The 57,671-nt window shown below is 33.3% G+C and carries 59 protein-coding genes and 4 pseudogenes (1 of these 63 cut by a window edge); 31 read left to right on the top strand and 32 right to left on the bottom strand.

Going from position 1 to position 57,671, the window contains the following annotated elements:
• Positions 1-333: 333 nt before the first annotated feature.
• The gene (locus tag LIS78_RS27730) at positions 334-558 is read right to left on the bottom strand and encodes a hypothetical protein (protein ID WP_252285409.1); all 225 of its coding nucleotides are present in this window, start codon (positions 556-558) and stop codon (positions 334-336) included.
• A 723-nt stretch (positions 559-1,281) separates the two neighbouring features.
• Between LIS78_RS27730 and LIS78_RS27725 the strand changes: the two genes are divergently transcribed.
• Entirely contained in the window at positions 1,282-1,752 is a 471-nt protein-coding gene (locus LIS78_RS27725; RefSeq protein WP_116079230.1) for a DinB family protein, read from the top strand.
• Between the two features lie 282 nt (positions 1,753-2,034).
• Positions 2,035-2,688 carry a hypothetical protein gene (locus LIS78_RS27720; protein WP_252285408.1) on the top strand — a complete coding sequence of 218 codons (654 nt, stop codon included), beginning with the start codon at positions 2,035-2,037 and terminating at the stop codon, positions 2,686-2,688.
• Between the two features lie 45 nt (positions 2,689-2,733).
• Here LIS78_RS27720 and LIS78_RS27715 read toward each other — a convergent pair whose 3' ends face one another.
• The 3 genes from LIS78_RS27715 to LIS78_RS27705 form a co-directional block, all read right to left on the bottom strand.
• Positions 2,734-3,090, bottom strand: coding sequence for a hypothetical protein (locus LIS78_RS27715; protein ID WP_043977899.1), 357 nt, complete (start codon positions 3,088-3,090; stop codon positions 2,734-2,736).
• Positions 3,091-3,505: 415 nt separating this feature from the next.
• A complete protein-coding gene (locus LIS78_RS27710; RefSeq protein ID WP_252285407.1) occupies positions 3,506-3,913 on the bottom strand; it encodes a hypothetical protein in 408 nt (135 codons plus the stop codon).
• A gap of 451 nt (positions 3,914-4,364) precedes the next feature.
• Positions 4,365-4,739, bottom strand: coding sequence for a DUF4430 domain-containing protein (locus LIS78_RS27705; RefSeq protein WP_252285406.1), 375 nt, complete (start codon positions 4,737-4,739; stop codon positions 4,365-4,367).
• 236 nt (positions 4,740-4,975) lie between these two features.
• Between LIS78_RS27705 and LIS78_RS27700 the strand changes: the two genes are divergently transcribed.
• The gene (locus tag LIS78_RS27700) at positions 4,976-5,161 is read left to right on the top strand and encodes a gamma-type small acid-soluble spore protein (protein ID WP_116079223.1); all 186 of its coding nucleotides are present in this window, start codon (positions 4,976-4,978) and stop codon (positions 5,159-5,161) included.
• Between the two features lie 498 nt (positions 5,162-5,659).
• The gene (locus LIS78_RS27695) at positions 5,660-7,015 is read left to right on the top strand and encodes a TrkH family potassium uptake protein (RefSeq protein WP_252285405.1); all 1,356 of its coding nucleotides are present in this window, start codon (positions 5,660-5,662) and stop codon (positions 7,013-7,015) included.
• 288 nt (positions 7,016-7,303) lie between these two features.
• On the opposite strand, the pseudogene LIS78_RS27690 reads toward LIS78_RS27695, so the two are convergent.
• Positions 7,304-8,210, bottom strand: a pseudogene (locus LIS78_RS27690) (DMT family transporter).
• Entirely contained in the window at positions 8,200-8,598 is a 399-nt protein-coding gene (locus LIS78_RS27685) for a MerR family transcriptional regulator (protein ID WP_098621784.1), read from the bottom strand. Before LIS78_RS27685 ends, LIS78_RS27690 begins: the two are co-directional and overlap by 11 nt.
• Before the next feature lie 289 nt (positions 8,599-8,887).
• Here LIS78_RS27685 and LIS78_RS27680 point away from each other — a divergent pair, with 289 nt between their 5' ends.
• The 4 genes from LIS78_RS27680 to LIS78_RS27665 all read left to right on the top strand — a co-directional run bounded on the left by LIS78_RS27680 (position 8,888) and on the right by LIS78_RS27665 (position 12,981).
• A complete protein-coding gene (locus LIS78_RS27680; RefSeq protein WP_209151990.1) occupies positions 8,888-9,454 on the top strand; it encodes a DUF2238 domain-containing protein in 567 nt (188 codons plus the stop codon).
• A gap of 20 nt (positions 9,455-9,474) precedes the next feature.
• Positions 9,475-10,047, top strand: a complete 573-nt coding sequence (locus tag LIS78_RS27675) for a DUF2238 domain-containing protein (protein WP_252285404.1) — start codon at positions 9,475-9,477, stop codon at positions 10,045-10,047.
• 213 nt (positions 10,048-10,260) lie between these two features.
• Entirely contained in the window at positions 10,261-11,952 is a 1,692-nt protein-coding gene (locus tag LIS78_RS27670) for a DUF6044 family protein (protein WP_252285403.1), read from the top strand.
• Positions 11,953-11,964: 12 nt separating this feature from the next.
• Positions 11,965-12,981 (top strand): glycosyltransferase family 2 protein, encoded by a 1,017-nt coding sequence (locus tag LIS78_RS27665; RefSeq protein ID WP_209151987.1) that lies wholly within the window; start codon positions 11,965-11,967, stop codon positions 12,979-12,981.
• Between the two features lie 325 nt (positions 12,982-13,306).
• On the opposite strand, the gene LIS78_RS27660 is transcribed toward LIS78_RS27665, so the two are convergent.
• The 4 genes from LIS78_RS27660 to LIS78_RS27645 all read right to left on the bottom strand — a co-directional run bounded on the left by LIS78_RS27660 (position 13,307) and on the right by LIS78_RS27645 (position 16,349).
• Positions 13,307-13,696, bottom strand: a complete 390-nt coding sequence (locus LIS78_RS27660) for a GtrA family protein (RefSeq protein WP_245210737.1) — start codon at positions 13,694-13,696, stop codon at positions 13,307-13,309.
• Positions 13,697-14,063: 367 nt separating this feature from the next.
• The gene (locus LIS78_RS27655; protein WP_252285402.1) at positions 14,064-14,837 is read right to left on the bottom strand and encodes a TerC family protein; all 774 of its coding nucleotides are present in this window, start codon (positions 14,835-14,837) and stop codon (positions 14,064-14,066) included.
• A 192-nt stretch (positions 14,838-15,029) separates the two neighbouring features.
• Complete coding sequence (locus LIS78_RS27650) at positions 15,030-15,575, bottom strand: undecaprenyl-diphosphatase (RefSeq protein ID WP_252285401.1); 546 nt, start codon at positions 15,573-15,575, stop codon at positions 15,030-15,032.
• A gap of 222 nt (positions 15,576-15,797) precedes the next feature.
• Complete coding sequence (locus LIS78_RS27645) at positions 15,798-16,349, bottom strand: YhcN/YlaJ family sporulation lipoprotein (protein ID WP_098324973.1); 552 nt, start codon at positions 16,347-16,349, stop codon at positions 15,798-15,800.
• Positions 16,350-16,542: 193 nt separating this feature from the next.
• Between LIS78_RS27645 and LIS78_RS27640 the strand changes: the two genes are divergently transcribed.
• On the top strand, positions 16,543-16,758 hold the full coding sequence (locus LIS78_RS27640) for a hypothetical protein (RefSeq protein ID WP_098324974.1): 216 nt from the start codon (positions 16,543-16,545) through the stop codon (positions 16,756-16,758).
• A gap of 291 nt (positions 16,759-17,049) precedes the next feature.
• A complete protein-coding gene (locus tag LIS78_RS27635; RefSeq protein WP_179880364.1) occupies positions 17,050-17,634 on the top strand; it encodes a phosphatase PAP2 family protein in 585 nt (194 codons plus the stop codon).
• Between the two features lie 344 nt (positions 17,635-17,978).
• On the opposite strand, the gene LIS78_RS27630 is transcribed toward LIS78_RS27635, so the two are convergent.
• Positions 17,979-18,218: a hypothetical protein gene (locus LIS78_RS27630; protein WP_209151984.1), complete on the bottom strand. Its 240-nt coding sequence runs from the start codon at positions 18,216-18,218 to the stop codon at positions 17,979-17,981.
• 963 nt (positions 18,219-19,181) lie between these two features.
• On the opposite strand from LIS78_RS27630, the gene LIS78_RS27625 reads away from it, so the two are divergent.
• Positions 19,182-19,748 carry a hypothetical protein gene (locus LIS78_RS27625; RefSeq protein WP_252285400.1) on the top strand — a complete coding sequence of 189 codons (567 nt, stop codon included), beginning with the start codon at positions 19,182-19,184 and terminating at the stop codon, positions 19,746-19,748.
• A gap of 111 nt (positions 19,749-19,859) precedes the next feature.
• Positions 19,860-20,126 (top strand): hypothetical protein, encoded by a 267-nt coding sequence (locus tag LIS78_RS27620; RefSeq protein WP_252285399.1) that lies wholly within the window; start codon positions 19,860-19,862, stop codon positions 20,124-20,126.
• A 503-nt stretch (positions 20,127-20,629) separates the two neighbouring features.
• On the opposite strand, the gene LIS78_RS27615 is transcribed toward LIS78_RS27620, so the two are convergent.
• Positions 20,630-22,027, bottom strand: a complete 1,398-nt coding sequence (locus LIS78_RS27615) for an aminotransferase-like domain-containing protein (protein WP_252285398.1) — start codon at positions 22,025-22,027, stop codon at positions 20,630-20,632.
• Positions 22,028-22,140: 113 nt separating this feature from the next.
• Here LIS78_RS27615 and LIS78_RS27610 point away from each other — a divergent pair, with 113 nt between their 5' ends.
• Positions 22,141-23,016: a PhzF family phenazine biosynthesis protein gene (locus tag LIS78_RS27610; RefSeq protein WP_252285397.1), complete on the top strand. Its 876-nt coding sequence runs from the start codon at positions 22,141-22,143 to the stop codon at positions 23,014-23,016.
• Between the two features lie 22 nt (positions 23,017-23,038).
• Here LIS78_RS27610 and LIS78_RS27605 read toward each other — a convergent pair whose 3' ends face one another.
• The 3 genes from LIS78_RS27605 to LIS78_RS27595 form a co-directional block, all read right to left on the bottom strand.
• Positions 23,039-23,602, bottom strand: coding sequence for an alpha/beta fold hydrolase (locus tag LIS78_RS27605; protein ID WP_252285396.1), 564 nt, complete (start codon positions 23,600-23,602; stop codon positions 23,039-23,041).
• Positions 23,603-24,043: 441 nt separating this feature from the next.
• Positions 24,044-25,237, bottom strand: coding sequence for a YbfB/YjiJ family MFS transporter (locus LIS78_RS27600; protein ID WP_252285395.1), 1,194 nt, complete (start codon positions 25,235-25,237; stop codon positions 24,044-24,046).
• Positions 25,238-25,627: 390 nt separating this feature from the next.
• Positions 25,628-26,506, bottom strand: a complete 879-nt coding sequence (locus LIS78_RS27595; RefSeq protein WP_252285394.1) for a LysR family transcriptional regulator — start codon at positions 26,504-26,506, stop codon at positions 25,628-25,630.
• A gap of 251 nt (positions 26,507-26,757) precedes the next feature.
• Here LIS78_RS27595 and LIS78_RS27590 point away from each other — a divergent pair, with 251 nt between their 5' ends.
• The 4 genes and pseudogenes from LIS78_RS27590 to LIS78_RS31740 all read left to right on the top strand — a co-directional run.
• Positions 26,758-27,843, top strand: a complete 1,086-nt coding sequence (locus LIS78_RS27590) for an NAD(P)H-dependent flavin oxidoreductase (RefSeq protein ID WP_209151943.1) — start codon at positions 26,758-26,760, stop codon at positions 27,841-27,843.
• A gap of 131 nt (positions 27,844-27,974) precedes the next feature.
• A complete protein-coding gene (gene murI / locus LIS78_RS27585) occupies positions 27,975-28,775 on the top strand; it encodes a glutamate racemase (protein ID WP_209151944.1) in 801 nt (266 codons plus the stop codon).
• 720 nt (positions 28,776-29,495) lie between these two features.
• Positions 29,496-30,350, top strand: coding sequence for a malate synthase (locus LIS78_RS27580; protein WP_209152016.1), 855 nt, complete (start codon positions 29,496-29,498; stop codon positions 30,348-30,350).
• 144 nt (positions 30,351-30,494) lie between these two features.
• Positions 30,495-30,587, top strand: a pseudogene (locus tag LIS78_RS31740) (DMT family transporter); the annotation flags it as partial.
• 481 nt (positions 30,588-31,068) lie between these two features.
• Here LIS78_RS31740 and LIS78_RS27570 read toward each other — a convergent pair.
• The 4 genes from LIS78_RS27570 to LIS78_RS27555 form a co-directional block, all read right to left on the bottom strand.
• Entirely contained in the window at positions 31,069-31,557 is a 489-nt protein-coding gene (locus LIS78_RS27570; RefSeq protein WP_252285393.1) for a hypothetical protein, read from the bottom strand.
• Positions 31,550-31,960, bottom strand: coding sequence for a thiol-disulfide oxidoreductase DCC family protein (locus LIS78_RS27565; RefSeq protein WP_286676973.1), 411 nt, complete (start codon positions 31,958-31,960; stop codon positions 31,550-31,552). Before LIS78_RS27565 ends, LIS78_RS27570 begins: the two co-directional genes overlap by 8 nt.
• Positions 31,961-32,763: 803 nt before the next feature.
• The gene (locus LIS78_RS27560; RefSeq protein WP_252285392.1) at positions 32,764-33,768 is read right to left on the bottom strand and encodes a DUF3231 family protein; all 1,005 of its coding nucleotides are present in this window, start codon (positions 33,766-33,768) and stop codon (positions 32,764-32,766) included.
• Positions 33,769-34,958: 1,190 nt separating this feature from the next.
• Positions 34,959-35,534: an MEDS domain-containing protein gene (locus LIS78_RS27555; protein ID WP_350495078.1), complete on the bottom strand. Its 576-nt coding sequence runs from the start codon at positions 35,532-35,534 to the stop codon at positions 34,959-34,961.
• A 532-nt stretch (positions 35,535-36,066) separates the two neighbouring features.
• On the opposite strand from LIS78_RS27555, the gene LIS78_RS27550 reads away from it, so the two are divergent.
• The 3 genes from LIS78_RS27550 to LIS78_RS27540 all read left to right on the top strand — a co-directional run bounded on the left by LIS78_RS27550 (position 36,067) and on the right by LIS78_RS27540 (position 38,334).
• The gene (locus LIS78_RS27550) at positions 36,067-36,501 is read left to right on the top strand and encodes a hypothetical protein (protein WP_252285391.1); all 435 of its coding nucleotides are present in this window, start codon (positions 36,067-36,069) and stop codon (positions 36,499-36,501) included.
• A gap of 825 nt (positions 36,502-37,326) precedes the next feature.
• A complete protein-coding gene (locus LIS78_RS27545; protein WP_252285390.1) occupies positions 37,327-37,911 on the top strand; it encodes a YitT family protein in 585 nt (194 codons plus the stop codon).
• A 258-nt stretch (positions 37,912-38,169) separates the two neighbouring features.
• Positions 38,170-38,334, top strand: coding sequence for an aspartyl-phosphate phosphatase Spo0E family protein (locus LIS78_RS27540; RefSeq protein WP_252285389.1), 165 nt, complete (start codon positions 38,170-38,172; stop codon positions 38,332-38,334).
• Between the two features lie 394 nt (positions 38,335-38,728).
• Here LIS78_RS27540 and LIS78_RS31735 read toward each other — a convergent pair whose 3' ends face one another.
• The 4 genes from LIS78_RS31735 to LIS78_RS27525 all read right to left on the bottom strand — a co-directional run bounded on the left by LIS78_RS31735 (position 38,729) and on the right by LIS78_RS27525 (position 41,029).
• Complete coding sequence (locus tag LIS78_RS31735; RefSeq protein WP_434092381.1) at positions 38,729-39,055, bottom strand: L,D-transpeptidase; 327 nt, start codon at positions 39,053-39,055, stop codon at positions 38,729-38,731.
• A gap of 3 nt (positions 39,056-39,058) precedes the next feature.
• Complete coding sequence (locus LIS78_RS31730) at positions 39,059-39,274, bottom strand: L,D-transpeptidase (protein ID WP_434092380.1); 216 nt, start codon at positions 39,272-39,274, stop codon at positions 39,059-39,061.
• A 215-nt stretch (positions 39,275-39,489) separates the two neighbouring features.
• Entirely contained in the window at positions 39,490-39,702 is a 213-nt protein-coding gene (locus LIS78_RS27530; protein ID WP_209151946.1) for a hypothetical protein, read from the bottom strand.
• 178 nt (positions 39,703-39,880) lie between these two features.
• A complete protein-coding gene (locus LIS78_RS27525) occupies positions 39,881-41,029 on the bottom strand; it encodes a tyrosine-type recombinase/integrase (protein ID WP_252285388.1) in 1,149 nt (382 codons plus the stop codon).
• Positions 41,030-41,845: 816 nt separating this feature from the next.
• On the opposite strand from LIS78_RS27525, the gene LIS78_RS27520 reads away from it, so the two are divergent.
• Entirely contained in the window at positions 41,846-42,043 is a 198-nt protein-coding gene (locus LIS78_RS27520; RefSeq protein WP_209151948.1) for an IDEAL domain-containing protein, read from the top strand.
• Between the two features lie 178 nt (positions 42,044-42,221).
• On the opposite strand, the gene LIS78_RS27515 is transcribed toward LIS78_RS27520, so the two are convergent.
• Positions 42,222-42,521 carry a DUF2653 family protein gene (locus tag LIS78_RS27515; RefSeq protein ID WP_209151949.1) on the bottom strand — a complete coding sequence of 100 codons (300 nt, stop codon included), beginning with the start codon at positions 42,519-42,521 and terminating at the stop codon, positions 42,222-42,224.
• Between the two features lie 13 nt (positions 42,522-42,534).
• The gene (locus LIS78_RS27510) at positions 42,535-42,984 is read right to left on the bottom strand and encodes a hypothetical protein (RefSeq protein WP_209151950.1); all 450 of its coding nucleotides are present in this window, start codon (positions 42,982-42,984) and stop codon (positions 42,535-42,537) included.
• Positions 42,985-43,224: 240 nt separating this feature from the next.
• Between LIS78_RS27510 and LIS78_RS27505 the strand changes: the two are divergent.
• Positions 43,225-43,560 (top strand): annotated as a pseudogene (locus LIS78_RS27505) (MBL fold metallo-hydrolase); the annotation flags it as partial.
• Between the two features lie 173 nt (positions 43,561-43,733).
• Here LIS78_RS27505 and LIS78_RS27500 read toward each other — a convergent pair.
• The gene (locus tag LIS78_RS27500) at positions 43,734-44,324 is read right to left on the bottom strand and encodes a TetR/AcrR family transcriptional regulator (RefSeq protein ID WP_209151951.1); all 591 of its coding nucleotides are present in this window, start codon (positions 44,322-44,324) and stop codon (positions 43,734-43,736) included.
• A gap of 194 nt (positions 44,325-44,518) precedes the next feature.
• Here LIS78_RS27500 and LIS78_RS27495 point away from each other — a divergent pair, with 194 nt between their 5' ends.
• The 4 genes from LIS78_RS27495 to LIS78_RS27480 all read left to right on the top strand — a co-directional run bounded on the left by LIS78_RS27495 (position 44,519) and on the right by LIS78_RS27480 (position 48,247).
• The gene (locus LIS78_RS27495; RefSeq protein WP_209151952.1) at positions 44,519-45,343 is read left to right on the top strand and encodes an alpha/beta fold hydrolase; all 825 of its coding nucleotides are present in this window, start codon (positions 44,519-44,521) and stop codon (positions 45,341-45,343) included.
• A 46-nt stretch (positions 45,344-45,389) separates the two neighbouring features.
• Complete coding sequence (locus LIS78_RS27490) at positions 45,390-46,175, top strand: tyrosine-protein phosphatase (protein WP_209151953.1); 786 nt, start codon at positions 45,390-45,392, stop codon at positions 46,173-46,175.
• Between the two features lie 878 nt (positions 46,176-47,053).
• The gene (locus LIS78_RS27485) at positions 47,054-47,404 is read left to right on the top strand and encodes a DoxX family protein (protein WP_209151954.1); all 351 of its coding nucleotides are present in this window, start codon (positions 47,054-47,056) and stop codon (positions 47,402-47,404) included.
• A 570-nt stretch (positions 47,405-47,974) separates the two neighbouring features.
• Positions 47,975-48,247, top strand: coding sequence for a YbjQ family protein (locus LIS78_RS27480; protein WP_252285387.1), 273 nt, complete (start codon positions 47,975-47,977; stop codon positions 48,245-48,247).
• 457 nt (positions 48,248-48,704) lie between these two features.
• Here the strand turns inward: LIS78_RS27480 and LIS78_RS27475 are convergent, their stop codons facing one another.
• The 6 genes and pseudogenes from LIS78_RS27475 to LIS78_RS27455 form a co-directional block, all read right to left on the bottom strand.
• The gene (locus LIS78_RS27475) at positions 48,705-49,997 is read right to left on the bottom strand and encodes a Glu/Leu/Phe/Val family dehydrogenase (protein WP_209151956.1); all 1,293 of its coding nucleotides are present in this window, start codon (positions 49,995-49,997) and stop codon (positions 48,705-48,707) included.
• 657 nt (positions 49,998-50,654) lie between these two features.
• Positions 50,655-51,302, bottom strand: a pseudogene (locus LIS78_RS27470) (branched-chain amino acid transport system II carrier protein); the annotation flags it as partial.
• The gene (locus tag LIS78_RS31630) at positions 51,275-51,385 is read right to left on the bottom strand and encodes a helix-turn-helix domain-containing protein (RefSeq protein WP_350495080.1); all 111 of its coding nucleotides are present in this window, start codon (positions 51,383-51,385) and stop codon (positions 51,275-51,277) included. The pseudogene LIS78_RS27470 and the gene LIS78_RS31630, both read right to left, overlap by 28 nt.
• Before the next feature lie 143 nt (positions 51,386-51,528).
• Entirely contained in the window at positions 51,529-51,714 is a 186-nt protein-coding gene (locus tag LIS78_RS27465; RefSeq protein ID WP_252285386.1) for a helix-turn-helix domain-containing protein, read from the bottom strand.
• Between the two features lie 133 nt (positions 51,715-51,847).
• A complete protein-coding gene (locus tag LIS78_RS27460; protein ID WP_252285385.1) occupies positions 51,848-52,471 on the bottom strand; it encodes an ABC-2 transporter permease in 624 nt (207 codons plus the stop codon).
• A gap of 27 nt (positions 52,472-52,498) precedes the next feature.
• Positions 52,499-53,029, bottom strand: a complete 531-nt coding sequence (locus LIS78_RS27455) for a YhgE/Pip domain-containing protein (RefSeq protein WP_252285384.1) — start codon at positions 53,027-53,029, stop codon at positions 52,499-52,501.
• Positions 53,030-53,218: 189 nt separating this feature from the next.
• Between LIS78_RS27455 and LIS78_RS27450 the strand changes: the two genes are divergently transcribed.
• The 5 genes from LIS78_RS27450 to LIS78_RS27430 all read left to right on the top strand — a co-directional run.
• Complete coding sequence (locus tag LIS78_RS27450; protein ID WP_209151960.1) at positions 53,219-53,827, top strand: TetR/AcrR family transcriptional regulator; 609 nt, start codon at positions 53,219-53,221, stop codon at positions 53,825-53,827.
• Between the two features lie 780 nt (positions 53,828-54,607).
• Positions 54,608-54,940 (top strand): carboxymuconolactone decarboxylase family protein, encoded by a 333-nt coding sequence (locus tag LIS78_RS27445; RefSeq protein ID WP_209151961.1) that lies wholly within the window; start codon positions 54,608-54,610, stop codon positions 54,938-54,940.
• A 48-nt stretch (positions 54,941-54,988) separates the two neighbouring features.
• Positions 54,989-56,155 carry an AMP-binding protein gene (locus tag LIS78_RS27440; protein ID WP_252285383.1) on the top strand — a complete coding sequence of 389 codons (1,167 nt, stop codon included), beginning with the start codon at positions 54,989-54,991 and terminating at the stop codon, positions 56,153-56,155.
• A complete protein-coding gene (locus LIS78_RS27435; RefSeq protein ID WP_252285382.1) occupies positions 56,131-56,754 on the top strand; it encodes an acyl-CoA synthetase family protein in 624 nt (207 codons plus the stop codon). Before LIS78_RS27440 ends, LIS78_RS27435 begins: the two co-directional genes overlap by 25 nt.
• 81 nt (positions 56,755-56,835) lie before the next feature.
• On the top strand, positions 56,836-57,671 hold the 5' portion of the coding sequence (locus LIS78_RS27430; protein WP_252285381.1) for a flavin-containing monooxygenase. The gene runs 202 nt beyond the window's last position; only the first 836 of its 1,038 coding nucleotides appear in the window; its start codon is at positions 56,836-56,838; its stop codon lies off the right edge, out of view.

Genomic DNA, 57,671 nt, shown 5'->3' with positions numbered 1-57,671 from the left:
GATAAAAAGAAGAAGAATTTCTGTTTTTCCGGGAATATTTATACTGAGATTTGCTCTGTGGCGCAGTGAAGTCCATCTAAGCTGGATAATGAGTCATTCATTGTAAAATCCTCACCTATATAATATGAAAAAACAAGTATATGGATTTTTAATTTAGTTTAAACTAATAAGGTATTCCCCGATCGCCTGAACTTTAACAAGCCTTTGCTCAACGGGAGCAAAGGCTACTTTTTTGACGAGTTTCTTCTATAAAATATGCCATTTTGAAAAGACTTTTGTGTAAGTAAAATTAGTCGTTCTAAAAAGATCTATCCTTTTAGAGCGACTGTTTTTTTATGACTCTTTAGAGAGGCATTCATGAGTACGATCTCTATTAGCAGCAACCATAAACCTTGATTTTCCTTCTTGGCATTCATGAGTGATTTCGATATCGCCACAATAAGGACAAGTAAAATATCCTCTGGACTGCATATGATTAGAGCTGATTATTTCCTCAGGTTTAAAAACGTCCATTCTTATCCCATAATAAATACAAGCAACTTTTTTTACGCTTATCATAGGATTTCTTCCTCCTTCTTATTGTGTATTGGTTAATTTTTAGTATATAAGATAGATATGGATAATTTAACCTTTTTTAATTAACTTACCTTAAATATTCAGAAAATTAAATCTTGATGGAATTATTGAGTAAAAAAGTTAAAGGTAATTTCTGCTTGTATATCTTAAGATACACATCTTTATCAATACAAACATCAGAATAAAAATAATAAACGTTAGATAATTTTAAAATAACTTACTAAATAAATCTTTAATCCCTTTTATTTTAAAATATCGATAATATTTGTTGCTACATCATTTATAAGAGTAAATATCAAAACACTTTAATAAAAAATACTTTAACTATTACTCATCTTTTAGAAAAAGTCCACATTTGTCGTCAGGTAGAGTAAATGATAAAACTAATATAATAAATGAAATAATTTAGTATTTACTTATTAGAATAATATACTTTTATAGACTTATCTTACGGTAGCGATATAAAACTGTTATCCTTACATGTAAAAAGAGCTTGTGTCAAGAGAGTAGGTGGAAACAGAAGAATAATTTACTCCTCTAGAAGTAGAAAAGGTAATCTATTAATAAAGTATAAACCACAAGGATAGATAAGTTATGTTAACTGGGTACGAATATTTTGCAGCACTGGAGGTATCTTAATTATATTCTTCTCCTTACATTGATGGTATAATATGGATGATTGTATCAGTGAAAGGGGAGAAAAAGATGAACAAACTTGTATTCAAACAATTTGAAATCGGAAGGGAGTACTTCCTCAAAATCATAGGGTCTGTTTCTAAGGATCAAACTGATGTGCAGCCAGATGGTTTCAACAACACAATTCATTGGCATACAGGTCACGTTTTGACAGTTACTGAACAAACTATGTTTGGTTTTCCTCATGCAACAACTCATCTTCCAGCAAACTATATGGAATTGTTCGGGAATGGTACCAAACCAGCCGATTGGACGGGGGATGTACCTACTATGGATGAGCTTATGATACAGTTAAAGGATCAATTATCTCGTATTCAGCAAATTCCTGCTGAACAGCTAAAAGATACCTTGGAAAAGCCATTTCTGGGATGTAAAACCTTTGGAGAACTGGCGGGTGTTACAATGATGCATGAAGCAACTCATATGGGACAGATTCAGGCAATGAAGCGAATTATTGAACATGTGGGTGTGAAAAACTGAATTTGACAAAATGATATAACGAGGTTATCAACAGGCATAGCCATTTTCTCCTTTTCTTTACGTTAGAAAGGGAGGGTGGGGTTCACGTTATTATTTTGTATTAGATAGGCTTAATAAGATGTCTCCTTCAACTACTGGGAGCATGGGTTTAAGAAAGGGATTGCTGTGGTGATCCCTTTTTATTGTGCAAAATGATATGGATATTTTTTGATAATTCTAAAATATGTAAGATATAATGAAATTAAATACATTGATAATAGTCTGTAATAAAGGAGTGTATAAATGAAGAAAATCTTTTCCTTTCTAATGATTGTATGGGTGTGCGCATTTGTATCTGCTTGTTCAAGTCAAACAAAAACGGAAACAGAAAGCAAAGCTGATAGCGAGAATAATTCCATAACACCTAAACCGAATGTAGAAGTTAAAGCTTATAAAGAACCATTAACTCGAGTAGGAGAGAAAGCAACACATCCTCTTGGAATATTTGTCTTGAATCAATTAAGTGAACCAAATACGAAGATTGAAGTAAGCCCACTTCATATCCAAGTGGAACGAATTAAAATCGTACAAAGCACAGAAGTAAGTGACCTAGGCAAGTATAACCTGAAAGAACGAGGGTTGAATACAGAAAAAATGAATGTGATTCAACTAACAACCACCTTAGAAAATACTTCAAATCAATCACTTGATTTAGGAAAAGGACCTATAAAAACATTGATTTTAAGCAGTGGAGAGCAAGTGAAAGTGTCTAAAATGAACGCAGACCCCAAAGATCGGAGCTTGAAAGCCAAAGAGAAAACGAAGTTTACGCTAATCTGTTTCCTATCCCAAGATCCAAAAGACCTAAAGTATGTTGAAGTGATTACAGATGTAGTGCGAGATCAAACGACTAAGAAGGAAGTAAGTCCTCCAAAGACAGTAGAAATCAAAATGTAAGTAAAAAAACAGCCTCTTATGAGGCTGTTTCCTATTCTTTTACGATTAAAATGAACAATATTCAACAACAGGACCAGATGTACCAGTTTTAATAAAATAATCAGGAGCATAACCAGTGTCAAAATCGCCGCGCCACCAATCATCATCCACCCAATCCCAGATTTTACTTCCATTGTAAGATTCACCATTAACATAACAATATAAGTAGAGTTTGTGTCCATCTGGAATATCTGTTTCAGTCCGTGTACCGTTTATGGTTGGAGTCTTACGAAGATCTAAACCTGCACCACCAGTCTTTTGAACTGGATATAACCCATCAGCATGGGTTACGGTTTGGTTTGTAAGTAAAACAACACCAGCTATTGCCACTGAAGCGATGGAGAATGCAACTTTTTTTAACATACGTTACCTCCCATATAATATTTTAGTACATTTTTGGATCTCCCATGATGTCTATCAAACTGAGATAAGCAAATACCCGGTTTAGTTTAATAGACACCCAGTTAAACCAAAAATATACAATTCTAGTATAAAATACATTAATAATCTAAAAAAAACAATAAAAAGAAATGATATTTTGAAAATTGATACTTTTAACTTACATAAAATAAAAATAAATTCCTAAAGGAATATTAAGATTAACCCTCAAGCGAAATTAATATTTCTTTTACGTATGTTTCATCATTCAATGCAAAATTCAAAACCTTAAAATACTTTGATACTCCTTCCTAAATATCTTCATTAACTAGGCAAAATGTATCCCTTTAGTTACCATAATGTTAATTATAGGTGGAAATAATATCCAAAAAACACGAATTTAACTCACAGTAACTCCGAAATAGTACCCCATAAATACAGTCACAAATAATAATTCACTAGCCAGTACAATGAAGTCCAATCTCTGGGACTTCTTAATTTCTTCCAAACTGGAATATGAAATATAAAGGCGTAAACTTCCAAGTATAACAGTAACTATAATGACAAAAAGATTTCCAGTAACAGCAATTGCGATGAGATAAATAAGCCATTTAAATACAAAGAGCCCTACTATCCTTAACATAAACAAACGCCATTTACTTAACTGAATAATATCTCCTGCTTCAATAGTTTGAAGGCCTTTTCGTATCTTTTTAAATTCAAATAATGCCTCTAGATTATTCCACAATAAAAACAACCCGAAAATTAGCAGATATAAATCGTTAATGCTTAAATTAAAAAGACTCAATTCCATTCCCCCATCTAGATAGCAAAGTCCTTTTTATTCTCAAGGGCTTGTTAATACTTAAGTAAATCTGTGGAATAGCTTTACCCAACCTAAGTAAGAGATTCCTAAAATAAAAGCCCAAAGAAATGCTATACGAATATTTCTAGGTATAGAAATCCATAACTTTAACATGTTCCAAAGTAAGTCATCTTTATTAGATTTTTTCATTCCCTTCACCTCAATTAGGTTATATCGTTTATAATTTTACATTTTAGTGAATATTTCCAATATCTATTAAATCATAATATTTACCTTTTATTCCATTAAAAAGTAAATGTTGAGTGAAAGAAAATGTATATCATATGCATTTATAGTTAACATAATCACAGTTTTCGGAAATTATAACTTACAAAAAAGCAGTTGGAATAATAACCAACTGCTTTTTGTAGGATGTTTTAATTTTCTATGTTATTCACTTTAAAATTTCTTGGTTATCCCAATTTTTCAAAGCCCATACTACATCATCATTTTCATTGAGCGTAACTTCATCTAAACCTAACTCTATAAAATTCCTGTTTACAAAAACAGCCCAATGTATATTTTTCTTTGGAATTGAATGGATACCATTTATAGATATAATATTCCCTTGGAATTCTTCTATGTTAAAGGCTCTTTTTGTTACTTCGTATAATGTCTCACCTTCTTGAAATGAAACTTCTTTTGAAGCAATAGTCACATTTTTATCATTTACAATTCTGAAAGTACTCGTCATCTCTAATGCGTTTGTAGGGGAATAAACAAAAAAAAGGAATAGTGGTAAAGATATTAGTATCTTTTTAATAAGCATTTTTGAATCTCCTTTTGACGTATTTTTCATATTATGAGCACTTTAGTGAAAATTATATTCTGTAAATATAGTTCAGTGGTTGATACGCAACAGAAAAAACTCCCTGGTGTTGAACTGCCCCCCAATTAATTGGACGCTGTTCTTAAGCAAAGGAATATTTTCACATCTCATTTCTTAATAGCCTTTAGAATAGTTACAAACCTCTTGGGAACATTACTTTTATGGAGGTGATTGTAATGAATAACAACCAACAACCAAACAAAACTTCAGCAGGAACGAATGCTGCAAAAGTAAAACAACAAAATGCTGCATCTGCGTCTAACAAATTCGGAACAGAATTTGCTAGTGAAACAGATGTACAAGCAGTAAAACAACAAAACGCTCAAGCAGAAGCTAAGAAAAATCAAAACGCTGGACAATAATAATTAAAGAAACATTTTGAGTCAACTACTCAAGATATAATAGAGTATCAAATCAGCATTTGGATTATGTATAGAAAAAGACTGTCTCTTTTTAACCAAAAGAAGCAGTCTTTTCTATTTTTAACTATATAAATCGGAAAAGTGTAAAAAACAGAGGATAATAGTTACTGATGCCATCACCTAAATTATTTTTACTACACTATTTGTTTTCGTTCTCGATTAGGTAACCTGCCTGTTTGGAATAAAATTTTATTGCTTGAGCAAACTACCCAATATGCATTAAAGCATCAAAATCCCACATGATTAAAGAGAAAAACTACCTCCCTCTCGCAAAGGTAGTTTTTCTCTTTTTAATTTGTATGCCATATACAATTTTAGTTACCATAATGAAAACTCGTGGAAGCTATGAGTGTGATAAAAGTAATGACCATCTTTTTGAATAAATGGGTATGATATATAATAAACCTTTACTCAAAACATTTTGAAGGGAAATGTAATATGATAATTTCTAAGTCAGGTAAAAAACATAAAGTGAAGCATCTGGAACCTGCAAGTATCTTATTCTTAGGGTTTTTAGGATTAATATTGCTCGGCACCGGCTTGTTAATGATCCCTGCTGCTACAAGTGATAGACATCATTTAAGCTTTATTGATGCTCTCTTTGAAGCCACTTCTGCTGTATGTGTAACAGGACTAGCTGTTGTAGATACCGGAACTACATTTACTTTATTTGGACAGCTCATTCTGCTTGTGCTCATCCAAGTTGGTGGCTGGGGATTCATGACTATTGGTATACTCATGTTTATTGTACTAGGTAAAAAAATTGGATTACAACAAAGGTTAATACTTAAGGAATCTCTAAATGCTTTTTCGCTACAAGGCGTTATTGCATTAGTCCAACGTGTTGTGCTAATTACATTGGCTGTGGAAGGTATTGGAGCGCTTATCCTAGCTATTCGTTGGTCACAAGAAATGAACTGGGGAAAGGCTATTTATTATGGGATATTTCATTCGATATCTGCTTTTAACAATGCAGGATTTGGTTTGGAACCGGATAATTTAAGTAAATGGGTAGGAGATCCAACCGTAAATATTATGATTACATTACTTTTCATAATAGGAGGAACTGGATTTTTTGTCATTGCAGATATTTTTCGGAAACGAAACATAAGGAAGCTTTCTCTTCATACTAAAATTGTATTAGTTTCAACTCTCCTACTAAATGTCGTGAGCACACTAATTATTTTTGCTTTAGAATATAATAACCCTCATACTTTAGGTGAATTAAGCATGGGTGATAAATGGTGGGCAGCTTACTTTCAGGGAGTAGTTCCTCGTACTGCTGGTTTTAATACCTTGGATATTGGGGCGCTCAGATTACCTTCAAAAGTGTATATGATGGGTCTTATGTTTATTGGAGCAGCACCAGGTTCAACAGGTGGTGGAATTAAAATAACGACGTTTGTCTTAATATTGTTTGCTTTATGGTCAGTATTGACAAATAAAGAAGAAATTAATGTTTTTCGACGCCGAATTCCTAAATCGCTTGTTTATAGAGCTTTTTCTATTGCTACTTCTGGAATTATTTTTGTTTCTATTATTTTCTTTTTACTCACAATCACAGAAAAAGGTGTAGATATGTCTACTCTTTTGTTTGAAACGTTCTCTGCTTCCGGAACAGTTGGATTAAGTGCTAATTTTACAGGCGACTTAAGTCCTATCGGACGAATTCTCATTACGATTATGATGTTTATTGGCAGAGTGGGGCCTCTTACCATTGGTTTTGTGCTTGCTATTCGTTCAAATAAACAATCTAAAATTCGGTATGCAGAAGAAAAGATTCTTATTGGTTAAAAAATCTACTTTAAATATATATTTTTGTCCACATATTCACCGTCATAGGCACAAGTAGCCAAAATCATAAATATTTCTTTCTATTATGAATAAACTACACAAGATGTATAAAATCATCACGACTAACTTCTTATTACGTCACGAAAAAAGCTATCTCTTTTGACTGGGAAGAGATAGCTTTTTTCTGTGTTTAAAGTGTATAAGATATACGCCCCTAGTTAACATAAAACAGCTTATCGGTAGTAATAAGGTCTATATACTTTCTATATAGACCTTACCAATTCATTCTTATAATGAAGCTGGAACATTTTGTTCTTTTCGCAAGCGTAAAAAGCCAGAAGCTGTTAAAACGCCCAAAACAACTAAACACGTACCTATTACTTGAGGTAATGTAATAAGTGCACCGGTTAAAATAGAAAGGATCATAGTGACGACTGGAACTAAATTAAAAAATAAAGATGTATTACTTGCACCAATCGTAGCCATTCCCTTATTCCACCATAGATAGCCTAATACACTTGTAAATAGAGCCATAAAGAGAATAGCTCCCCAAGCTGACCATGTAACGTGAGACAAAGGCTGAGGGATTGGTGAAAAAGCTGTTAAGATGACAAGACAAAGAGAACCAACAATCATTGTATAAGTAGTTGTCTTCATTGAAGAACTACCATTCAAATATTTTCTCCCTAATACCCCATATAAGGCCCAACATAAGTTCCCTGCTAATATTAGTAAATCACCTTTAGAAATGGATAGTGTTTGAATAATTTCTAACGAACCTTGCGTAAGGACAAGAATAACGCCTACTAAGGCAAAAGATATACCCAGCATCTGTTGTTTTGTAATGGGATTCTTTAAAATAAGCAAAAAGTGCAGTTACTAGAGGGTTAGTTCCCATGATGAGAGCTCCGTTTAAAGGTGAAGTGTATTGCATTCCTAAAAAGAAAAAGGCATTGAACCCGAAAATCCCTATAATGCCAAGTAAGATATACATTTTCCAATGGATCTTAATGGTTTTTGGCTTTATTTGTTTTTGTAATCCTAATATAAGAACCATAACAAGTGCAGCAATCCCAAATCGCCATGCGGCAGCACTTGCAGGGGAGAAATAGTGAACAGCATACTTAGCCAAATTGAACGTAGCACCTGTAAAGATAGCAAAACCTATTAACGTAAGGTATATTCTACTTTTCATCTTTCAAATCTCCAATCATTGTTTCATACGTCTCTAATTTCTCTTTTGTCACATTCATAACTGTTTCAATCTCTTGCTTTTGCTTTTCTAGAAGAAGTAAGTGTTTGTTTAAAATATCTGCCCTCGTTTGAATCTTTTTTAATTGAATGGCAGCAGAGTCGATGTTTTCTAGGAGACATCCATCCTTTAAAAATTCCTGAATATCCTCTAAAGACATCCCTGTTTGTTTTAACATTTTCATAAATTTGAGAAGGCGAATTTCACCTTCCGTATATCTTCTTTTTCCACCTTTTCTTAATGGTGAAGACAATAACCCAATCTTTTCATAATAACGTAACGTATGAGCTGTAAACCCTGTTTTCATAGCAACTTCGGATATACTATACATTTCCATTTCCTCCTTTCTTTACATGTTACAACTTAGAGTTAGCTCTAAGTCAACGATTAATTTGTAAACAATAAAAAAAGGCATTTAAGCTGTTATTTTCTCTTTTGACGTAAAGAAAGCTCTTTTGTTTTTTACATATTACAGTATAATATTTTAATTTTTGTAAATAAGAGTATATACCTTCATTATTTATCAAAAAATATAGAGAAAACTGGATTCCTTGGAGCTTAAGAACTAGCTATATAGTGCTTATTCGAAGAAGAACCTTTTTGACAAATGGGGTGAAAATTTGAAATCAAAAATAATCTTAATTCTTAGTATATCTTCTATTATATTTATGCTTTTTTTACTCTTTTTCTATCTAATCAAAGGAGATTCCTCTCGTTGGCAAGTAGCATTGGGAGGTGTGATAACAAGTGCATTACCACTTTTATTGTTGTCTACGAAGGTTAATCCCTTCCCAATTTCTCTTATAGTAGGATATTATGTTTTTCTTTTTTGCACCCTGTTTTTAGGGTCAATTGAAGATTTTTATAATCGCTTTAAATGGTGGGATGCTGTTCTACATTTTTACAAAGGAATCTTCATGGGATTTGTAGGAATTTCTCTTTATAAGCTACTTATAGCTGCCCGTATACAAGCTGAAATTTCTAGATGGGCTATTTTTTTATTTGTACTTTCAATCTCAGTGAATGCTACAGTTTTGTGGGAAGTTTATGAGTTTTTAGGTGATTTGACTTTTACTCACACTATGCAATCAGGAGGAAACACAGATACCATGTATGACATGATCTTAGGTATGACATCAGCTCTTTTAACTGCTATTTATTCTATGAAACGACGACAAAAACTATAAATAATATAGGAGGTGTTGGAATGAAACGTAAGCTGGTTATATTGTTTAGTTTGATTTACGTCATTTTTATGGGATGCTTGGCAGTATTTTACTATGTGAGTAATGAATCCTTTAAGACAATGGTTTCAATAGGTGGTTTCGTATGTGGATTAATCCCCCTTTTATTAGCTTTTTTTACTAAGCTTAAATTTAACTTGCCTATCATCATTTCCTACTTAGTTTTTTTATTTTGCTCACAGTACCTGGGTTCAATTGTAGGTTGGTATGGATTAGGATGGTGGGATACATTTTTACACTTAATAAGTGGAGCGATCCTCGCTTTTGCAGGGATCGCTTTATATGAACGATTAATACATCGAAATGCAGGAGAGTATATATCAGCATGGTTTGTTTTTCTATTTACCTTTTCTTTTGCTGCACTTGGAGGCGTCATATGGGAAATTTACGAATTTAGCTCAGATCAACTTTTCGGAATGACTTTACAGGGCGGTGGAAATAAAGATACGATGATTGATTTAATTGCAGATACTTTAGGAGGCCTTCTTATAGGAGCATGGGCAGGATGGCGCACAAAGATAAAAAAGTCTAATTAAAATTTACTAACTGTCAAATATTCTGTTCATATGGTAAAACTCCTTAATGATTAAGGAGTTTTATTCGTATGATCTCATGATAATTTCAAAATCTTTCTCTAACATACATTTTGATTATAATGATGGGGATATTAACAAACAGATATTTTGTATGAGTAGAATCGCCAAAGGGAATCGATACACTTTAAAAATAATTTAATGGATGTGTAATAGATGTCAGTGGCTACAACAGGAAAGAGAAAAGAAAAAATTTATATCATCAGTGCACTTGCATTACTTTTTCTTTATTTTCTCCCTATGTATGCATTAGGAGAAGACGCTCACATACGTGTTCATGATAATTTAGATTCTAATATTGCTTGGTATAAGGTGCTGGCTGAAAGTGGTCAGATATTTGGAGGCCTTCACTCTATGATTCCTCAAATTATCAATGGATTGCCTCGTGATGCATTCGGGACAGCATTCAGTGGGATTGTTTGGCTTCACGCTCTCTTTCCTTCTATGACTGCTTATGCTTTAAGTCAAACGATTACTCGGTTAGTTGCTTTTGGTGGAATGTATTTACTATTGAAAAAGCACTTTATTAAACACAAAGATGCTCACTTTGTTCGTGTTGGTGTATCACTTGCATTTGCACTTACTCCATTTTGGCCTTCAGGCATGTTAAGTACATTGGGTTACCCTCTTGCTTTATGGGCATTTTTGAATATCCGTTCTGGAGAATTTTCATGGAAAGAATGGGTAGCTCTTTTCCTTTTACCCTTTTATTCAAGCTTTGTACTTGGTTTTTTCTTCTTTTTGGTGGCGATTTCTTTTTTATGGATTTATGACTTGATTAGAAAGAAAAGATGGAATTGGCCATTTCTATTTAGCCTTATTTTTATGACTTCCCTTTATCTTTTAATTGAGTATCGCCTTGTCTATTCAATGGTTCTTTCAGAACAGCCAAATCACAGGATGGAATTTATATCTTCGCGACATGATTTTTGGCATTCCATGCGCCTTTCCCTTAAAAACTTTCTCATAGGGCATACACATGTTATGACTGTTCATACGCATGTTATTCTTCCAATATTATTTCTGACACTTATTTTATTAGCTGTTAAGAAGAAGATAAAACATAATAAACTATTCATTTTTTTATTTCTTTTAAATGTTGCTTTATCAATATGGTACGCTTTTTGGTTTAATAATTTATGGATTCCTCTCAAAGAAAAGATCAGCTTTCTAAATACATTCAACTTTGCGAGGTTCCATTTCTTACGAATTATTGTTATTTACCTTAGTTTCGCACTAGCCTGTTACATTCTATGGTCACTAGGAAAGTTTTGGAGGCAACTAGCTACTATAGCGATTATAAGTCAGGTTATAACCCTACTTCTGTTTAACGAAGAACTTCTTTATGGCCATTACTTTCACTCTCCTTCTTTTAAGGAATTTTATGCTACAGAACAATTCAAGGATATAAAAGAATACATAGGGGATCCTCAGGATTCGTATCGCGTAGCAAGTATTGGACTCCATCCAGCTATTTCACAATACAACGGGTTCTACACACTAGATACGTATAACAATGTATATCCCCTTGAATACAAGTACAAATTTCGAAAGATAATAGCAAAAGAGTTAGAAAAAAATAAGCAATTAAGAAAATATTATGATGAATGGGGAAGTCGCTGTTACATCTTTGTCAATGAACTCGGTAAAACATACGAGTTCACAAAAGATCAAAATATAAAAGTACATCATTTGCAGCTAAACACAAATCAATTTAAAGAAATGGGTGGTCGTTATATCTTTTCATCGGTCCCTATTTTGAACGCGAAAGATAATAACCTTGCGCTCTTGAAAGAATTTAATCATAAAGAATCTGTGTGGAAGATTTACTTGTATCAAGTAATGTAGGAGGGATAAAAATTGAAGCCAAAGCTGCCCTTAGTAACCATAGTGGTTCCATGTTATAACGAACAAGAAGTATTAAAAGACACCATTATGCAACTCTCCTCTGTTTTAGATGATCTAAGAAAAGAAGAGTTAATTTCAGCTCATAGCAAGATATTATTTGTAGATGACGGTAGTAAAGACAGGACATGGTCATTAATTGCGATGGAGAGCACCATTAATAGCTATGTAACAGGACTAAAGCTGTCATGCAATGTAGGGCATCAGAAAGCACTTCTCGCTGGACTAGAGAAAGCTAAATCTAAATCGGACTGTGTCGTTTCGATTGATGCTGATCTGCAAGATGATGTTTCTGTTATTCGAAGTTTCCTCTTAAAGTATCATGAGGGGGATGAAATTGTATATGGTGTACGCGATAGTAGAGAAACAGATACTTTTTTCAAACGAAATACTGCTTTATGTTTTTATCGCCTTATGCAAAAGTTGAATATCAACCTTATTTATAACCATGCAGATTATCGTTTAATGAGCAAGCGAGCGATTGAAGAACTTTCACGTTATAAAGAAGCAGATTTGTTTTTAAGAGGAATTGTCCCCTTAATTGGATTTAAATCCTCAAACGTGACATATAATCGAAAAGAGCGTCTAGCCGGGGAAACCAAATATCCTTTGAAAAAAATGGTCTCTTTCGCCTTTAATGGTCTCACCTCATTTAGTGTGGTTCCAATCCGAGCCTTTACTCTTTTAGGGTGCTTATTATTTTTTATAAGTGTGATAACAGGTGGTTATGCGTTTATTCAAAAGTTATTAGGTAACACGAGTATAGGCTGGACCTCTTTAATTATTTCTATTTGGCTGTTAGGTGCCATACAGTTAATAAGTATAGGAGTAGTAGGAGAATATATTGGAAAGATATTTTTAGAAGTAAAAAAGAGGCCTCCTTATGCGGTTGATATTGACTTATATACAGAAAGATTAGGGGTGTCAACGCTCGCAGAAGAAAGCTTATTAACTAAAGAAGAGTTCAACTAAATCAGCTCTTCTTATAATAAAGTGTATAGATCATATATACCCAATCCACTTCTTTCTTTTTTATAAATATTTTTTATTTTTACATGACAATTTGATACTATGGATTTTTAGTTTCATTCTAGCCTTTGTTTTGGCACTTATTAGACACTTTTAAAAATTATTCAAATGAATAATTTGCATCAATCTAATACAAACAAGCATATCTACAAAGATATGCTTGTTTAATTATGTAATGAAGTTTTTACTTGTTAATAAAAAAATCAAAGTATAACTCTTTTACTGCATCTTACATGTTTCCTTTAGAATACATTAATCATTTATTTTTTTATGGTTTAAAAACCCAAAACCTAGTACCAATATAGTTTAATGCAACGCTAACAATCGTTACTAAAACCTTACTGTAAGGAAGTGATATATTAAATCTATAATGAAACAAAGTTAATAAGAAAGATGTAACAATTAAAGTAAAAACATTTAGGGCAGTAAACTTGAGAATTTCATACTTCCCCCTTTTATCTTGTTGTTGAAACGTCCATGTTCTATTTAAAAGATAACTATTTACTACACCACACCCATAAGATACGCATTGAGCTATTATATAATATACGCCTACATAAGATAAGAAAGAAAAAACGAAAAAATCAATAGCTGTATTTAATCCCCCCACGATACAAAATTTTAAGTAGTGAATGCTTTCTTCATTGGCAACTTTCAAATTAAAGAGACCTCCCTTACTTTAAATTTATATAAAGTTTTAACCTTAACTTATTTCTATAGTGCATACTAACTCCAAAAAAAGGCTTTAATTTAGTTTATAGAATTTAATTAACCTTCTTCTTTTGTGCAATAATTCCAATGAAAAAGTGCATTAAGCCTGTTTAGGTTAACGCACTCTATAGCCACATATGAACTACAAAAATTTCCTTTTTTTACAGAGCACGAACATGCTTTTAAAGGCAAACACTTTAGCTCTTTTTGATGAAAAAAGATAATTTATGATACATGCTTTTCATAAGAGGATGAAACATAATAATGCCTAATAGAAATCGGGTCTATGTCTGTACATTGTTCTTAATTATGTTTTAAGCTGATGTTTTCTTTAATGACTTATTGCTTGGTGCAAACCAACCGAATAGAGCTATGCCAACTAATACTCCATAGAAGATTAGTGTCCAGATAGTACTATGTGGAAAATGCGGGTCTAGGACACCTATATCCTTATGAGCAAGAGTAATAACAGCAAGTTTTACACCTACCCAAGCAACGATAGCATAGGCTGTGGTTTCTAAGGCAGGTCGCTTTTCAAGGAGTTGCACAAACCAGGTCGCTGCAAACTTAATCAAGATAAGTCCCGCAATCCCTCCAAGAACCACAACTGCAAACTGTCCACCATCCATACCACCGATGTCACCAAGTTCAGAATCTGGAAGACCAAGGGCTAGAGCGACCGCAGCTAAAATTGAGTCCACTGCAAAAGCGAGGTCAGCTAACGCAATTTTCCCTACTGTAGGACAGAAACCTTTTACAGCAGACTTCTTTACATCATCGTTATGAATATTCTCATTATCTTTCCCAAACCGGGCCTTAATCACATGCTTTAAACCTAAATACAGAAGGTAAGCTGCTCCTACTGCCTGTATCCACCAGACGTTGGCAATAAATGAAATGGCAAAAAGAGCTGCAAACCGAAAAATGAAGGCCATAAGAATTCCGTAATTAATTGCTCTTTTTTTCTGATTGTCTGGTAAATGTTTGGCTATCACTGCTAGTACAAGAGCATTGTCAGCTGATAATAATCCTTCTAAGCCGATTAGGATTAGCAATGCCCAAGCGTATTCGAGCCAGATAGATTCCATTCACCTTCCTCCTTTCTAAAGCGAAACCTGTTAACTAAAGGTTTTTTCTACAATAGAATGACCATATATGCCAGAGACAATCCTAGAGAATAGGACTTTCATTATTTTAACACTACTCCTCTGTAGACGAGTGGTTAAAATCTCAACCAAAAACCAGGTTCTTGAATTTTTGTATAGAGCTTTAGGAATTTATCATTTACGTGTTGGAGCATAACAATTTTTTGTTTTTCGGTTCATTATTTTTAGAGAACGAAAAATTTTCTCAACGGCAATACTTGTCAAACTACCAACAAAGAGGCTTCGGATAATATCAGAGGGATAATGATGCCCTACCCAAACCCTTGAGAATCCTGTTAATAAGGACAATCCCCACATAACTACCCCAATGACACGTTTATGTAGAAAAATAGAAGTGGATACAGCAGTTGTAAGCAACGTATGTTTACTTAAGAATGCGGAGTTCATTTTGGAAGGAATAAGGATGCCGACACGGCGCTTCATAAATGGACGAGGCTTAAAATAAAAACATTGAATTAACATGTTAATCAGCAACGTAAAAGTTGCAGATATGGCGGCATATACAGTCACTTTTCTTTGTGAATAGCCTCGAAACCACATCAACATTAATACAAAAGCGAATAGATAACGTATCTTATTTGAAATCAATATCATCAGCATATCTAATACAGAATAGCGACCAGCCAGTTGATTAATTCTCCTGAATATTTTATAATCCATCCTGATTTTCTCCTTCAATTTTAGATAGACAGATTCTTCTCCCTTAATGAAGAATCCATTACATGATCAATAATCCCATGATAGCAAAAATGGAATCAAAAATAACTATTAAGTCATTTTGTATAATGGAGAGAGAAGTATATATGAAACCTCCTTAATCTATAAGGAGGCCTCTCTTTTTAAAACATAAAAAATTGCTTTGTTATATCTCATCATTTTTATTTAACGATTGTTAGGGAATACTCTTCGAACAGTTTCAGTAAAGTCTTCAAATAGACCATTTCTTGTCGCATCTTCATTAATTCGATTTCCGTAATCCTCCATACGATTTACAAAATCAGGATCGGATGATACATACACATTTCGAATATCCTTATCTGTAGCTTTTACTTGATCTGAAATCTTCTTTTTTAAAGGGTCGGTTACTTCACCGTTTTCTCCATTCTTTAAAACAACAGCCACGTATGCATTTCGGTTTGTAACGATCACATTTGCAGTGTCTATTTCATTTAATTTAGAAATACGATCCGCAGCTTTATCAGCTACCTCTAATTGTGTCTGATTATTATTATCTACATTATTATTTTGGACGCGGTCTGGTTGAAATCCCACGTCTCGTAGATCATTGTTGTCACGAGTATTTTGAGCTTTTTGTTCAGACGGTTCTTCAGTTGGATCAGGCTCAGCTTCATCTTTTTTATCATTACAACCAAAAAGAAAGCCTACTGATAAAATAGCTGATAAGAGTCCTAGTACATATTTTTTTGTCTTCATTCCTTTTTCACTCCTTCTACTAGTCATATATGTATTAAGGTTTACATTGTTTTTTAAATAATCACAGGAAATAATTTGAAAATCCAATTGATGATAGCATCATTTTCCCAGTATATATATGAAGCATCGGCAAAAAATAAAGATGTTGGAAGAGAGCTTTCTTTCAAACACTTATCAAAGAGGGATTTGCATAATGAATAATGTACAGCAGCTAACTTCTTTATTTAATGTTAATGGCCTATCTGGGAAGAAAAATAATAACAGAGGCACGCTACTGTCACTTTTAAGCATAGGAATTGGGACTTTAGTGATTTTGATAATAAGAGGAAATGGAAATAAAACAGGGGCACCAACTATGCAAACAATGATCAGTAGAAACCAGATGAAAAACGGTTTATCCAAGCGATAAAAACTGTATTTACAATAGTATGTTCTGTATAGCAATTGAGTTACGGTTGATTATTAAAGGCTTTATGTAGTTTTTACTACATAAAGCCTTTAATAATCACAAAAAATAAACACTAATAACTTAATTACATAGAAGTAGAATGAACATGTTTTATTTACGATAGACGAGAACAAACACCCTTAGCTAACACATTGTTATTACTCACATAGATTTGAAGGTGCTGACATGAGAATTTTAGTTAGATTCAAGTTATCTATAATTATGGCGCTAATATTACTTAGTAGCTTCGTTATGATTTCCATATTAGTTAAACTAGAAAAACTAGATAAATTTGACCAGTGGTTATTATCTAACGTTCATAAAAATCACTTCTCTTTCTTAACAAAGGTAATGAAATTTCTTGATTTTATTGGATCAACCTACTTTATCATTGGGTTATCGTTGTTGGTGTTATTTTACCTGTATTTTATGATGAAAGATCGTCTTATGTCTGTTTTATTTATTGTTACCATGCTAGGAGAGCGATTACTTGGAGAAGGCTTAAAACCCCTATTAAGTCGTTCACGACCAAACGGTCAGCACTTAATAGAGGTCGATGGACACAGCTTTCCGAGCCAGCATGCTATGAACACTTTTGTCCTCTACGGATTCCTGTTATTCATCCTGTGGAGGCATGTGAAAAATAAAAAAATGAAAGTTCTATTGACTTTAATAGTAATCACTATAATTTTATTCATGGGATTAAGTCGTATATACCTAGGCGTGCATCATCCAAGTGATGTTATTGGTGGATACCTTATTAGTGGATTTTGGCTTACAATGGTTATTCTATATGCAAGGTATTATGAAGAAAAGAACAAGCTCAGAGACAGTTAGGTTCTCTTCCTTTTTTAACAGGCTTATTGGATCTTGATGTTCTATAAGGAGCATTTAAAACTAAAAAGTCTTACGTTTTTAAAAGTACAGACTATAGTTTTTTGCTCCATTAGGACATATTAAACGTTATCTTTATGAAAGAAGCTACAGAAGCAGGCTTAAGCAGGCTTTTTCAGGGATACTACTACTACTTTCTATGTGGTAACCTCATATCATTAGCAAACTACTGAAGAGTAGGTTGCTTGATCAGTAAACACTTTTTCTGTTTTTTAGTTGTATATCATATACGAAGTTAGTTAGTATAAGCACTTAAAAATAAAGCCTCTATATGATAAATAGGGGCTTTATTTCTTTCTTAGCAATAAAACTATAAAATAAGCCAGCATGAAAGACAAAATAGCTGCAATGATTATTTTCAGATACGAAAACTCCAGAGCAAATGGTTCAGGTACTTCTGGATTTAACCGAAGAATAGACCACCATTGTCCATTTGTACCTTCTAACAACGTTACAAGTGCCCATAGAGTAAACAGAAAAACAAACCACAAAAGAAAGATGACATATTCAGAGGTTTTTTTGCTCATTTATAAATAAATCCTTTCTCTAATATAAGTCCCATTCTAGAGAATTATTGTGTTCTTTTTCTTAAAAGATATACACTATAAATTAGTAGCGAAACTAATAAAGCGACCTACATAACGTATTAAAAAATGAATGACATTGGTCACTTGGCTTCCTTCTTAAAATAACACTCTCTCCATTTCACTAAAAAATGTTACAAAAAATTAGGTATGATACAATTTTAAAATTACATGATCAACATCATAGGAAATGACCTCCGAATTTAATATAAATTTATATTCTTCTTAATTGGTGGTGTTATTTGTCTCAGTATTTTAATATTTTCTATTTACACTGATCTTAATCATAATTCCAGCTATAATCCTGCACGTATAGAAAAAAACTTTGAAAAGAATCTATAGTTCCCTTTATTATTCTCTTCTACACAAATTATTTAGGCCGAACAACTTATAAAAAATAATTTATACTCTAATCTTATATAAACGGATATTTAATAGTATTTTGAGCAAACTACTCAAGATGCCGTAAGGCATCCAATAATCCGACACGAATCTCTTCTCCAAGAGCAGAAAAACTCCCCTTGTGCAGTGGGGAGTTTTTCTGTTTTTTAGACTGTATAGAGTATTCATTTTTAGTTAACATAATCACTCTTTCCGGAACACAACCCAAAAAAGAACCCTTGTCGCAGAACGGTTCCGCCGAGGGTTCTTTTTCCGGAGTATGCAGCTTTTTATACATCCTTGATGTGACTACGTTTTCTCGATACCCAAGTGGAGGGTAAATGTATAAAAAGTGCACCTTTTATACATATGCTCGTTCCTATAAAAATAATCTTTTTTAAAAAAATTAAAATATTATTCTCCCTTATGTTAGTTTATGGAATAAATTATGTTGTAACAAAAACCCAATTTATGTTAATATGCTATTTGTTATTACATATTTACTAGTTTTTAGGGGGAAATTCAATGAACAGCAAGAAAAAGAAACTCATCACAGCAGCTGTAGCAGGGGTTATGATATTCGGTGTTGCCTCTCAGCTGCCATTACAAGCAAAAGCAGCTACTGAGATAGAAGAATCAGAATTACCTACATTATCAGATGAAGAAATTAAGGAGCTTGTTCAACTTCAAAATGAGCTTCAATCAGCAGGCATCACTACAAGCGATATTGTAAAGGGAATTCAAAGAGAATTACCAAAAGATTCGTCGTCGGGCGAAATGACGACGATGGGCGTTAAATCACAAGCTGCCAAAGTTGCCGCAAAAGCAATGATTAAAAAATTAGGCCGTTATGGAAAAGTAGCTTGGGACAGAACAGTTAGTTCCTACATAAACAAGCTACCTATTTCAAGCACATCAAAAAAACTTCTTAAAGGTTATTTAAAATATGAAGTTGTTATGAAAACATTAAATGTTGTAATTGGATTCTCTGGAACAATTACAGCAGGGATTTCAAATCAGTTGCAAAAAACAGGCGTTCCAAAATGGTTATCGGATATGGTGGCTCGTGCCTTAGTAACATTACTTCTGTGATGTAAAATAAATAATCACTTCTATTGTCATATGAAACAAGTCTTCTATGAATATTTTGGAAGTTTGATATAATGGACACCTAGAGGTTTACATAAAGTAGGTGAAATATGTATGGGAAAAAGACCTTGGTATCGGTCTGATGGATTTTTTACTCTTCTTTGCATTCTAGTACCACCAATTGGTTATATCGTTGTCTTAGCTAACAAAAAGCGCTTAAAGCACGATAATTGGGTAGGACTTTTAACTGTAGCAACTATCACAATGGCCCTTTGGTTAATTAAATTTTTGCCAGGTCAATGGGGTACCATTCTTTTCCTAACTGCAGCAGGAATATATGGATATCACAAGTTACTTAGGAAACTTAAAAAAGATGAATAAATGTTAATTCTATATAAAAAGGTATGCTGATAGAGGCATACTTTTTTATATAGAATTAAATGTTTTACTCAAAATAAGTACTAAATAAATGGTTTATCTACTCTCTTTTATAAAGAAGTTAATTATTAATATTATTTTTTACCAGAAAGTAATTTTTTTGAAAAAATACATCTTAGTATTAAAAAAGTATCATTATCAGAATAACTTTTTGATTAAGATATAGGTTTTTAATCCCGCATGTATATGAATCTAGAAAACTGACCACACTAATAATATATTCCCTCTATTCCATCGTTAAACTTGAAAATCCTTTGCTATTGGAGCAAAGGATTCTTTTTTTATAATAAAGTTCGTAAAAGTATACCTTAACGAACGTTTTTGAGGGAATAATAGTTTAGGAATAAATAAGAACCCAATTTCTCTAATTGAATACAGAGAAATTGGGCTTTTTAGTATTGGAATTTCCTTAACGTTGTAAATCTGCATTTTCCTGACGTTACCCCTTATTGAGTAGAGCGTACTAAATTAATAAACTTCTTAATTCCTTCCGAGGTTTGTTCTTCATTAGCATAGGAATAGCTTAACCGAAGCCATGAGGATGGCTCTTTTAAGGGGTCACATATTTGGCCGGGAACAAAGGAAATGGATTGTTCAAGACTCTTGACCAATAAATCTTCTGTTGACAGGCAGTCTGGGAGCTGTACCCATAAATTCAAACCACCATTTGGGCTAGTCCATCGCCAATCGGTTACGGACAGTTCTTCCTCCATGATTTCCTTTCGTATTTGTAGCGCAATTCGTAGCTTCTCAACGTGTTGCTGCAGCCTTGGAGATGAAAAGTAATGCAGGAAAATCTTTTGATTCAAAAGTGGTGATCCATTATCCGCCAATGATTTTACTGCTAGCAATGATTTCACCAAGGAATACTGATAGTTCATCATGACAGCTATTCGCAACCCTGGTGATATATATTTGCAAAAGCTTTTGATATAAATCACCATGCCGGAGGTATCATAGGTATACATGGGCGGCGGAGGCTCCTGAGCAAAAAAGATGTCGTTGTACACATCGTCTTCTATTAACAAACAACGGTAGTGCTCGGCTAACTGGACTAATTGCTTTCTTTGAGCCGATGGGACCGTGTATCCGGTTGGATTATGGAAGGTTGGATTCATATAAAACAGACGAGGTTTGTGTGTTTTCATGATACATTCAATCTGCTCTAAATCATATCCGTACGGATGAATATCGACGGTGACAATATTGGCTCCTTGTGCTCGGAAAATATCAATGGCAGAACTATAGCTTGGCCTCTCCAAGAGGATAGTGTCTCTTGATTTTATAAATGCCTGGGCAATCAGATGAATGGCTTGCTGGGAACCGGTCGTAATTAAAAGCTGATCTGGATGTGTAATCGTTTTATACTTCCGATTAAAATGGTCAGAAAGTGATTGACGCAGTTCATGATCGCCTTGAACGCTGGAGTAGGTGGAGAGAACCTTTGGGTAGAGATCAAAAACTTTTTTCACATAGTCGGATATGAAGCGATTTGGTAAAAGATTAGGGTCAATTAATGCCTGCGAAAATTGATAGGAAACAGGTACCTGATGGATTTCCGATAAATGATTTTTTTGTACATATGCAGAAACAATCAGATTATCCAGACTTTCTAATTTATTAATTTTACGGGATTGGACATAATAGCCGGATTTATCTTTGACATAGACTCTATTTTCCTGTCTAAGAAGCTGGTAGGCCTTTAATACAGTTAAGCGATGAACCTTCATTTTAGCAGCTAAATTTCTAATTGAAGGGAGCTTTTCATTTTCATTCCATTCATTGAGTTCGATTCGGTGTAGTACATAATCGTATACTTGTTTATATAAATAATCTCTATTCATTTCTTTCCCTCCCAATCCCTTTGATTTTAGCATGTTTCTTTTTGATCTGGTCTAATGAAGTTCATCTGTTCTATTAACCTTCACCTATAATGGAGCAAAGAGGAGGAATTGATATGGATTTTTATATCGTAGATGTCTTTGCTGAAAAAAAATATCAGGGAAATCAGCTTGCTGTTCTAGTGCCAGACCATCATCTCACAGCGAAGGAGATGCAGCAGATTGCCAAAGAAATTCATTTTTCGGAAACGAGCTTCATCATGTCCAATAAACAGGAAAATGGTGGGTATGATGTTCGAATCTTCACCCCAGATGAGGAGGTGCCCTTCGCGGGACATCCTACCTTGGGCACAGCGTATATCATCAACCAAATTATAGAAAAAGGAAACGCCTCAACAGTCATCTTAAATCTGCCTGTTGGACAGATCCCAGTTGTTTTCAACGGTGACATTCTCACCATGAGTCAAAACGAACCTGCCTTCGGCATGAAGATAGACCAGCTCGAATTTGTCGCAAGGGTGCTCAATATACAGGTGGAGGACATACGGACGGATTTTCCAATCCAGCTGGTCTCCACAGGACTGCCCTGCATCATTGTTCCACTGAAAGCAGCCGACGTGGTACAACGATGCAGCATCGATCCTGTACAGTTTAAACGTTTTCTGGAAACTTATTATAAATGTAACCTGCTTGTTTTTTCTGAGGAGGAGAGCAGGGGCCCAAACTGCCTTCATGTGCGGGTATTCTTAAGCGATACGGGCTTTTATGAGGATCCTGCGACAGGTAGCGCAAATGGCAATTTGGCGGGTTACCTTCTGAAACATCGGTTCTTCGATAAAGACAAACTCGATATTCGTGGCAATCAGGGCTATGAGATGGGACGTCCCTCAAATGTGAATATTACCGCCAAATTAAAAAATGGAACATATGATATCCAAATTGGCGGGAAGGTGCAACTAGTCGCAAAGGGAGACTGGTTATCGAGTGACTGAGAGGGACACTGGAACAGGTCTCTCATTCTACCGTATATTTACGTTTTATAGGGGAAACTGTATTTTCCCGCGTCCCATCGATATACTGATGCTTAATGGTTTCTGATGCAAAAGCCGTTCGATAACTTTGTCTTTTTTCCGGCGTGGGATTTTCCCAGTATTCTTCTCTAGTCGCCCATTTTGATCCCAAACCTTCTCGATAAATGTTTCCGTTTTGGCTAATAATTGCTGTTACACGCTCTGGATTATGCATAGCTAAACGAAAACCAATAGGAGCACCATAATCAAAAACGTATAGAGCATACTTATCAAGTTCTAATTTATTAACGAAAGCTTCAATTACCTCAGTAATATGATCAAATGTATAGTCGAATTCTTTTCGATCAGGCGAAGTTGTATTTCCAAAGCCAGGATAATCAGGAGCAATTACATAATAATCTTTTTCTAGAACCGGAATAAGATCTCGGAACATGTGGCTTGCAGATGGAAAGCCATGTAGCAATAAGATGGTTGGTTTATCTGGATTCCCTGCCTTCCTATAAAATATATTCAGACCTTTCACTTCTAAAGTATGATATGTTACCATACAAACTCTCCTCTCCTAATTACCAAACGTTAAAGTGACTAAACCCTCTTCTAAACAACTATCATCAATAAAGACTTTATTTTTAGCTAAAGTTACCGACTGTTTTCTCCAAATATTTCTTAATCAATACCTATACTTTATAATAGATTTGCCTATCATGTATAATTCAATACTGAGATAGGGGGTATCTCTAAAAGAGATATCCACTTAAGTTAGGAGGCAATATGAATATTCAATTGCTTCACGTCTTTTTGTTGAAAAAGCTATCATATCAAGTTTTTTCTTAAAAAATGATATGATAGCTTTTATTTATTAAACCTTTAGTTATCAAAATGACGCAAACAAAGATATATGAACAAAGCAATGCTTTATATTGTTCTTTCTCTTTCTACTACTTCCTTCTCAACTACATGCTTTCAATACTTATTAGACACATAAAAGTTAAATTTCTTCATTCTGTATATTTTCTGTATTTACAATCTTAACAGGCTTATTATCAAATCGAATCCCGGATAATAAAAAGAGAGCACCAATTAATACAACAATTGCAGCCCCAATTAAAGCAGAGTTGTAATTATGACTAGCAGATGCAAAGTGGCCAGCAAGCAAGGGCCCTATCATTTGACCAGCAGCATAAATAGCTGTGAGGTAACCAATGATACGACTGCTATTCTTTGGATTAATTCGGCTTGCTAATGTTGTAGCAAGTGTTGTAATTCCCATAAATGTTGCTCCAAACAATAGTGCACTTACAATTAAACCTATTTTAGTCATTAATAATACCGGAACTACAATGCCAAACGCTTGTAATAGCATGGTAACAACTAAGCATTTCACAAACCCCATTTTTTTGGCAAGTGAAGACCAGATAATACAAGATGGAATCGCAGCTAAACCGACAATCATCCATATAAAGGTTGCATCGCCATTAAAATTTGGTATTTGTCCTGCAATAGATATAATAAAGGTACCAGTTACAATATACCCTAGACCCTCTAGGCCATAGGCTATAATCAACCAAGGAATCCATTTCGTTGGAGGGCCATGAGCAGGTATCTCCTTCTTCTTATTCTGAGTAGAACTAGAGGTCTCATCTTTCAACCAAATCCATACTAGGAAAGTTAGTATAATACTTAGAATAGAGAGCCCAATCCATGCTCCTTCCCATTTAAAATAATGATTTAAAATAGGGATAGTGATTCCAGTAAGAAAAATCCCTACTCCAACTCCTCCATAGAAAAGCCCAGACCAATTTGTTTTTTCCTTTTCAGCAAGTTTCTCTAATACAATACTTGAAGCTAACACAAGTACAAATGCACTAGAAAAACCAGACACAAAGCGAAAGATATACCATGCTGAATACATTTGAAATAACCCCATACCTGCAGTGGTAATTACACTAAGGATTAGACTCAATTTCAAAAACGTTTTTCTACGTTGTTTTAAAGGAAGGATACCCACTAAAACAGCTCCGACTAGGTATCCTGCGTAGTTGCTTGTAGCAAGATACCCGGCAACTTTATTTGAAAATGACATGTCACTTTGCATAAGAGGTAGAATAGGCGTATAGGAAAACCTTGCAATGCCCATTGCAATAACTAACGATAATATTCCACCAACTAAAATTTTAATCAAGATCTCATCTCCTTAAAAAATGTTACTACTTCAGCATATCTCTATTTTGATATATAATAAAATACATAAAATAGATAACAGGTATCTTTAAAACAGATATCAAAATCCATCGAAGTTTGTATCTCTGGCTTCTCAATGAGTCTGCTAGCACGTTCATAATTTTTTAAGTCTATAGAGCTCTCTGTACTACTATATTTACACATGTGTAAAAGCCCTTTGCTTAATAAGAGCAAAGGGCTTTTTATTAAATAAAATGTGATAAATTCAATTACTATGGCGGGGTTTATTCCATATACGTACACACTTTCTAATTATGAATCCACGCTATAGTTGTGTGGAAACCTTTATCCATATAACGAGGATGAAAGTCCCTTCTCCTCCTCTAGGATATTATAGAGGACTAATCCTCTCCTCTTGAAACATTTCTACAAATTTAATAAGAGGCGTAGAGAAAGTGGCATCAGTACGATAAATAAAAAGCGTGTCGACTAGCGAAAATTTTTCTGGAATAGGATAATGAGTAACCTCCTCTAGATAGCTGTATCTTTGTACAATAGACAGAGGTAGTAAAGTAACTCCCAGTCCAGCTGCTATACATCCCATAAGGGCATCCAAGGAACCAAACTCCATAACTTTAGAAGGTATCACCCCTTCTTCATGTAACCAATGCTTTAACTTCTCACGATAAAAACAACCTTTGTGTAAAACTAACAGTGTCAAATCATCAACTTTATGAGATTTTAAAGATTGAGAAAGTAACGAATTTCCTACCAATACTAATTCTTCACTGAACACCTTCTTTGTAATAAGGTCAGGATGAGATAGAGGTCCAGAGACAAATGCACCGTCTAATTCATAATTTAACACTGCTTCAATATGCTGACTGGTAGGCCCTGTTTTTAAGTTTAGGTCTACTTGCGGATAAGCAGAATGATACCTAGAAAGAAACCTAGGCAAATGAACGGCAGCCGTTGTCTCCATTGATCCGATACCTAATGGACCCTGAGGGTCTTCTTGGTCCTTCATTACTTCTTTTGTTTCATCTAAAAGACGAAAAATTTTATTAGCATAAGTTACTAATACTTCTCCTTTTGCTGTTAGTGTAACCCCTTTGTTATGTCGATAAAATAAGACCGTTTGCAGGCTGTTTTCTAACTGTTGCATCCGAGTCGTAATATTAGACTGTGCATAATTTAGCTCTTTTGCAGCTTTTGAGAAACTCCCATATTCGGCAACTGCCTTAAAAATACGCAAAGATTGAATATCCATGTTTCTTCACACCTAATTTCTCTTTGCCATCTGTTAAAACGATGGCAAATATCTTTATTTTGAATTATACCATATGGAGAAGAGCGTATATGATAAATATGGAGCATCTTTTATGAGGATTATAAAGTGCAATTATATTTTTATGAGTCTCACATGTGCTCTTAATAAAAATGAATTAACTACCAGACCACATCATTTATTTAAATCTTAATACAACTCGTGTAGTCTACTTCATAACCTGGGGGAGAAAAATGAATTTAGATAATCGTGTTTGTGAAATTTTAGATATTAAGGTACCCATTATACAGGCTGGTATGGCGGGAGATAAAATTACAACAGTAGATCTCATTGTAAACGTATGTGAGGCAGGTGGGCTTGGAACATTAGGTGCTGCTTATATGCATCCAGAGGATATCCGACAAGCTGTGAGAGAGATTCGAAAATATACTAAAAGGCCCTTTGCTGTTAATCTTTTTGCTACTGAAATGGCAGATAATACGGGTGGGTTAGAAGAGGTTCAGCAATTATTAGATACGATGCGAGGCGTTTTATCTATTAAGCGTGTTGAACAAGAAGTCAAAACTAAAAATTTATTTAAAGAGCAGTTTAAAGTATTGGTAGAAGAACAAGTACCTATCGTAAGCACAGCTTTTGGTGTTCTTCCACCTTATGCGATGAAAATAGCAAAAGAAAATGACATAAAAGTTATGACAATGGTTACAACAGTCAAAGAAGCCCTAACTGCACAAGAACAGGGGACGGATGTGATTATAGCTCAAGGAAGTGAAGCAGGTGGTCATCGAGGAACATTTGATGTAAATGAGCATCCTTACGGAGCTAATATTGGGCTGTTCTCACTTGTACCTCAAATAGTGGATCAAGTGGATGTTCCCGTCATTGCCACCGGTGGAATTATGGATGGAAGAGGATTAATCGCAGCTTTAGCTTTGGGCGCGAGTGGTGTACAAATGGGAACTGCTTTTTTAGCGACACAAGAATCTGGAGCACATCCTTGTTATAAAGAGGCTCTTCACGAAAGTAATGAAGAAAGCACGGTTCTCACTAAACATTTCTCAGGTCGTCCCGCGCGAGGAATAGCAAACACTTTTATTAAGGAGTTTGAAACTTCTAAGATTCAACCTCTATGTTTTCCTACACAAAATACAATTACGGGAGATATTCGAAAAGCTGCAGCTAAGTTAGGTAATAGAGAGTATATGTCTTTATGGTGCGGTCAAAGTACAAGGCTATTAAAAAGAGATAAAACAGCAGCTGATCTAGTGAAAGCTACTATGCAACAAGCAGAAAACATTCTAAAAACACTTACTTATAGTTAAATCAGCAAATGAGCCTCTTTCTACAGTACTTACCTATTGAATCTATAGAGTTGGGCTTTTCCTATTCAATCATTTACTCTAAAGATATAATAAATGATGTGAAAAAATATTTGAATTGTAAGGTGAACAACATGAGAATTGGTTTTTTTGATTCTGGAATTGGCGGAATATCAGTATTAAATGAAGCAATAAAACATTTTCCGAAAGAAGATTTTTTATACTATGCTGATACACGCAATGTTCCGTATGGAACCAAGACAAAAGAAGAAGTAAATAAACATGTCCAAACTGCAGTGGAAGATATTCTTAAACAAGAGGTTAAAGCACTTGTTATTGCTTGCAATACAGCTACTAGCATCTCTATTAACGAATTAAGGACTACTTACGATATTCCAATCATCGGAATGGAGCCTGCCGCAAAGCCTGCTATTAAATTAAGTAGTTCAATGGATAAAAGAGTGCTTGTTTTTGCTACAGACTTAACATTAAAAGAATTGAAATATAAAAAGTTAATTACTAAAATTGATAAGGATTCAATCGTTGACCCATTACCTCTTCCAGAATTAGTTGAATTCTGTGAAGATCTAAACTTTAATTGGGATGAATTAAGTACGTATTTTAGAACAAAGCTAGAAGGATTTGATTTAAATCAATATGGTACGGTTGTATTAGGTTGCACTCATTTCCCTTATTACAAGCCTGTATTAAAAGATTTGCTTCCCTCTCATATTCAACTTATTGATGGCAGTAAAGGTACTGTAGAAAGACTGTCTAGTCTCCTAGAAGAAAAAAGTTTACTAAGTACCAATGGAACTAATGATATTTCGTTTCAATGTTCTAGTAACGATAAGAACTATATGATAAAGATGGAAAATGCATTAAATATACTGCAAAATGCATTAAATAAACCAAAAAGAAAGCACCTTAAGTAAAGGTGCTTTCTTTTGCGTTCCTGTAATGGGTATTGCGTTTAGTTTCACTTTTCAACATATCGATAACATAATAAACTAACTCTAAATTTCATTTTATCATTTATATGTTTTGTAGAAAAATAGATCATTTTTCTTTGTTTCATTTGATTTTGCATAGCATTGAACATATCCATTGAGATAATGGCTTCGTGTGTATTACAGTAATGTTCATGTCTTCTTCTTTTGCTTTTTACGCTTTTTACTTGTAACACTTACTGTAGTAGTACGCTCCTGAACTAAGTCTCTAACTTAATGAGGGTTAGCTAAGAGATTAGTTTAATCTTGGAATCATTCCACTTATCACCGGTAATCAAGTGGTTATTCATAGGGGATTTCTAGAAGTTTCGAGCCTTTTTGTATGCCTTTATTTCATAGCTATTTAAAGTAATTATGTAGAATAAAACTACATTTTACCTCAAATTAAAATATATTGTCAATAAAATTTTGTAATGTTTTTAAAAAATGTTATAATAGTCTTACAATTGTTTTTTTAATCATATTTTGAATTCCACTTTATTTTTATGCAGATAGAATTATGGACACGTTTTTTCAATATCCGTGTTTAAACCGAGGGAAAATTCAAACAGTTGTGTGAGCTTTAAAGGTAAGTTAGTTGAATAAAATTATCAATTTACTATCTAATAGTAACCGAGTTTTTATTCTACAAGGAGGCCTAGAATGATGAATCTAATCAATAAGAAAGTTACACACAAGCATTTTGGTACGGGTAGTATAGTTAAATATAATGATTCTAGTATTGAAATACATTTCGCATCGGAAAATAAAAAGTTTGTTTTCCCCGATGTATTTGGAAAGCACCTAAAACTACATGATAAAAGTGTTGCTGATTCACTTGAACAAATTATACGAAAAAAGGAAATGGAACTAAAAGAGGAAGAATGGAAGAAGGAAGAGGAAAAAAAACTACAACGAAAAAACCAGGAACTTCGCTGGGGACATGAAAAACTTATGAAAAATCATAAACTTCATCCCGAATCACAAATGGTTTTTTGGTGTGACACAGAAGAACAGAATAGTTCTTTTTCAGAGTGGAAGGTTTTTTCAGGCGTAATAAAAAGTGGTAATAACAAGGGGAAGCCAACCAAACCCATCCGCTTACACCAAAATAGCGCTGTCTTGTTAACAGCAATAGATTCCAGCATGCCTGAAAAAGACAGACGTATCTTAGGTGTCTATATGGTGAATGAAGATTTTATCGGTAAGCTTTGTGAAGATGGATATATTCCTGCTCATTCAAAATACAGAATCCAACTCACAGAACAGGAATCGGATCAGATGCTTTTCTGGGAATACTATGTAAATGGAAGATTCCCGGAAAAAATGACATGGAATACAGGTAAATACCGTTATTTTGATAATTCATGGATGGCTCAAATGTTACTTAATATAGTTTCGTTAAAAAGTGACCCAAAGGAACGAGAACAGGCACAACAATTTTTTGAACATTTTTGTAAAATGAATCTGATAACAGCTCAAGAGTTACCAAAGCCTAATGGTGCATTAATGCGCATGTAGACGTTAGCTCAAAGATAATAAGGATGACAGGGGACTGACACATTTTTCCCACCCATCACTAATGGCGAACAGTGCCTGACTCTGTTTGTTAATAAGTGTGTAAGTAAATCAGATCTTCCTGCAGTTATTTTTCTTAGTGTATTTATTAACCAATGGTCCTTTTTTAGAGGCTTACAAACAGCTGATCCAACAACATCTACTTTAATTTTGGTAACAACACCTATTTTAACAGGGTTGTCAAAAACTTAAGAAAATAGTATGGACTAGTATTATGTAACTTGCTAAGATGAATATTTTCTTATATAGTAAGCAAACTACTCAAAAAGCCGAGAGACATCTAACCAATCCTGTAAAATCTTTGTTGTTTAAAAACAGAAAAACTAACCTATAGGACTCAGAGGTTGGTTTTTCTGTTTTTAAAAGGAACCCTTGCGGGAGTTGAATTCCAGGGGAAGCCTTGTTGCTGTTTTATGAAATTTTTATACATCAGTGTGGTTGGTCCTCCTAATGAAAAGCCCGTTGTATCAAAAGCTGCATAAAGATAGAAATTATTCTAGCTTTAACCCTTACTCCTGTAAGGGTTCTTTTTTTATGTGTACAGGAAAAAGACATTATGTTAATTGGATCTATATATTGTATTCATCTCAAGCTTCTTTTTTAATAATAAAATAGTAAAAAGAAGAAATTCCCAAACTGACAAACATAATAGGTAGTACAATCATTGTATGTTCACCTTCTTTTCTATATGGCTTGTTGGGATAGACGTTTCAGCTGCTACTGGGGAGTCAAAAAACACTCTTTTTAATTTTTTATATTCAAAGAAAAGTAAAGCTATACTCATACAGGTTAATAAGGTAGTAACAGAACGAGCTGGTATCTCAAAACAAAAGTCAAGAATAGTAATATTTACTGTGATAGGTAAGTAAATAATGTTCCCCAAAGTTGCTGTCTTTGGAATTACTAATAGTAAGGCTGCTGTTATTTCTCCAAAAGCAATAAAAAGATTATATGTATTCGAATATCCAAAGAAATGCCATGCCAATTGCATTGCTGAGTCCTTTGTCGAATCATATATAAAGTCGCCAGTAGAAAACTGACCTGGATAGATTTTGGCAATTCCGTAAATCAAGAAAGTTAATGCTAAAGACCATCTAAATGTAGTGATAATTGTCATTCTAAGCTTTTTTAGAAATGTACTTTTATTCATTGATTTCCCCACTTTCTGTTTCCGTTTTAATAAACCTATTTTGTATTTCTTTACTAGGAATGAGACAACTTTCTTTTTTCCCAAAGAATCGATATCGATTTTTTGCAATGAAACGGTACACTCTATCTCGGATTTTTCTGGGTATTATCCAAAAGAGAACGAAGAACCTTATAGGTCCAGTAAGCTTATTTATAATATGTAAGATTGCTGTAGATTCAGTATATATTTGATCTTTATTAATTAAGATAATGGAATCTAATTGCTTATTATTCAGATTGTGATTTGTTATCAATGAACATGCTAAATCTGATTGAAGAGACAAAAATTTAAATATGCCTTTAGGATCTCTTTTTATCACAAGTTGAACCCAGTAATTACACACGTTACACATACCGTCAAACATAATAATAGGATGATTGTCTTTTTTAACCTTCAATATATTTCATTCCCTTAGCTAATTGTAAATATCTTCTATAAACAATTATAAAACGAGATTTAATAAAGCTCACCTAACAATAATGTAAGATGGACTTACAATTTTGTAAGATGAGCTTTCTTTTTTGAGAAGAGTGCCTATAAAATCCATTATGGTAACTAGAAATGTACAAGGTATACAAAATTAGTTATCCTCTCAAAAGTTTTTTTCTTTCTTGAAATCTTAAGTTTATAAGAATACTAAAATAGAAGAATGTCCATACTATTAGTATCTATATAACCTTATGTAAGAAAGGAGTGGCTATGAGAAATTTTACAAATACAAATAAAGTTCGGCGTTATAGAGCTGATGTCAATTCTTTTGGGACAGTTGTTATTCATCGAAGAAACCCCTATATAATCGCTTGTTAAAAACAGAAAAAACTATCTTGGAGTTGGGAAGGTAGTTTTTTCTGTTTTTGGATGTTATGCAATTGGTCTCTATAGGTTGATGCCTCAGGGCGTACAAAGCATCTTGAGTAGCTTGCTCAAGTTGCTATTTATTATACGTTTGTAATTAGAGAAAGGATGTAAATTAATTTTTACGGGATGTTCGAATTAAACAGTAAGTAAGAAAGAGAATAGCAAAAAGAATAGCAGAAACACTAAAGATTGCAAGAAAGATTTTACGGATTTTGTAATTCACTTATATTGAAGCCATCTTTATATATTAGAGTAAACATTCTAGTGTTTCTTAAGTGGTTTGCTCAAAATATTGGTTATTATTTATTATCATTTCTCTTTTGCAATTTCTTTTCTATTAGGAGCCAGTGGTGGTTGTTCCAACCATTTATTTTTCACCATAATGTTAAACCATTTTTTTGTTACCATTAGATTTTTGAGAATGATGCCTTCGTAAGTTGTTACAAGGTCTGTTCGCATGGCTGATGCTAAACCTGTTCCGTGATATGCTTGTGCAGCTTGGAACAAGAAACCAATATGATACATCATTAACTTATCAGAAAAAGGAGAATCTGTTGAAGTTGTTACTTCTGTCTCCCACGATTTAGGAACTGGTAAATTATCTGCGTGCATGATTTTTGAAAAGGATTGTATTTGATCATCAGCTGTTTTCTCCGAAGCCTCTAGAAATTTTCTTACTTCTTTTGATTGAGCGACCTGACTAAATCCAATAGAAAGAGTTTTAGCCATAATGCTTTTTTTAAGGCTGAAAGAAATACTTATGATTTCTATTGCCGTTAAACGTCTGCCTTTTCCGAAAAACCCATCCGTAAAATCCTGGCTAGAAATATATTCAGGGTTCGTAGCAGGATAAAAGTAAGGGTCCCTCTGAAAATCCCCTTTTTCAAGTAATAATTCAATCGTTTGATGATACATCCTTTTTGCATCATTATCACATGTATCATAGAAGTGACGTAAGTCTTCTCTGACAGACACACCTAATGAGGTTGTATGTCCTAGTAAGCCATGTAACGTCATGATATGTAAATAATTCAAGCAGAATATATCAGTGAATAATCTTTTAGTACCTTTATTGAGGTCAGACTCAGTAAATCCAATTGGAACTGGAAACCCTTCCTTTTCTATAAAAGCTACGATTTGTTTCTTTTGTTTTGCGAAGGTCTTTATAGCATCTTCAAAAACGATCTTTATTGACTCATCCTCAATAATAGAGAACATATATCGATTTACTACATCTGTCATTGTTCCGTTTACATACTCTCCCCATAGTGTCCCTATTTCGGAAGATGTGAGTTTTAACTTATTTTTATCCATATGATCACCTCTTGGATAATGTTTACTAATTTATTAATAGATATGAATTTTCTCTTAACAAAAAAAGGTTTTTAGCATGTAATTTCCGATAATCACATTATGTTAACTACAAATGTATATCGTATACAGCTCAAAAAACAGAAAAAAACTACCTTAGAGTTAGGGAGAAGGTAGTTTTTTTCTGCTAAGGAAGAAAATTAGTTGTAGATGCCTCACGGCTTCTTGAGTAGTTTGCTCACGATATTTGATATTATTCAAGGTAGACAAGTTAAATATAACAAAAGTAATAGGCAGAATATTTTAATAATTACTTTACTATGTAATCGCTTTCATCTATACTAAGGATAGGTTGGATGGCATGAGTGGCTGTCATAGTATTTAGCGTAGGTGGGGCTGATACGAGGGAACAGGGCATAGAAGAAATGTCCTTTTTTATTTTGTACAAAAAATAATATTCGATTATCTATGTCAGGAATCATAACAAAGTTATAGTTTTTTTATATCAATTTCTAGTAGTATAAAGGTAGTTGATTGAAGATTCCGAAAAAATCTTTTTTGTATAAAGATAGCGCTCAATTGATTGAGCGCTGTCTTTGTGCGGTTTCCTATAAAACATTTTATGTAAACTCGAAAAGAAGAAGCCTGTATCTAAGGAGATACAGGCTTCTTCTCATACTGTTTAGGAATTTGTTCATTTTCCCTTGTGAGGCCCTTTCGTTACGTATATCGGTTCATAACCAAAGTGCCTTGGGTAAGATACGAATATCTACTTTCAATTTGAGGTAATACGTTTGTCGAAGTCGCTGTTAATTCTTTCAAAACTAATCAGTCCCTTCATAGATTAAGTATTTACCTTTTTACAACAATCAATAATAATATTGGTGTTGTACTATGTGTGTACCACATGTTTTAAAGTTAAAACTTTAATCCCAAAAACTTTTATAGATTTCTTCTTCCTAATAAAATGGCTCTTTTGTATTAGAAGGTGAATAACAGACTGAAGATTGAAAAGGGGTCGTTCATTGGGAGATTCTTTTTATAAAGGTATATGATTACGTTATATTTGATGAAAACAGAAAAACAAGGAAAGAGCTTATGGTGGTAAATAAACTGAATGGAAGAAAGAGAACCATTGATTTCTTTAAAGATAAAAAAACGCTCAGTATGATTGCTTAAGCGTTTTTTTACTTTTATTCCACATCAGTTAATGGTCGGTATTGTTCAGAGGTGATTAAATCATCTTCCATGAGAACATAAGGGTGTGTTTCCATCAAAATAGTTTTAAGATACTCTGGCATCCTCTCTCCTTTGTATGCACAAATTAATGGGAATGAGAGTTGATTCACCGCACTATCCACTATTTTTTCAAAATCTTCGATTAGATGTAAAGGATCTTTCATACTACTCCATTCTACATGTGCCCATGATCTGAAAGGAATTCTATTCTCGAGGTAAGGCTGTACGCTTTTATTAAAGTAATCAAGAATGGCAGGAGGATGATAACTACCACTTGAATAATAGAAATCGAAGTTGTTTATACGATGTATCATGTTCATTTGATCTGTGGTCAAGAGTGTTTTCAACTGGTTATGAATAAAAGGATAAAAACGGTCGTTTTCAATAAGAAGAATGCAATCTCCAGCAAAAATCCCCTCTTGGATATAACTTACAACTTGTTGTAAATACTTTTCTTGCTGGTCGTAGAAATACAGTATATGAACACTCTTTTGTTCTGCAAACAACTGATTCATTTTACTTTTCAACACATAATCCCTTCTTTCTTCTCGCTCTCTCATTATACTGGGATTATGTAAATAGAATATAGTGGTAACTTATTGAATTTTTAAAAAATATGCAAACACGTACAGAAGGTACGCTTTTTATACACTTCTCTAACCTCCGTCTCAAAGAGAAACCTTGTTAAATCAAGGATGTATAAAAAGCTGCATACTCCGGAAAAAGAACCCTCGGCGGATGAACTGCGCCCCAATTGTTAGACATTATGGTAACTAACTTTGTATAGCGTATACAACTTAAAAACAGAAAAACCTATCTCTTCCCAGTCAAAAGAGGTAGGTTTCTTCTGCTACATTTATTTAGCCAAAGGATTGAAGCCTTACGGCGTCCTGAGTAGTTTCCTCAAGGTAGTAAGAAATTATTTGTAGAAAGGAGAAAAACTTCTAGTGTCTAATCATTAGTTTTCTTCTTCATAAGACATACATCTCTAAGTTTTGGACAATCCTATTAAAAAGTTGTCTTGGTGAGAGGAGAAGAGAGGAAATACTAGTAAATATTATTATGGGATTTATTGTACCTTGGATTTTTGGATTTATCTTATACAAAAAGGAATCTATAATTGTCATTTTAATTGCACCTGTGGGAATGACAGTAGCCTTTATACTAAATGAGTGGGGAACTAATTATTTTTGGCAGTTTGAACCAAATTTTAGAAATCGAAGTTTATCTGCACTTCCTTTGAATATGGGTTTCTACCCTGTCCTAGCTTCTTTTTTAGTTTATTTTAAAATAAAAAAGAGGGTTAATACCTTTCTGCTTTTAATTTGTTTTACTCTTTTTACTACAGGTTTTGAAGGCATTGGTTTAATCTTTGGAAAAGTAGAGTACTTTAATACTTGGAATATTATTGGAACTTTTATTAGTTATTTAATAGCATATATTATTATTTATGGTTATTATCGAAGTTTGGTAAAACATCAAGTTTTAAAAAATTAAGCCTGCTTTCTACGAGTTGCTCGAATTAAATGATTTGTAAGAAAGAGAATAGCAAAGGGACCGATCAAAGCAATAAAGTATACAATAAAGACCTTGTGTAATTTATAGTTCATGTATAGTAAATCCACCTTTATATACTAGAGTGAGTATTGAAGGGTTTCTTAAATAGAATGCTCAACTAAAGGAAAACTCATTCATGCCCATTAAAAAGCGAAAAAGCTACTGTGACCTAATCAGTAGCTTTTTCTACGCTCTATTGCTGCAAGTAATGGAGGATCTTCATCTGATCCATCTTGAGTGAGTAGTTTGTTCATAATGAAAGAAGATATTCATGATTTAGACTACTTGTGCCTATAACGGTGATTATGTAAACTAACTTTGTATATTATATACAGCTTAAAAAGAGAAAAAACTACTGGGACTAACAGCAGTTTCTACTAGCGCAAACTATGTTTTATTAATGACATTAATCATCATGAGTAGTTTGTTTAAACTAATAAATTTTATACCTTAAAGAGTTCATAAAAAAAGAAAGCTGCCAGGTAGGACAGCCCTCTTTCTCATAAGGTTACCTTGGAAGACGCTGTTTAAGCATCTTGAGTAGTTTTCTCAAATGATAAAAGAATATTCAATTTAGGTGAGTCACCTAATAGGGAATGAAAATATATTGTGTAGTCATAATATTTTTGACTCTGAGCGTGAAACTTTTAAACCTCCCTGATCTATAAAGTCAAAAAGCTCTTAGAATAAATTATTCTAAGAGCTTTTGTGATAAAAAACATTCATGACAGGTATCCAAAGCTTATACATATAATAAGAGATAAATTGACTAAAAAGGTGATTATTATTTTTCGAAAAATACTGGTTGTTCTTGTCGGAAGCTTATTATTAAGTATAGGAATTAATGGATTTTTAGTTCCTCATTATTTGTTGGATGGAGGAACAATTGGAATTGCACTCATCCTTCACTATTATTTTGAATTTCCTACAGGTGTAATGATCATCATTTTGGGTTTTCCATTATGTTGGTTTGCTTGGGTTTATGAAAGAACTTATTTTTATAATAGTTTTTATGGGTTAGTTATTTCTTCTTTATTGATCGATTGGTTAGAACCTATTAAAGACCAGTTTCAACTTTCTGTTTTTCCTAGTGTGATTTTTGGAGGAATATGTATTGGAACAGGGGTTGGTCTTATGCTTCGATACGAGACAAGCACTGGAGGAACAGATTTACTAGCCCAACTTATATCAAAGGCTTTTTCTCTAAACATAGGAATGGTTATTTTAATTATAGATGGTTTTATCATAACAGCAAGTCTTCCTTTACTAGGTCCTAAAACGTTTCTTTTTTCATGTTCGACAATTTTTATAGGTGGAATGACGACTTCGTTAATTACTAAAAAAGAATAATTCGGATTATAAAATTAGTATCTTCTATCCTCTATTTTTTGCATCTTCTTGATTTTTACAAATTGTGTTAACTATTACATACATTTTTAAAATAATATCATTAAATTCAGTTATTTATTACATAGTACTTTACCGTTATAAAAATTAACATTTCGCCTTCTCAAATTGTAAAAATTTGAGTATTGAAAAATACATTATAAAAAGTTAATGTGAAATTTATCAATATTTAACATGGGGATTAATTAGGTGATGATGGGGATGGGAAATAAACATGTAACACAGGAAGCCCTATTGGAAGAGATAGAGCGCATTAGGGAAATTATGATATATACAGCTTTAAAAGAAGGACTTGTAAGTGATAACACGGTAAAGGTAAGTCAAGTATTGGATAGAAAGTTAAATGAATTAGAAGAAATTTATTAAAAAAAGCCCTTATTTATGAAATAAGGGCTTTTTTGCATGTGGTTTCCGATACCTAAATTATGTTCACGAGTAGGCTTTATTCTTAAATTGTTCTTTCACATAGATACAATTTCGTTTATGTTCATGGGAAAAGAAATGATCATGTTTATGATGTACTTTGACTTCACACGAAGGACAGACAAAAAAACCTATTCTTATTTTATCTTGGTTGACTTCATGCGCATAAAACTCTCCTGTAGCTTTAAACATTACCACGTGTCTAGCTTTTTCGGTTTTTGCTCGCAGAATCATGGCCTCCTTCACCATATTTTTCATCTATTTCTATGATAAGGGCTATATGGCAAGAAGACAAAGAAAAAACAGCATCTTTTGATAACAGAATGCTACTTGATTATTAGTTGTTTTTCAACTTGTAGCCTTTGAATTTATCCCTATATATGCTAGTAAGATCAACAAAGCTCTTATAGGAATATGTGATCGCAACCGGTGTGCCTACTTGAACTTTATCATAAAGCTTTTCAATGTCTGCATTATGCATTCTCACGCAACCTTGACTCATGTATTTTCCAATGCTGTTTTCATTGTTGTTACCGTCAATGCCGTATGTATCACCGTACGTGCCGTTTGCGTTTATTCCTAGCCAACGCTTTCCTAATGGATTGCGAGGATCGCCCCCAGGGATATGTCCTTTATAGTAAGGGCAGTTTTTAATCTTGTTCACTACTTAAAAAAAGCCGACTGGTGTTTTGTCCCACGTTTTCCCTGTTACTACTGGATCAACGATTTCAATATAGCCATTATGAAAATAAGCAAGCTTGTTATTGTACTTATTAATGATGATTAAATTTTGATTCGCTGTTTTAATTTTTGCTTCTGTTTTCACTTCATTAACTTCACATAATGCGACCATTAATAATGTTAGAATGGTCATTGATTTCATAAAATATAAAAACTCTCCTCTTTTTTATATTTTTATAAGAAACGAAAAATCACCTTCCAAATGGAAAGATGCTTTTTCGCAACAATCACTTATAAATAAAAACCTATTTAATTTACAACTTTAATATACAGAGAAACGTTCTCTGACGAAATTAACTTTTGTTTTGCATATTATTTCACCTAGTAGAAAAATACGCACTTTGGAAAAGCTGATAACTAGCTTTTTTTATTAAGGTCATTTATTTCTCTTTCAATAAGAGATACTGAAATTTCGAATGCTTGTATCCGTCTTTTAGCTAAGGTAATTTGAGATTTATATCTATTCGAATTTTCTTTAGCTTCAAAAGTTTTTACTGTCTGTCTGAGTTTGTGTAAAGTTGAATCAATTTGATGTTTTGCTTCAACTAATTCAGATACATCAAGTTTCATTCAAGTCCTTCCTTTTTACAATCCTTATAAACGTGTAGAGAAACCAGTAGTAACAGGGCCGACCACCGTATCTAGTGGATGACCGGATTGGATTTATATCATATATATAAACATTATAGAACGTGTAATTACATGGGTTGAGCATACCAAAATCCAGGGACTTTCATACATGATTCAACTAGAAATCTTGCTCCTTCCACATAAGTCCAATTTCTTGCTCTCTCTGCAAAACCTTCTCCAGATAACGCTCGGTTGTTTTGCGGTCACTATGGCCAAGCTCCTTCTGAATTAAGAAAATATCGGCTCCCTGCTGCCTACTATAGATGGCATAAAAATGACGAAAGTAATGAGGTGTAATCCTGTCAGTCCGTTCTTTTACAAAAGGTAACTCTGTTCGTTCAATGATACGCACAATATAATTACTTAAGTTTTTATATTGATAATACGCTCCATCTTTAGTTGGAAATAATGGCCCTCGATCACTTGTGTTTAATACTGTATTAACATGGCGCCGTTCTCGAAAGGCAAGGATGCGTTCATATAGGGATGGATGCAGTAACTTATCAAATTTCTTTCCACCCTTCCCTACTCCTCTTAACCGATAATGGCCACTTAAACTATCTAGATACACATCTCCCCACGAAGCATTCGCTATTTCTTGTACACGCAACCCTGTCATCGCCAACATGGTTAACAATCCATGGTTGATAGGATGGTCTTTGTAATAGTCCAATAGCTGTTTGACTTCATGGTAATATAAATCTCGGTTCGGGATTTCTTGCTCAGATAATGATGTGCTCAAAATTTCTTTATGTAACGGATGCTGAATATACTTCGTTTCATGTAGCCATTTCATAAAACTCTTTAAAATCGTCATTTTGGCATCTAAAGTTGCGGATGAATAAGGTTTCCCACCCTTTCCTAATAATGCGGTGCTTAGATAGGTCTGGTAGTTCCGTATATGCCAAGGTCTTAGGTTTTTTAAAATGGTTTCTTCTATATAATGGTCTACATCTTGTCGTAAGAACGACTCACTTTCTACCGCATACTGATAAAACTGCAATAAAATCCGTAAGTACTCTATTTTTGTGTTTTCTTTTCGTTCTCGATTCTTTCGAATATGCTTTCGTTGATGAACATAGTAGTACATCATCTCTTCATCTGTAAAATCGCTAAAAATGTCTTCGTTTTTTCGCTGGTGATGTTCATTTCTTCCTTCTAAGACATCATAATACGTAGTATCCAACATCAATGAAACGATTTTGTTGAAATCCCCTTTTGTCTCTCTAACTTCTGTTCCTATATTCATTAAAGAGAAATCTTGCATAAAACCTCTCCTCTCACGGATCATGTCTTCTTATTCATATCCCTTTCTGATATTAAGGCAGTTTCTTCTCTATTTAAGATTACGTATGTATTCATATGTATATAGACACTAAAGAACCTCTAAATACTACTAGTAACGTTCATCATAATTTTAAAAGTATGAAAGATAATAATTAAATATTAAGTATTATCATAATTAAATGCGTATTCAAATTTATCTTTTATAGATATTACTTCTTTATTTTATCTTATATAGAAGTAAAAGTATAAACTTACTTTTTATAAATAAAGTTTAATTTTTATATTATTTGTAGAAAAATGATCTATTTGTCGTCAGTAAGTGTAAATGATAAAACTATAATTTTTATAAGTAAGTTTAATCTTTTACTTCTTTGTGTAAAAGAAGTTGATTTTGTATTTTTAATTGTAATTGTCTTATTAAAAATACCTTAAAGCTAAATAACTATAAATTTTATTTTGATTTATCATAACTAAAACAATTTCTCAAAGTGGAAGTAGAAGATAGATTGGTATATGATAAGAAGTAAAAATTGTAATTTGATTCTATTATAATTAACTGTTAGAACCTACATTATGAGAAGTTGATTTTTTAGATTTATTTCAACAAATAAATAAAATAGTTGCGTGTTTCCTTATGGGTTTATAAGTATGAAATGAAAATTAGAATAGCAAGGGATTGTAAATACAGAGGTTAAATATTATTCGATGTCTCACTTTATCTATCAATCTCGTATAAAAGATGTTAAAAAGGGTAATAATGTTTGAAAAAGGGAAAAGATAAAGGGGTTGATTTTTAATGGAAAATAACATTATTAAAGGAATGGATCGAGTTGATCCAAATTTACGTGATGAAATATTGGCTGAATTATTTTTGAATCAAATGATGAACAGCTTCAAAAGAAGTAAGATCCTCGAGGAAATTGATCACTCCTTAAAGAATAAAGATAAAGAAGCTTTTTTACGTTTAATAGAGGAACTTAAATCTATATCTTAATAAAAAACACTATAATATAGAAGAAACTTATCAAAAAGAAGCCTTGTTATATAAAGACTAAGGCTTCTTTTTATTTTACATTTATATATATCTTTTTATAATGAATTAAAATCGTAATGAGAGAACCTATTGGTTCCAGTACAAGAACGTCCGGAGTTTTCGTGTCAAAAATTAATTACTAATTATTTAACACCTGGATAGATGCAGTAAATCCACTCTTTTCTGAAAAGGATAAATTAACTTGTAAATGACCAGCGACGAACTGGTGATAGTCCTGTAAATATACTGCAACAGCATCAATGATGTCTTGTTCATACAATCGCGCTGTACGTCCTAATGCTAAAGTAGAAGCAGTAAGCCCAAGAGAAGGATGAAACTCCAAATCTACTTCTACCTGTTCAGGTTCAATTCTTTCTCTTACTGCAGTATAAATACAAATGCTATCCACAAGATCTTGTTCATTAAATAATACTTCCATTTTAAATTTCTCCTTAATATCTTCTTGTAAAGATGTTTTTAATTACCCAAATGATGACTAAAATCACAAGGATATCTACAAGAATTCCTAAAAAAGAAAATCCATTTGAAGCATTATTTCCATATGCACCATTATAAATTCCTTCAAATGGATGAAGCATATGGCCTAAAAACGCACCTGTTCCAAACGCTGCAGCATGAGTCAGTATACTTTTTGTTCGTGAAGGCGGGGCCTGGTTATATGTCGTGTGAGAGTTAGAACGTGATGACGTTCTTGTAACGTTGCTTGATGGAGACTTATATCCAGAATGATAAGTTCCACTCGAATATGTGCCCCTACTTGAATGAGAACTGAACGAAGAATTGTGACTGAAAGAACTATGACCACTAAATCCTTTTGCCTGAGCAACATTTGGTAAAGCTATTGCAAATATTAATACAAAAATTAAGGTCAATTTTTTCATTACAATTACTGCTGTCTTTATTAATCTAATATAGCTAATTTATAATAAAGTTTCTTTCTTAGAGGGCTTATTTAGATGTTACTATATCACTAAATTTATAGATTTCTACTAATTTCATCTATTTTTAATGTAATTTTAAGGTCAAGTTTAAAGTAAATATAAATGATTATAATGTAAATTGGGATTCTAGTGTAAAGATTTATTCATATGATTTTGCATGTTTCATAATGATTAGGAAAAATGAAAATAGTAGAGCTACCAATTCAATTTGAATTTAATGGACAAAAAAATTACATTTATCCTAGTTTAGTTATATTGAATAATGAACTAACCTTGGTCGATACAGGGTATACAAATTCGTTCACTTTAATTGAAAATCAAATTTTAAAAAATGGGTATGAAATAAGGAGGTTAAAGAATATAATCATTACCCATTATGATGATGATCATATAGGTTCCTTATATGCCTTCAAAGAAAAATATCCTTGGCTCAACATTATAGCTAGTGAAATTGAATCAACATACATAAGTGGTGAAATGAAGTCAGAAAGATTGATTCAAGCCGAAGAAATGCTCACCTAAGGTTCTTAGGGGAGTTAGGGGCAGTGATGCCCCTCGCTTACCCAACATAATTAAGAATAAATACTCTATACAGTCTAAAAAAGAAACAGAAAAATCCGCCTCTGAGTCTGAAGTAAATTCAAATGAGTTCCTTTTTGACGAGTTTCCTTTCTATATGATTGAAATCCTTATTTAGTCAAGCCTATAGTTACATAATCAATTAGTTTATCCATTACTTTTGGAAAAAGGTCAGTGCCAATTTCCTCTTTATGTAATCGTAGCATCATGATGGCCTGGATGACTCCCACAATTACTTTTGGATTCTCTTGAGGTAAGACACCACGCTCCATCAAAATTTGGATTGCATCGATACCTCTTTGAGTTTGCCATTTGGTAAATTCCATCATCTGTTGTGGAAGCTTTCTTGTGAGTCTTTCATGTTCGTCGTTTTGAAAAACACGCTGAAGAAAGGGGTTGTCTTCAACAAATTTGAAAGATGTATGAAAAAAGGAAGTTAGTAACTCTTTAGGGGGAAGATTTTCACGAAAGAGTTCATTGAGGACAGTTTCCCTTACTTCTTCTTCGTTTTTTAAGATTTCAAAATAGAGCTCTTCCTTAGATTGAAAAAATTTATAGAAAGAACCTTTTGCAATTCCACATGCTTGTATAATATCATCAATACTTGTTTTAGCTAGCCCATATTGGATGAATAGTTCTCTCCCTTTTTCCATAAGGGATTGGTGAATATGTTCTTTTTCTTGTTCTGTAAATTTAGGCATAGAAAAACTCCTTTTGATATTTTTGTGACTTTTTATGGACATTTAGTCATATACTGTTTATACTTATCTTAACCGTTATGTAAATAAAAGTAAACATTCTTAAATAATCATAATATTTTTTTTGGTTTTATATGACTATAAAAACTATTTTAGTCATAAGATTAAAAATAATTCTTTATAAGAGGGTGAAAAAAATGTTAGAAAAAGTTTTTGATTCAGGAAGGATTCGTTTAAATTATGTTGAAACAAATCCTAATTCGTCTGATATATCTCTTTTGCTACTTCATGGCGGAACTGCTAGGTGGCAAACTTTTAGTACTATTCTGCCTAATTTAGAAAAACTAACCCATGTATATGCAGTGGATTTAAGAGGACATGGTAAATCTGGTAGAGGAGATAAAAATTATAGATTAAAAGATTATGTGGAAGATATCTTTCTTTTCCTTAAAGAACATGTTAACGAACCGACACTTATATTTGGTCATTCACTTGGTGGAATGATTAGTCTTATGATGGCAGTTAACCACCCTACACTTGTTACAGGGATAATTATTGGTGATTCCCCCTTATCTATGACAGTTTTAAAAGAAGGATCCATGGAGTTAATGAAATGGAGAGATATACTACACTCTAATCAAATGGCATTGACAAATCCTAAAGCATTAATTAAAAAAACTTCTAAACTTTCACATACAAGAATTCATTTGGTTGATGAAATAATAACAAACTTAACATACACGGATCCAGATGTACTAACAGCTATGATAGATCAGTTTGAGGAAACATACGTTGGATATCAAGTAGATAAGTTACTTCGTAGAATTCGATGTCCCGTATTGCTCTTACAAGGCAATCCTGAATTAGGGGGGCTAGTAAGGGATAAAGATGTGCAAAAAGCATTAGAGATTTCTCCTAATTTACAACATAAAAAGATAAAGAATGCAGGTCATACTTTGCATTTAGAAAATAAAGAAGAGGTATTAGCCGTAATTGAACCTTTTATAAAAGCTTTCAAGTAAAACAAAATAAATGGTAATCTGACTAAATAATAATGGAGAAATGAGAATGAAAACTGTAGAAAACATATACCAATTTGAAAATTTATATAATTTCCGTGACATTGGAGGCTTTAAAACCAAAGATGGTTGCCACGTGAAGACCGGTATCCTATTCCGTTCAGATGAACTGTCTCGATTGTCTCAAAAAGATGTAGAAAGTTTTCATCAAATAAATATAAAGTCAATTTGTGATTTAAGGACTCTTCAGGAACAACAATCAAAAGTCAGTCGCATCCAGACTGGAAAGGAAATTCAACTACTAAACGTATCAATTCATGATAAGAGCAGAGAGTTTACACATCTTGAATTCTTTAAGTTTCTAGTTAGTAAATCCAATACCATTGATTTTGAAAAAATAATGAGAGAAATGTATGACCATATGGCATTTGGTTGTTATAAGGAAATCAATGAAGTTATCACGTTTCTTTCAAATCAAAAAAATTTACCTGCTCTCATTCACTGTACTGGAGGGAAGGATCGTACTGGGTTTATATCAGCCCTTATCCAATTACTTGTGGGGGTGCCATATGAAACGGTGATAAATGAATACCTTTTATCTAATCAATTAATTGCGAAACGTATGAAAAAGATAGAAACGTTTATTCGATGGATGAGTTTGTTCCAAATGTCTTCAGAGCGTATAAAACCAATCTTAGAAGTTAGACGTGATTACTTAGAAGAAGTGTATAACAAGATTATAAGACAATACGGTGATATTGAAAATTACCTTCGTCTGGCTTGTAAAGTTCCCCAAAGCAGTTTAGAGAACCTTAAGCAATTATTGATTGAATAATGGAATCAACTATATCTTATGAATATAGAACGTACGGAGGCGTTATGATGGATATGAGTAATTACCGGATTAGTGAAGAAGAAATAAAGAAGGCACAAGATATTGGGTAGTAGACCTCCAAATAAAAAACCACTATGCTAAAACCTGTTTAACCTGAAATAAAGTAAGATAGCATGTTAATCAACGGTTCTCATGTTCCTTTTAAATCAATGAGAAAATCCTTTATTGGGGAGCTTTCCAGATAAAATAATTATTTAACAATAAGTAACATGTCAACTAATTATATAGATGAAATACTATTAAAAAACTTAAAAATGGGGTGAATCGTTTGATTCTTAAGAAAAATGAAACGTCTACATTATGTCTTTTCGGATTGCTTTTTGTGTTAATTTCAAATTACTTGTTATATCATTCCTTTTTTCAAATCAATTCATCATCTCCTAATCTAAAGGGAATGGTAGTAGGTTCTATTTTAAATTTAAGTCTCGTTGTTCCTTTATTATTTTTAGGCTGGCAACGTAAGTTCAACTTGAAGTATTTTATTATGTTAATACCAGCAGGTCTCATTCTCGCACGTTTTATCATCCCAATAGAGCATTTGTCCTCTTTTGGGGCAGTTATATATGGTTGGGTGTTAAAGTAGAGGACATATTATTTGTACTTGAAATTTTATTTGATTGACAATATGTTAATTAGGATTGTATGAAGTATACACCTTTAGAAAAAGAAAAAATAATGAAATTTCCATATATAAGTTGTTTTTATTAAGGTGAACAGAGGGGGGATTTAGTATGAAGAGTCAAAAATATATTGATTTGAGTCATACCATTCAAGATGGCATTGTTACTCAAAAGGATTTTTAAAAGGAGTAAGTTTAGATGATGACTATTATGCAAGTAATTTTAGCCGTTTTTATTTTAGTGGGAGGTTTCATAAAACTTTTTCGTATACCGTTTCAGGTTGAACATTGGCAGCACTATCAATATCCATTATGGTTAATGTCTGTAATTGGAATTGTGGAACTTATTGGAGCAATAGCAATGATTGGCGGTATTTGGAATCCATACTTGGTTTTTGTATCTGGCGTATTGTTTGTAATTCTCATGATAGGTGCCATACATGCCCATATTTTTCGGGCCCATCAACCTATTGAGATGATTATTCCTGCAACAATCTGTTTGATATTATCTATGATGGTAATTATGTGGAACTTTAAGTTGTTTTCCTAAGCTAATAGTTTTAGTCTGGTTAGGAATTTCAGGGGCACTTTTATCGACTTTTGCTAGATATATTCCTAACAAAGTTGTGTCTCTGGGAATCCTTGCTGTTGGAATTATAATTACATTTGAAGCAGCCCTTATAGGGCTCTCCTCACTTAGAAAAAACAGAAAATAAAAGACTTTAAGAATGAATAACACCTCTCTCCGAATGGAGGGAGGTGTGCTTTACTTCCGAGAATGTTAATTATGGTGCGACAAGAAGTGGCTTTTATATAGTGTGGCTCACGCCACTAGTTTAGACGCGGAAACTATCCCTATCGAAAACTGCGGGTCTGGTAATGGTATGCTTCCCTTTGAGTAGATAGGAAAAAGAAAGCGACTATACCGTTTACTCAAAGGGGATTTTCAGAAATTAGATTATTTTAGTTTTATTGAATTATCAACAAAGTATTCAATGAATATTAAATGTTTCACTGATTACTCCCAATATAGGCAAATGAATAATGCATCTATTATGCTATTTTTATTGGTTAATTAAATACTATAAGAAATCCCAATATAAAGGCGGAGGGGATTAATGTGTTGGTAGTTACTACAGAAAAAAACGAGGGTTACAAAATTGTAGAAGTAAAAGGCCCTGTACTTGGTCTAATTGTAAGAAGTAGAGGGATTGGTGGCGATATTATGGCAGGGTTAAAATCCTTAGTAGGAGGAGAAAGCAAGCAATATACAGTTATGCTTGAAGATTCAAGAAAAGAAGCTTTGGACCGGATGATTAAAAACGCCTATCAAATAGGTGCAAACGCTATTGTGATGAGGAGATATGATTTTGGGAAAATTGATAAAAAATAGAAGAAACTCGTCAAAAAGAGGCCTTTGCTCTATAAGAGTGAAGGTCTCTTTTTGACGAGTTTCTTCTATAAAAAGAACGCCTTACTTTACAGGACAAGTCCATCCCAAATAGGTGAATTTCATTCATATACTACTTGGAATAACTCCATAAGTTAGTCATTTAGAGAAACTGACTTTCTATGTTTCTAATTACTAATGTTTCATCAAAACCGTTCCTATAAAGTAATAGATAAGGTAAATTAAGGGTTGTAGCAGCAAATAACCTCGGAAAGAATTTTATGTTCTTGTATTTTTTTAAAAGTTTCTCTTGCTTCCTTTTCCGTATTAAATTCAAACATAACAATATTATTGCTCTTTGAATAGGCATTGATTATAGTAATAACCCACATTACAAATTCCTCACTTTAAATGTTATTAATAATTCTTTCTTTATAGAATTATAGAAAATTCTTATATTTTATACCCAGCCTCGGAAACGTGAAGCTTCGGCTGATTTTGTTATTCCTACCATATAGGCAGCTAAACGCATATTAACTTGATAATCTTGAGATGTCTGATAAATATTTTCAAAAGAATTAACCATGACTTTACGAAGTTTTTCAGCCACTTCTTTCTCTGACCAATAATATCCTTGATTATTTTGAACCCATTCAAAGTAAGAAACAGTGACACCGCCTGCACTTGCTAATATATCTGGTACAAGGAGGATTTCTCTTTCATCCAAAATTTTTGTCGCTTCGAGAGTTGTTGGCCCATTTGCTGCTTCTACTACAATCGGAGCTTTTATATTATGAGCGTTTTGTGCCGTAATTTGGTTTGAAACGGCTGCTGGTACAAGGATGTCACACTCTTTTTCTAGTAATTCTTGGTTTGTAAGGACATCCGTAAATAAATTTGTAACTGTACCAAAGCTATCACGTCGATCAAGCAAATAATTAATATCAAGCCCTGCAGGATCATAAAGAGCACCATGCGCATCTGAAATACCAATTACTTTGGCTCCTGCATCATGCATGAATTTGGCCAGAAAGCTTCCTGCATTTCCAAAACCTTGAATCACGATACGCGCATCTTGCAAGTTAATACCTTTTTTCTTTGCAGCTTCTTTAATACAAATTGCTACCCCTCGTGCTGTTGCTGTTTCACGACCATGTGATCCTCCTAAAACAATGGGTTTGCCTGTAATAAAACCAGGGGAATCATATTCGCGAAGACGGCTGTACTCATCCATCATCCACGCCATAATTTGAGAATTCGTATACACGTCAGGTGCCGGAATGTCTTTCGTAGGACCAACAATTTGGCTTATTGCACGCACATAACCTCGACTTAATCGCTCCAGCTCTCCAAACGTCATATTTCTCGGATCGCAAATAATGCCGCCTTTCCCACCACCATAAGGGAGGTTTGCAATCCCACACTTTAAAGTCATCCAAGTAGACAATGCTTTTACTTCTTCTTCATTCACTTCAGGATGGAAGCGTACTCCTCCTTTAGTTGGTCCTACGGCATCGTTATGCTGGGAACGAAAGGCCGTAAATACTTTGACCGAACCATCGTCCATTTTGACAGGAATACGAACGGTTAGCATTCGAATAGGTTCTTTTAATAATTCAAATAAATCATTTGAATAGCCTAGCTTATCCAGAGCTTCTTTTATAACTGTTTGTGTAGAAAGAAATAAGTTCAGCGAATCTTTTTCTTCCTTCTGTTCCTTAGATAATTTTCTTAAAGTTTCAGTAGTTATCATAATATCGACTCCATAATTAATAAAATGTAATTTCTAATATAATTTTTATTTTTTACTTATTTAGGTAGGAATTTTCGGTATTTTTAATCGTTCAATCATAGTTTTCTTACAAAATTACAGGTGACAAATCAAATCATCATATTATGTGTTTCTTTATATAACAATTAGTTACAATCAGTGTTGTTTAGATTGTCTCCCCCCAGAAATAATTCATTTAGCTATTTTATTCAAGGTTCAATATAATAAGCATGATTATAGCTAGAGCGTGATTACTTTCTTTTAATGTGGCTAGTAGAAGAAGATAGCCACTGTATAATTGATATTTCAATTCCTTACATTTTTTCAATAAGATAAAAGTTAGAGATTATTATAATGTTGAACTATTTAAACAGACTGAATCATCAGTTAGAATTGCAATATTGTAATCGTTTTCATTCGTTCTTAACAAATGTAGCTTTAATTTATCATAGAGACCACAGAAGCTGACAAAAACCTACAATAAATATTTTGAAATATAAAAAATGTGATTTTGATGCAAAGGTTATTTTTTACGTTTAACAGAGGACCTTAAACTCATATCTTGATAAAAGCAATATTGTAATAGAAGAAACTATATGTCCCTTTCAAATGGGTGTAATCTTCGCACCACAATCCTTATTATTTATTCAGTCTAGATGATCTGTAATTAAGAAGGATTTTTACTTGTACTATGCTAAAACCTATTAATACTCCAATAATAGCTGGAACAATCCACCCTAGTCCTACTTTGTACATAGGGAGAACTCTAATAAAGAAACTATTAATAGATGAAATGTGAATACCACCCGTATTTAATCCATCGAATAGACTAATAATAAATGTCAAAAGTAAGCTCCCTTGATAAACTTCAGTTTTTCCTTTAAATAAAGGATGAAAAAAAGTTAAGAATATCAATACAATAGCTAATGGATAAATAGCTGTTAATAGAGGTATAGAAATAGCAATTAACTGCGTTAACCCGATGTTAGCAACGATTGCACTAAAACCACATAGACTAATAGCAAGTATTTTATAAGGTACCTTTGGAAATAGTTTATGAAAGAATGAAGAACAAGAAGCAACAAGTCCTACACTAGTTGTTAAACAAGCTACCGTAATCATTAACCCTAATAATATTCCACCGTAAGCTCCAAAATAATAATTCGAGACTTTTATTAAAACAGTACCTCCGTTATCTAAGTGTCCAAGTTTTTCTACACTTGAAGCACCCATGTAAGAAAGAGCTGTATAAATGGTTATTAGGATAATAGCAGCAATTCCTGTTGCCTCCAGCGATAATAAGTCGATCGAGGGATATCAAGGTACTGACAGATTTGATAGACTGGTATCTTATCTTTTAACTCTTCCACTACGTTCACTACGATTTCTGGGACCACTTCCTCTCCAGTTCCTTGTACTTTTTTTAGACCTCAATCTGTTGTGTTAAATACCGGTTTTCTGCTTTCAATTTGGATATTTCGTCTTTAAAGCCAGGTCCCTTTCCGTACGAATATTACTTGCCTACGGGCTGTTCAAATCGACGAATTTCTCCATTTTTATACCTTCTCATCCACCTTTTCAATTGGGTGTAACTGCGAATGTTTAATTGGGAAAGCACTTCTTTGACAGGTACACCAGCTAATCTCATCTCAATAGCTTTTACCTTTACCTCTGCTGGATAACTAACTCTTGTCCCCATAGAAAAAACACCTCCAAGTGATTGTTAGGTAGTATATACCCGTTTTTTAACTTAAAGGTGTTTTTATTTGTCTCCCTATAGGGGGTCAGTCCCACTTGCTCTTCTCAAGGTCTTTTTTATTAATAAATAAAAATTACTTTTCTACAGCTACCATTGTTTTTTCTTTACTTGTTGTTTTGAGTATAGAAAGCGACATGATTATAAATGAAGCCACACCTATCATTCCTAAAACAAATAAATAGCTTTCAATATTATGCCCTCCAAAATAGAAGATGTTACGTAGACCTTCTACACTATATTTAAAAGGAACCCATGAATAAAACCAACCTTGAGTTACTGTAGGTAGAAACTCTGGAGGTAAATTTAATACCGGAATTGAGAAGAGAAAAAGTAAGATGAATAATGGAACTCCTACCAATCCTAACCAATTTAAAAGAGCGTTTTGAAGTAAATAAAACATAAATGCAGTAAAGACTAAAAATAAGAGTGTTGCCTGGAAGTCAGATATATTAACGTTTAATACCTTATCGGTAAATAAAAGGACTGTAGAAGCAATGGCGGTTGCAAATAGAAGTCCTGCAACTAATTGGGTTAAAACAGATCGGATACTTATATGGCCATTTGTAACCTTCTTCATAATAACAAAATGAATAACAGAACTAATAATGACTGCGATCCATATTATTTGTGTAAATAATACAGGGGCATTTCCATTGGCTGTATGATCTCCAACTTCGTTAACTGTTTCATTCTTCACAAGTAAAGGACTACTCAAAAGTTTCGCTTACGAAGGAGTAATAGTAGCTTTATTGGCTTCTAACTGGGTAAAAACAGTATTCTGAATTTGACCATTTATTTTAGAAAGCACTTGATCGATAACCTGCTTTGTTGTATTAGCAGCTGTGTAATGCATTCCTTGATTAATAATTACCTCTACTTCTGGCTTTTGTGGTGAAGGCGATTGAAGGGACATGATTTGTTGAGACATATTCTCTGGAATCACAATCGTTGCATAGTACTTCTTTTCGTTCATTGCACTGATAGCATCTTCCCTCTGATCAATCACTGACCACTTAAAGGGAATATCTTTATTATCTAGTAACGCTTCTTTGTATTGTTCACCAGCATTCAGTTTTGTCTTATTAGGCAGTTCAGCACCTTTATCATTTACTACTAATGCAACTGGCAAGTCCTTCGGAGTGGGATTAACAATTGATCCTATGAAAGCAATACTAAAAATCATAACGACGATGATAATTCCTAGTAAGCTCCCCCAAAATCTTTTTTGTGAAAAAAAACTCTTAAATACGCACACGTAATCTCCCTCCTGAGCATCTTGTTTTCATTGACAGGGCGTTGCATAAGAAACGCCTTGTTATATACAATGTAATTATATTCCTTATTCTCACATACTCAATAATCAATATTGCGTTATTTGTTATATATACAACACATGAGTCCCAAGTGTTAACTAAAACTGAAATCATAGACAGGTGATGAGAAAATGTTAAAAAAAACAGATTTGCGTGTTATTCGAACACGAAAAATGATTAAAGAATCGTTTATTGATTTAATTCAAGAGAAAGGCTATGAATCTATTACGATTAGGGATATTGCAGACAATGCGTTAATTAACAGGGCTACTTTTTACCTTCACTATGTAGATAAGCAAGATTTGGTAGACAAATTAATTGACGAAGTTTTTGAGGAACTAACAGATATTATTAACCCTTGTATATACATCCAAAAGAAAAGGGTAAAAATATCTCAGTTTCAATCAATGATTGAAGCTATATTTACAAATATTTTTCACCATGCTACGTTTTATCAAATCATGTTAAGTGAAAAAGGGGTACATGGATTTAATCGCAAAATGCAAGGAGTTATTCAAGAGAAATTTAGAAAAGAATTTGCCACAATAAATTTACAAGAACAAAAGTTTTCAACTCCACCAGAATTATTAATCCATTTCATTTCTTCAGCATTGATCGGTACAGTAGAATGGTGGGTTAATAATGATTTAGTCTACTCTCCTAAACATATGGCATTGCAGTTAGTTAACTTAATAACAATTGGTCCATTACAGTCTTCAGGTTTTGAAATTGAGGCCTAAGATAAGAATTAGATAATTAAGCGTTCCAAATTTAATACAATAAGCAATTTCGCTAAATAGTAGCCTAACCTAGATTTTTATAACAAATGGGATTATATCTAAGGTCAATTACGTAATAGACCCTTAAAGCTGATATAATCCCTCATTCGACAATCCTCTTTTACCTTCACTTTTATATTTCACTCTTGTAAAAACAAAAAATTTTTCGTACCACTCTATTTTAGTAAAAATGGTAACGTTGTCATATGCTTTAACATTCAAAAAAATGTTTGAGTGTTATAGAAACATATTATATATAGTGAATATCTCACTTTTAAATAAAGATTCATCTGCTCTTAAAAACCATCAAAACTTTCTTATATCTTATAGTCCTCTTATTTTTTGTAAAACCTTCCAAAAATACTCTTTGAGATGAGTTTCACTTTGATTTTATTAATATAATTTTAAGCATAATATTGTACTTATCCTAGTGGATAAATAGCCTTTATTTCACCTCCTAAAAGTCTTGTAAAATAGTTATTAAATTATTCTTAAATTTTAAATAAAGTGATTGACAACCCAAAATATTGTTTGTAGAATCCATTTGCAGCTACATTTTTTTACAAATAGAGGTAATTATAGGTTAATTTTCTTCTATTTCAAAGTAGTAAAATATTACCATTATGAAAAAGAGGTGGAAAAATCGTCCGATGATTAAATAAGTTTTTATTATTTTAAAGTAGTTTGTTTTACTCTTTATGATAGTTACTTATATTTAAACAATGAGGGGAGAAATAAAAGATGTCAGACGATACTTTATATAAAAAATCATATCTAAATAGATTAGGTGAATTAAAGGAAAGATCGCCAAAGGTTGCCGCAAAGTTTATGCAGTTTGAACATGAGGTTTTTAATACTGGAACGATTCCTCCTAAAGCAAAAGAGTTGATTGCTATTGCTGTGGCCCATACAACAGGATGCCCTTATTGTATTGAAGCTCATGTAGCTAAGTATAAAAAACTAGGTGGAACGATGGATGAAATTTTAGAAGCAGTGACTGTAGCAGCTGCACTTAAAGCTGGGGCTGCAATTAGTCATAGCGTAAATGCCATCAATGCCTTCGAAAGAGAATAGAACTTTTGATTTTGTGATTTTAGAACACTAAAAAGAGGTGTAGACGGCGTGGAAAAGTTGATAGACAATCCTACTATTCCAAGTAGTAATTATTCTTCAATGATAGACTTGTTATCCCATAAAGCGATGATGCATCCTGAAAAAGTAGTCTACACATTTTTATATAATGACAACCAGAATGAAATTAATATTACTTATCAAGAACTTCATACGTGTGCTAAGCAAATCGCTGCTTACCTACAGCATTTAGGTTTAGAAGGGCAACGAGCTCTTTTGATGTATCCATCTGGAATAGACTATATTAAAGCCTTTCTAGGGTGTATCTATGCGAATGTAGTACCTGTACCTGTGTATCCTCCTGGATTGAGTAGAAATATGTTGCGTTTAAAAGCGATTATGGATGATGCAACTACTAATATTATTTTAACGACTACACACCTACATTCAAAAATAAGCTTTCATTTCTCAGATGAACTTTCAAATATGAACCTAAAGTGGATTCCGATTGACGACATACCCAATAACCATCAGTATCAGTGGTCGCAACCGAAGATAGCTAAGGAATCTTTAGCTTTTTTACAATATACTTCAGGATCTACATCTTCTCCTAAAGGAGTAATGGTTACTCACGGGAATATTTTGCACAATGAAGCCATGATTAAAGCAGCTTGTCAGCATAACGAGGACACAGTCATGCTCGGATGGCTACCAATGTATCATGACATGGGGTTAATAGGTAACATTCTACAACCACTATATCTTGGAGCAAAATGTGTATTTATGTCACCAATGGATTTTTTACAAAAGCCTTTTCGATGGCTAAGTGCTATTTCAAAGTACAAAGCGACTATTAGTGGTGGACCCAATTTTGCTTATGACTTATGTCTAAAAAAGATTACAGATGAACAAAAGAAGCAGCTTGATTTAAGTAGTTGGGAAGTTGCTTTTAATGGTGCTGAACCCGTGCGTTATGAAACTATTCAAAAGTTCGCACAGGCTTTTAAAGATTGTGGTTTTAAACTCAATCAATTTTTTCCGTGCTACGGTATGGCTGAGGCAACTTTATTTATAACAGGTAATGAAAAATTAACAAAACCTGTCTCCAAAGGCTTTTGCAAAGAAAGTCTTCTAGAAAATAAAGCTATAGAGCGACCTATAAATTCTGAATATTCAGTTAAATTGGTTGCGGAATGCCTTGGCTTCATCAGAAAGTAAAAATTGTTAATACTGACTCCTTATCCACATGTGCATCAAATGAAATAGGTGAAATTTGGGTTAAAGGAGATAGTATAGCCAAAGGATATTTTGGACGGGAACATGAAACGAATTATGCATTTAATAATACAGTGAAAGACACAAATGAAAATGGCTTTTTAAGAACTGGAGACTTAGGTTTCTTTCATGAAGGGCAGCTTTTCGTAACAGGTAGACTGAAAGATGTCATTGTAATGAGAGGGAAAAACCATTACCCACAAGATATTGAATTAACTGTGGAAAAAGCAGATGAAGCCATTATTTCAGGAGCAAGCGCTGCCTTCTCTGTTGATATAAATGGGGAAGAAAAGTTGATTATAGTTGCTGAAATTGAACGTAAATATAGACCTAGACAAAACAAAGAAAAAGATTCAAAGGATTATTTAGACAATGTCTTAAAGAACATCCGTCAACAAGTAATGGAGGAACATGAAGTTCAACCATACGCTATTTACCTTTTAAAGACTAGCAGTATACCAAAAACGTCTAGTGGAAAAATTCAAAGACGTGCTTGTAAAAACGCGTATTTAAATAATGGTTTAGAGGTTTGGCATAATTAAATTCATTCTTTTCCCTCTTTTCCTAATAAATTCATCCTACTACGCATAATGTACTTACTATTGTTGAAGGAGGGATGTTAAATGGGAAATTCATATAACACAATTGTAATTGGCGCTGGGCAAGCAGGATTAGCTATTGGTTATTATTTAAAGCAAAAATCTCTTTCATTTTTAATAATAGATTCTAATAGTAGAGTTGGAGACTCTTGGCGTCATCGCTACGATTCTTTAACCTTGTTTACACCTAGATCTCATAGTGCACTACCGGGTATGAACGTAGAAGGGTCGCCACATGGTTACCCTAATAAAGATGAGATTGCCGATTATTTAGAGAATTACAGTCGGCATTATAATCTTCCAATTCAACTGAATACAGCAGTTATTAATTTATTTAAAGAGAATGAGCAGTTCCACCTTGTTACTAATAAGGGGAATTACGTAGCGAAAAATATAATTGTTGCCACTGGGCCCTTTCAAAAACCCTTTGTACCAGACATTGAGAAAGATGTCTCAAAAGATATTTTTCAAATTCATGCAGCTCATTATAAAAACCCCTCTCAATTAAAAGAAGGAACAACTTTAATAGTGGGTGCTGGTAATTCAGGGGTACAGATTGCAACAGAGTTAGCTGAAAGCAGAGAAGTTTATCTATCTGTAGGTAAAAGAATGAAATTCCTACCCTATACATTACTGAATAGGAGTATTTTTTGGTGGTTCCAAGTGCTTGGAGTATCAAAAGCAACTATCCATTCGAAATTGGGACAGTTTATGAAAAAAAATGATCCGATTATAGGGAAAGAGTTAAAACCACTGCTAAACAGAGGAACTGTTAAAAAGGTTTCAAAAGTTTCAAAGGCAGACGGTAAGAGTTTAATTTGTCAAAATGGCGAGAAGGTCCAACCAGAGAATATCATCTG

This window comes from Priestia megaterium, from assembly GCF_023824195.1.
GTDB classification, from domain to species: domain Bacteria; phylum Bacillota; class Bacilli; order Bacillales; family Bacillaceae_H; genus Priestia; species Priestia megaterium_D.
This window is presented reverse-complemented; position numbering and strand designations above follow the sequence as displayed.

What these genes read in the sequence shown, in the direction of transcription:
- LIS78_RS27570 (WP_252285393.1), bottom strand. Translation starts at nt 31,557, where the DNA reads ATGAATAAAAGTACATTTCTAAAAAAGCTTAGAATGACAATTATCACT.
- LIS78_RS27670 (WP_252285403.1), top strand. Translation starts at nt 10,261, where the DNA reads ATGTCAGTGGCTACAACAGGAAAGAGAAAAGAAAAAATTTATATCATC.
- LIS78_RS31730 (WP_434092380.1), bottom strand. Translation starts at nt 39,274, where the DNA reads ATGAAATCAATGACCATTCTAACATTATTAATGGTCGCATTATGTGAA.
- LIS78_RS27630 (WP_209151984.1), bottom strand. Translation starts at nt 18,218, where the DNA reads ATGAGCAAAAAAACCTCTGAATATGTCATCTTTCTTTTGTGGTTTGTT.
- LIS78_RS27645 (WP_098324973.1), bottom strand. Translation starts at nt 16,349, where the DNA reads ATGAAGACAAAAAAATATGTACTAGGACTCTTATCAGCTATTTTATCA.
- LIS78_RS27540 (WP_252285389.1), top strand. Translation starts at nt 38,170, where the DNA reads ATGGGAAATAAACATGTAACACAGGAAGCCCTATTGGAAGAGATAGAG.
- LIS78_RS27435 (WP_252285382.1), top strand. Translation starts at nt 56,131, where the DNA reads ATGCCTTGGCTTCATCAGAAAGTAAAAATTGTTAATACTGACTCCTTA.
- LIS78_RS27620 (WP_252285399.1), top strand. Translation starts at nt 19,860, where the DNA reads ATGGGAAAAAGACCTTGGTATCGGTCTGATGGATTTTTTACTCTTCTT.
- LIS78_RS27495 (WP_209151952.1), top strand. Translation starts at nt 44,519, where the DNA reads ATGTTAGAAAAAGTTTTTGATTCAGGAAGGATTCGTTTAAATTATGTT.
- murI (WP_209151944.1), top strand. Translation starts at nt 27,975, where the DNA reads ATGAGAATTGGTTTTTTTGATTCTGGAATTGGCGGAATATCAGTATTA.
- LIS78_RS27550 (WP_252285391.1), top strand. Translation starts at nt 36,067, where the DNA reads ATGGGATTTATTGTACCTTGGATTTTTGGATTTATCTTATACAAAAAG.
- LIS78_RS27595 (WP_252285394.1), bottom strand. Translation starts at nt 26,506, where the DNA reads ATGGATATTCAATCTTTGCGTATTTTTAAGGCAGTTGCCGAATATGGG.
- LIS78_RS27715 (WP_043977899.1), bottom strand. Translation starts at nt 3,090, where the DNA reads ATGTTAAAAAAAGTTGCATTCTCCATCGCTTCAGTGGCAATAGCTGGT.
- LIS78_RS27685 (WP_098621784.1), bottom strand. Translation starts at nt 8,598, where the DNA reads ATGTATAGTATATCCGAAGTTGCTATGAAAACAGGGTTTACAGCTCAT.
- LIS78_RS27560 (WP_252285392.1), bottom strand. Translation starts at nt 33,768, where the DNA reads ATGGATAAAAATAAGTTAAAACTCACATCTTCCGAAATAGGGACACTA.
- LIS78_RS27530 (WP_209151946.1), bottom strand. Translation starts at nt 39,702, where the DNA reads ATGAAACTTGATGTATCTGAATTAGTTGAAGCAAAACATCAAATTGAT.
- LIS78_RS27510 (WP_209151950.1), bottom strand. Translation starts at nt 42,984, where the DNA reads ATGAAAAAATTGACCTTAATTTTTGTATTAATATTTGCAATAGCTTTA.
- LIS78_RS27490 (WP_209151953.1), top strand. Translation starts at nt 45,390, where the DNA reads ATGAAAACTGTAGAAAACATATACCAATTTGAAAATTTATATAATTTC.
- LIS78_RS27565 (WP_286676973.1), bottom strand. Translation starts at nt 31,960, where the DNA reads ATGTTTGACGGTATGTGTAACGTGTGTAATTACTGGGTTCAACTTGTG.
- LIS78_RS27625 (WP_252285400.1), top strand. Translation starts at nt 19,182, where the DNA reads ATGAACAGCAAGAAAAAGAAACTCATCACAGCAGCTGTAGCAGGGGTT.
- LIS78_RS27590 (WP_209151943.1), top strand. Translation starts at nt 26,758, where the DNA reads ATGAATTTAGATAATCGTGTTTGTGAAATTTTAGATATTAAGGTACCC.
- LIS78_RS27640 (WP_098324974.1), top strand. Translation starts at nt 16,543, where the DNA reads ATGAATAATGTACAGCAGCTAACTTCTTTATTTAATGTTAATGGCCTA.
- LIS78_RS27675 (WP_252285404.1), top strand. Translation starts at nt 9,475, where the DNA reads ATGAAACGTAAGCTGGTTATATTGTTTAGTTTGATTTACGTCATTTTT.
- LIS78_RS27730 (WP_252285409.1), bottom strand. Translation starts at nt 558, where the DNA reads ATGATAAGCGTAAAAAAAGTTGCTTGTATTTATTATGGGATAAGAATG.
- LIS78_RS27475 (WP_209151956.1), bottom strand. Translation starts at nt 49,997, where the DNA reads ATGATAACTACTGAAACTTTAAGAAAATTATCTAAGGAACAGAAGGAA.
- LIS78_RS27500 (WP_209151951.1), bottom strand. Translation starts at nt 44,324, where the DNA reads ATGCCTAAATTTACAGAACAAGAAAAAGAACATATTCACCAATCCCTT.
- LIS78_RS27515 (WP_209151949.1), bottom strand. Translation starts at nt 42,521, where the DNA reads ATGGAAGTATTATTTAATGAACAAGATCTTGTGGATAGCATTTGTATT.
- LIS78_RS27520 (WP_209151948.1), top strand. Translation starts at nt 41,846, where the DNA reads ATGGAAAATAACATTATTAAAGGAATGGATCGAGTTGATCCAAATTTA.
- LIS78_RS27700 (WP_116079223.1), top strand. Translation starts at nt 4,976, where the DNA reads ATGAATAACAACCAACAACCAAACAAAACTTCAGCAGGAACGAATGCT.
- LIS78_RS27655 (WP_252285402.1), bottom strand. Translation starts at nt 14,837, where the DNA reads ATGGAATCTATCTGGCTCGAATACGCTTGGGCATTGCTAATCCTAATC.
- LIS78_RS27720 (WP_252285408.1), top strand. Translation starts at nt 2,035, where the DNA reads ATGAAGAAAATCTTTTCCTTTCTAATGATTGTATGGGTGTGCGCATTT.
- LIS78_RS27725 (WP_116079230.1), top strand. Translation starts at nt 1,282, where the DNA reads ATGAACAAACTTGTATTCAAACAATTTGAAATCGGAAGGGAGTACTTC.
- LIS78_RS27450 (WP_209151960.1), top strand. Translation starts at nt 53,219, where the DNA reads ATGTTAAAAAAAACAGATTTGCGTGTTATTCGAACACGAAAAATGATT.
- LIS78_RS27610 (WP_252285397.1), top strand. Translation starts at nt 22,141, where the DNA reads ATGGATTTTTATATCGTAGATGTCTTTGCTGAAAAAAAATATCAGGGA.
- LIS78_RS27445 (WP_209151961.1), top strand. Translation starts at nt 54,608, where the DNA reads ATGTCAGACGATACTTTATATAAAAAATCATATCTAAATAGATTAGGT.
- LIS78_RS27705 (WP_252285406.1), bottom strand. Translation starts at nt 4,739, where the DNA reads ATGCTTATTAAAAAGATACTAATATCTTTACCACTATTCCTTTTTTTT.
- LIS78_RS27465 (WP_252285386.1), bottom strand. Translation starts at nt 51,714, where the DNA reads ATGGGGACAAGAGTTAGTTATCCAGCAGAGGTAAAGGTAAAAGCTATT.
- LIS78_RS27485 (WP_209151954.1), top strand. Translation starts at nt 47,054, where the DNA reads ATGATGACTATTATGCAAGTAATTTTAGCCGTTTTTATTTTAGTGGGA.
- LIS78_RS27615 (WP_252285398.1), bottom strand. Translation starts at nt 22,027, where the DNA reads ATGAATAGAGATTATTTATATAAACAAGTATACGATTATGTACTACAC.
- LIS78_RS27650 (WP_252285401.1), bottom strand. Translation starts at nt 15,575, where the DNA reads ATGGATTATAAAATATTCAGGAGAATTAATCAACTGGCTGGTCGCTAT.
- LIS78_RS27605 (WP_252285396.1), bottom strand. Translation starts at nt 23,602, where the DNA reads ATGGTAACATATCATACTTTAGAAGTGAAAGGTCTGAATATATTTTAT.
- LIS78_RS27580 (WP_209152016.1), top strand. Translation starts at nt 29,496, where the DNA reads ATGAATCTAATCAATAAGAAAGTTACACACAAGCATTTTGGTACGGGT.
- LIS78_RS27635 (WP_179880364.1), top strand. Translation starts at nt 17,050, where the DNA reads ATGATTTCCATATTAGTTAAACTAGAAAAACTAGATAAATTTGACCAG.
- LIS78_RS27525 (WP_252285388.1), bottom strand. Translation starts at nt 41,029, where the DNA reads ATGCAAGATTTCTCTTTAATGAATATAGGAACAGAAGTTAGAGAGACA.
- LIS78_RS27695 (WP_252285405.1), top strand. Translation starts at nt 5,660, where the DNA reads ATGATAATTTCTAAGTCAGGTAAAAAACATAAAGTGAAGCATCTGGAA.